Genomic DNA, 56,354 nt, shown 5'->3' with positions numbered 1-56,354 from the left:
TGATCTTCAGGGCCCGAGTACCGTCGCCCTCATAGCTGCTGGGCTCGAGGTCAAGGTCATATTCCTGAATGGTCGGATTGAGGTATGGAAGGTATTGCGGATCCGAGATGAAAATATCGCTGTCATAACTATCGCGATGACCGATCTGCAGCATGAGTGCGGTGCCGCCCCCGAAGCTCCAATCATGCATGTCGATTCCGCTGTCATTAGCCTGGTCGATGATGCGTAGAGTCTCGTCGAAAAGATCAGACCAGCGGCTCATTGTGGGCGGGGAGATCAAGCCGCCAGCGGAAGCAAATAGCCCGCTAACTCAGAATAGGCTTTTGCAACCTCTGACACGGACGCCCTTTCGACACCCATCTCTAATAGAAACTGTGCCTGTAACGTCGGACTGACTTCGGACAGGAAAGCAAAAGCCGCCGCGTCAAAAGAAGAAGCACTTCCCATGTCGGCGAGCTTTTCTGCTAGTTCCTCAGGCGTCACTGCCACGCTGTAGGGCGCGTTGACAGTGGCGAGGACTTTCGACGCAACAGGTGTCACCTGACTATTCCTTGTTGGAGACGCCCTTGTGTAAATGATGTCACACAAAAAATCAATCGGCATCCCATTTGCTGAGCAAACATCATGTTCGCTGAACGGGTTCCCAAAACATCATTTCACGAAAGGCTGCCGGATGCCCTGGCGCGCTCCGATAGTCTCTGGTGAAGATGATGCCCTCCGCGTATAATTTGCATGAGTTGAACGATCTGCAACACATGCAGCGCAGTCTGGTGGTACCCATCGCCCTTGGCAAAGCCCGGTCCTACCAGCGCGGAACACAGTGCGGCAATTGCGAAAATCCTGCTCATTCAGCGCTTTCTGTCTTGAAACGTGCTTGCATCGCTCCACGGCTTCCACAGGCTGTTTCCCATAGGCATGCAGCAGTTCCGCCGGAACTGCGGATTGGTTTTGTAGTCGATTGGATGCCATTGCCCGGCCCATCTTTCACGGCTCGGAAGCGCCGCAGGGGCGCGATAGCGGCCCGGTGCGCGGCGTCCGCATCATGACCCTGCATAAGAACAAGAGATAGATTTGGATTCAGTCCGCTTGGCGGACTCGCGTAAACTTACGGCTTTCCCCATCTGGGCCAGAGCCTTCGCAAGTCGTGAATCCTCGATTTTGAACGTGGCGAACTCGGCCAGATCGAGTGTGGCGACATGCTCGGCCTCGATAGCAGCGCGCTCTGCGCGGGCAGCTTGGTCATCATCCGGCGCAGCTGGTCGCCCAGCCCATCGCCCGAGAAGCGCCAGAGCGCGCTTTGGCGCCGACAGACGATAGGCGTTGCTGACCTGGCGAACCTGCGGCCCTCGGCCGTCATTGGGCACAGGCTCGAAGCGGCGCAACCAATCCAGAAAGCCGTGATCGCGCAGCGCTTTCAACGCTCGCACAACTGCATCCCGGGACCGGCGCAGCTTGTCGGTGATGTAGTCCAGTGACGGGTCCAGTCGGCCCGATTTGAAGTTCACCAGATTGGCGAACAGCGCCAGCACCTCTAGGGCGATGCCTCCGAGGGGCCCGTTGCGTTTGCCGGGCGCGCGTTTGGTCCGCTCGTACTGGCGCGCGGCCATCAAGACCTTCTGTACGTCCTGGCGTGACGTTCCACGCCAGAAAGAAGCCTCACAAGTTCCTGCACGACGCGAGTTTCGGTGGATGGGTTTGCCGTCTGGTTCACGGCCACCGGCGCGCGCGCCATCAATAGAGCTGTCTATTCGCTGGAAGAATTCGCCGCTTGCCGCGGCTGTCTTGGTATTCATCTGCTGCTCCTCGATCAAGAAGCGCGGTGTCCGCAGGCAAGCCGTATCCGTTCGCACAAATGCGCTTTTGCTCTTGATTTTCAGGAGTGGGAGGGTAACTATAGCAGCTGTGATATGGCTGCTAATTCAGGACGCCAATCCTGTGTTACGAAACCCAAGCCCCTCGTGCGGACCCCCGCGCGGGGGGTTTCCTTTTGGTTAGTGGATTTATTTGATTACACTCGTTCCCCCCTTGGTGGGCATTTTGCTGCACAACCTACGTGATAGGGACAGACGCGGTATCTGATTAAGGGGCGATAGGCGGTCAACTATCCGCATCAGTAGGTCTGCCATATGATTTCAGAAACCTGACCTTCGTAGTCTCTGGTCCGCATGGCGATCCCTTGGATCGTCATGCTCATGTTGATACTGCGATAGCCGACGGTCTCCTGAACCCATGACGGGGTACCCCCGAGGCTAGTTCCAACCCAACGGAAGTCCCCGTTCTCGTCGTAAAATCCTTCTTGCGTCGAATCTCTGACATCGACGCCACCGCTGTTGCGCTGGCCTTCGTAGTCGACGTGATAAATCTCGAGGCCGTCACGGTAGCCCCGGATTTCGTCGGACAAACCATCGCTGCCAATGTTGGGAAGCGGTGGCATGCCACTTGCGCCCATAGGGCAGTTCCAAAGCTGCAAAGGCGGCTCGATGGGAAACGGCGTAACGCGACGGATCATTTCGACTTTGGCTGCCGTGCATTCGGTTGATGCAGGAAAGCCGCCTGCCAGACACAGCAGGATTGCGCAATCAATTGCATAGGCGTCAGCTTTTGGTGCCGACGCCAGGGCTGCGGCGCAGGCTGCAGCTCCCAGAATTTTCAATCTCATCGTGAACCTCCTTTGGGGTGCGACAGCACATGAGAACATCACCATGCCAGGCAAATGAAATCTTGCATCATTCAATTATGTTGGTTGGGAACGCTTCTTTGTAGCGATTGTGCCAAACGGTGCCTCGTTCGATCGTGTCAGCATGTGACCGTTGAAGGCACATGAGGTATGCGTTCAGGTCACTGAAATATCTATCATATTCATCTTTCAGCGAGATCCCGTAATCGGCTAGGGCTCGTTCATTGACGATAGGATCTTCCGGGAACAGACACAGATGTAAGGCTTGAGGCGTGGCTGGTAGAGCGCCAGGTCCTATCATCTGCGACAAAGCCAAAATCGCGACGGCGCCGATCATTCGCTCAGCTCCTTGGCGGGAGAAAGCGCCCGTAGGAGGGTGGGCCAACTGACCCCAAAGGCCTTAGCCGCCTGAGCTTGCGTCACTTGCGTGGACGTTAACCATGCTTGAGCCTGGGTAATGTGGGCAGGCGCCAAGAGGCGCCGGCGTCCTATGATGCGGCCACTGGCGCGGGCAGCTTCCAGTCCGGCCCGTGTCCGTTCCGCGATCAGGTCACGCCCGAACTGTGCGATCAGGGCGAAGACATGAAACATCATCCGCCCTTGCGGCGTCGTGGTGTCGATCTGTCCGTTCAAAGACCGCAGGCAAACCTTCCGTTCGGAAAGCCTGTTGGCAACTGTGATCAGCTCTTTGACGCTTTGCGCCAGCCTATCAAGCCGCCTGACGACAAGGGTGTCATCGCCCGACAGGTTAGCTAGCAGGCGTTGCAACCGAGGCCGGGCGTTTTCGTCCGCGCCGCTTTCGGCCTCTGAGGCAATACAGTCGCATCCTGCCGCGTTCAGAGCATCGTGTTGCAGCCGATGCTCCTGACCGCTGGTCGATGCCATGGGATAGCCTACTGCCGCCATCGCATGCTTTCCCAAAGTTGCAAAAGCCAGCCCGTAATGGACATGTCGCAAAAGTCGCCTTTGCGACGGCCTTTGCAGCACGTTTGACACTGTTGCGCCAACGATCCAGACCGTGTGAAAACACGAACCGGATTCCCAGCACTGAGCGGCCATGGTATTTTTGGGCATGGCACATATTTCAGGCGGTGATCGGTCCCAACTCCTGCTTTTGCCGGACTCTGTGGACGACTATGTGGGGCCGGACAATGTTGTCCGGTTTATCGATGCTTTCGTTGACGGGCTCGATCTGAGGGCAGCTGGCTTTGGGCGGGTCCAGGCGAAAAGTACCGGTCGACCGGGATATGATCCGGCCGATCTCTTGAAGCTCTACATTTACGGATACCTGAACCGGGTGCGGTCCAGCCGCCGATTGGAGGTAGAGACGCATCGCAATCTTGAAGTCATCTGGCTGCTCCGCCGCCTGACCCCCGACTTCAAGACAATCGCAGACTTCCGACGCGACAACAGAACGGCGTTTCGCCAGGTGTTCCGGGAGTTCGTGCTGCTGTGTCGTGAACTCGACTTGTTCGGACGAGAGTTGATCGCAGTCGACGGCACCCGGATCAAGGCCGTGAACAGCCGGGAGCGGAATTTCACCAAGGCCAAGCTGGCCAAAGCGATAGCGGAAAGCGATGAGCGCTTGGCGCGGTATCTCAAGCAGCTCGATGAGGCCGACAAGGACGGTGAGGACGCGCCAGAGAGGGGCACCGTCGAGAGGCTGCAGGAAAAGATCGCAGCGCTCCGCAAGCGGCGTGAACGGCTTGATGATCATGGCAAAGCCCTTGCAGACAGCGGCGCGGACCAGATCTCGCTGACCGACCCGGACGCACGCGCGATGCACTCCAACAGTCGCGTCGGGGTCGGTTATAACGTCCAGATTGCGGTCGATACCAAGCACAAACTGATTGCGGAGCAGCAGGTCCACAACAAGGTCAGCGACCTGGGCCTGCTGACCGAGACGGCCAAGGCTGCGCGTGAGACCCTCGATGTTGCGCAGATCGATGCCGTGGCCGACCGGGGCTACTTCAAGATCGAAGATATCGAGGCCTGCGAAACGGCAGGCATCGTCCCTTACGTTCCCAAACCGCAGCGCGGATCTGCCGTTGCCAAGGGATTTTTTCCCAAGGACCAGTTCCGTTATGACGCCGAGGCAGACATCTACACATGCCCGGGCGGCGCGGCTTTGCGCCATGTGCACAGCCGCCCGGTTCGTGGCGAGATCCGCGTGTTCGATTATGCCAATGCCGCTGCCTGCAAGTCCTGCGCACTCAAGACACGTTGCACCACCGCGGCCTACCGCAAGGTTGCGCGCTATGAGAACGAGGCCGTGCTGGACCGGATGGCGAAACGGCTTGCCGCGCGGCCCGGGGTGCTCGATGAGCGGCGCGAGAGCGTCGAGCACCCGTTCGGCTCCGTGAAGCAATGGATGGGCCAGGGTGCATTCCTGATGCGCAGGCTGGAGAACGTGCGCGCTGAGTTCAGCCTGACGGCCATCGCCTACAATTTGCGTCGAGCGATCAGCCTTGTCGGCATTCCGGCGTTGATTGCGGCTGTCAGGCTGTAAAGGCTCCCCATTTTCTTAAGTGTCAGCCCATATTTGCCTTCAGAGATCCCCACAGGACCCCAAAACCCACGATTAAGCGTTTGATCCGGATCCTCTAAAGGAAAATCTCCGATCCAGCCGAAACCCCTGCACACCATCAGACTTCCCCAAGTTTTCACACGGTCTGGATCGTTTTTGAACACTTTGAAAAAGGGGCAGGGGAGGCAGGCATTCGTTGATCCGCGTTGCAGCTATGGAACGGCTGCATGTGACTGTGTTTTGCCCGCCTAAGAAAGCTGTATGACCTTTTGGTCCGACAAAAGGTCAAAATGACGTTTTTGCTTGACACTCACGAGCTGCCATCGGGATCGGCGATTGCGGTTGCCGCAATCACCACATCTCTTCGGAAAGCGGTTTCACAGCTTAGAACAGCATCGACGCGAAAAGCCTCTGACTGCTGGTCATGCGGGACCTAGCTTCGTCTGGATGACACAGGCCATGTCGTTTGGCTTGTCGGGCGTTCTTGCACCAATCGGCGCCGCCATATTGGTTTACGGCATGGTCATTGCGCTCGCCATCCGCGGCCGAGGCTCGCGCTAGGAATTGATATCTGCATTGGCGCTTGGCTTGCGTCGCTCAAACAGCCGCTCGCGCGAACCGGTTAGATGCACATGCATCAGCGCCTGTGCGCCGGTGCCATCACCCGCACGGATCGCTTCGAACAGGCAGCGGTGTTCCTCCAGCACCCGTTCCAGCCCTTGCGCCTCGCGCTTAACCGAGGCGCCGTGAAAGCGCATCCCGGCGGCGATATGGTCCTGCAACGCCTCCATCGCGGTTGCGAAATACGTGTTTTCACTGGCGCGCGCGATGGCCAGATGAAACTGGAAGTCAGCATCCTCACGGTGGGTGGCACGATTGGTCGCATCGCGCATCTTGTCCAGCGCGACGGCGATCTCAGCCAATGATGCTGCATCATGCCGCTCGGCGGCACATTGCGCCGCTGCCGGTTCCAGGGTCAGCCGAAACTCGTAGCAGCTGAGCAGGTCGGCTACATTTTCCAGCGCTCCGAATCCGAGCGGGCGGCGCAATCCCGCAGAACGCACAAAACTGCCCGCCCCCTGGCGCGAATAGATCAGGCCGCGTTCGCGCAACCGGCGGAGTGCGTCACGGATTACGGGGCGCGATACCTCGAACTCGGCGGCCAGATCATACTCGGTCGGCAGTTTTTCATCCGGGCGATAGGAGCCCGACTTGATCGCCCGCTCCATCCGGTCGAACACGATCTCCGCAAGGGAACGGCGCGCAGTTTTTTCCGGGACTGACATCAGGACTCTCCGACGAACTTGGCAAGTAGTGTGACAAGGGTCCGGGTATCGCCAAACCCACCCGACTTGGCAATCACCGTGAAGCCTCCGGCCTGTGCAACTGGAAGGCCGGGCAGGCATTCCCCGATCAGGGTCAGCCGGTCCACACCCAGCCTCGCCAGCATGGCCTGCGCCGTGGCGCCGCCGGTTAGCACCAGCACCGGACGTTCCGCAGTCAGGGCCGGATGCGCACCGTGCGCCAGCCGATCCGCGACCTCATCGCCCGACGCCGGGACACCGCCGGGCCGCGCCACGACCAGCACCGGGCCGGGGGCATCGTCGGGCAGGGGAGGCAGATGCCCCGAGGGCGCCTCAATGACATGCGCTGCGCCCTGCCGTGCCACGGCGGCCACCTGGTCCAGCGTGATTGGATCGCGCGATCCGACAAGAATCAGGACCGGCCCTCGAGGGGGTTGCCATGGCAGAGGCGCAACGTCGTCGGTCATACGCGCGGCGAGAGCTTCGGCGAGCGCACGCGCACCGACGGGCAAGGTCGTGTCGGGCAACGCGTCCGCTGCGCGGCGCATGTCTTGGGTAGTCAGCGTGTCGGGGATTTCAGCACGGTGCGCCAAGGGCCCAAGGATGTCTGCGATTGAGATCGGAATTTCCACACCGAAGCCCGTAACGTGACCACTCTGTGTCACTCGGCCAAATTCCGGGATGGCAGGGGCGACCAGCACCGGCCCGGACCAGAGCGCATCCAATTCGACCGCAACATGACCCTTCAACCGGGAATCAACTTTCTTGAACAGGAGTACTCCGACTGGCAGGCGCGACAGAACTTGTGCGACGGCATCGCGCGCCGCGTTCTGGGTGCCGTCCCGGGAGTTGGTGCTGACGGCCAGGATATCCGCGCCAGACGTTGGGTCCAGCGCCGCCGGATGCGTTGCAACATGCACGGACAGGCCGCGCGTCGCGAAGGGTGCGGCCGCATCTAGGGCACCGGTCAGGTCGTCAGCGATGATACACAGCCGGGGGCGGCCCATCACAGCGACGAACCACCGCAAACGATGATCTGTTGACCGGTGATACTGCGGGCACCGTCCGTCAGGAGGAAGGCAACGGTCGCGGCAATTTCTTCCGGCGTCACCAGACGTCCCATTGGTGGCAACTTGGGTTGCACGCCTGCGCGCCCCGGATCGCGCAGCATCGGCGTGTCGGTGGCTGCGGGGGCGACCACATTGACGCAGATCCGGCGCGATGCCAACTCAGCCGCCCAGGATCGCGCCATGCCGACCATCGCAGCCTTGCTGGCTGCATATTGTGACTTGCCCGCGGATCCCGCAGCGGTGCGGCTGCCGATCAGCACGACACGCCCGCCATCGATCATACTGCCAACCAGCCCATTTATGATCTGTTCGGCGGCTACGACGTGCAACTGCCACATCGTCCGACCATTCTCGGAGTCCAGTTGCCCCAGATGGCCCACGCGCAACACACCGGCGGCATGGATGATCGCATCCACCGGCCCGACACAGGCCAGCGCCGCGCTTAACGCGTCAACATCCATAAGATCGGCGGGCAGGTGGCGCAGGCCCGGATGGGCGATCTCAGGCGCCCGCCTGCTGATCCCGGTCACCTGCCATCCCCCCTCCAGCAGTGTCTGTGCGATGGACAGGCCAATACCCGAACTGACCCCTGAGACGAATGCGTGTCTGCCCTGATTCATGATTCTCATATCCTCCGATGTTCAGATGTCAGCCACGAAGGCGCGTTGGAACGCCTCGCGCATATGCGCGACACCCCCGGTCACCAGTCCGCCGTCGGCTGCGATTTCGGCCCCCGTGACGAAAGACGCGCGCTCGGAGGCCAGAAACAGCACGATCTGGGCGATTTCCGCAGCGGTCGCCTCGCGGCCAAGGGGGATGGCGTGGCGGTTTGCCTCGAGATGCCCCGCAGGGGCTGCAGCGGTCAGCGGCGTGGCGATGGTCGCCGGATGAACGGAATTTACGCGGATGCCACGCGGGGCCATGTCCAATGCCGCCGATTTCGTCAGCCCGCGCACCGCCCATTTGCTGGCCGTATACGAAGGATCGGAATGCGCAATCAGACCCGCCGTGGAGGAAATGTTCACGATTGATCCGGAGGCAGATCGTTCCAGCAGCGCACGGCAATCGCGCATGCCTAGGAATACCCCCGCGACGTTGACAGCAAAGGCGCGGTTCCACTCGTCTAGTGTGGTCGCATCCAGCGTCTTACGGATGATAATACCGGCATTGTTGACCAGAATGTCCAGCTGTTCGACCTGATCGGCCACGCTTTCTACCAGCCCGCGCCATGATCTTTCGTTCGAAACATCCAAATGATGATAGTAGACCTGACACCCTCCGGCTGTCAGCGCCTTGCAAAGTGCAGTGCCGTCCGCGTCTAAAACGTCAGCCACGAAGACCCGCGCGCCGCCCAGGGCCAACCCGCCGACGATCTGCGCGCCAAGCCCGCGCGCCCCGCCGGTGACGATGGCGGTCTTTCCGTGAAAATCCTGCGACTGCTCTGTCATATCCAAGTCCCGGACGGTTGTCCTTTGTTAGAAAAAAGGTGTCTCATGCCCCTGACCTTCGCAGAGAGAGAAGCATGACCCAGCCTTTCCTTGACACAGCCCGCTTGCTTGCGACCGCGCGCAAGGCGCATCGCCCTATCGTCTCGGGCAGCATCGTGACGGTGCCCACCGATTTCGATCAGGCGTATGCGCTGCAGAACGCGATGATTACCCACGACGGAGGTGCAGGCGGATGGAAGGTGCTGGCTGGGGGTGCAGACGTGCCGCAGACCTCGCCCCTGCCGCGCGACCGGTTTTACGCCGATGGCGCGCGCATTGCCTGCCCCTTGGCCTATCTGGCCGAGGCCGAGGTGGCGGTCGAGCTGTCCGCAGACCTGCCGGCCCGTGACACCCCGTGGCCGCCGGCCGAGATCGCCGCACGCATCCGCAATGTCCGTCCCGCAATCGAGCTGTGCAGCTCTGCCCTGTCGGACCGCGATCAGGCCGTGCCAATGCTGAGGCTGGGTGACACACAGAACAACGCTGCCGTCATCACGGGCGCTGCGGTGGCGGTGGAGGGTCTGCCCGACCTGTCCGCGCTGGTCATCGGGCTGCAGGTGGACGACCGGCAGGATAGCGTGGCCACCGGCGCCAGCTGGGACCAGATCCTGACGACGCTGGCCTGGCTGGCGGGTCACGCGGCGGCGCGGGGCCTGCCCCTGACGGCAGGCGACATCGTGATCACCGGTGCGCGGATCAAGCTGCCCATGACGGGCGATGCGCGCCGCGTCTCCGCCGATCTGGGGCCCCTTGGCACGGTGAGTGTCAATCTGGGCTGACACTGCGTGACTCATGCCCCGGCCAAGGCCAGCCGCGCTTCGCGCCGCTGCGTCTGCACGTCGGGGTCGGGATCCAGCCCCGCCGCCAGCAGCGCCTGCGTATAGGGCTGCTGGGGCGCGTCGAAGACCTGCTGAACGGTCCCCAACTCGACCACGCGGCCCTTTTGCATGACCATGACGTGATCTGCGAAATCTCGCACCACCGGCAAGTCATGTGCGATGAAGATGAAGGCAATGCCCATGGTCTTGCGCAGATCGTCCAGCAGGGCGATCACCTGCGCCTGCACCGAGACGTCCAACGCCGATACGGCCTCGTCGCAGACGATCAGCTTGGGCTCCAGCGCCAGTGCGCGGGCGATGGCGATGCGCTGACGCTGTCCGCCCGAGAATTGGTGCGGATAGCGATTGGCCATGTCGGGGCGCAGGCCCACCTGTTGCAGCAGTTGCGCCACGCGCGCCTTCCACTGGGCACGGGGCAGGATGTCGGGGTGGATCGCCCAAGCCTCTGAGATCAGCTGATAGACGCTCATCCGCGGGTTCAGCGATTGGGTCGGGTCCTGGAAGACCATCTGCAGGTCGCGGCGGATCTTGAACAGCTCGGACGGGGGCATGGTGAACAGATCGCGTCCTTTCCACAGCGCGGTGCCGCTGTTGGCCTCGTCCAGGCGCAGCAGGATGCGCGCCAGCGTCGATTTACCCGACCCGCTCTCGCCCACCACGGCAAGTGTCTGCCCCGCCATCAGATCGAAGCTGACCCCGTCCAGCGCCCGAAAACCCGCATAATCCTTGACCACGTCGCGGACCTGCAGCACGGGTTCCGCTTCCGCGCCCGGCTGGTGCATCCGCCCCTTGCCGGGGGCTGCACCAATCAGTTTGCGAGTATAGGGGTGGGTGGCGTTGTGATAAACCTCGCGGGTGATGCCCGCCTCGACGATCTCGCCCGCGTTCATCACCACCACGCGGTCGGCGATCTCGGCCACGACGCCCAAGTCATGAGTGATGATGAGCACGCCCATGCCGGTTTCCTGCTGCAATTCGTGCAGCAGGGACAGCACCTCGGCCTGCACGGTTACGTCCAGCGCGGTAGTGGGTTCGTCCGCAATCAAGAGGTCTGGCTTCATCGCCAGAGCCATGGCGATCATCAGGCGCTGGCGCTGGCCACCTGAAAACTCGTGCGGATACTTGCGCAGCGCACCTTCGGGGTTGGGGATGCCCACGCGCGTCACCAGCCTCAGCGCTTCGGAATTGGCCTTGGCGCGCGGGGTGCCGTGGACAATCATCGTTTCCGCGATCTGCCAGCCCACGTCATAGACTGGATTCAGGTGGCTCAGTGGGTCTTGGAAGATCATCGCGATCTGGCTGCCGTTGATGTCGCGGCGCGCCTCGTCGGACAGGTGCAGCAGGTCGCGCCCGCCGAACAGCACCTGACCCGAGGTGATGCGCCCCGGCGGCATGTCGATCAGGTTCATGATCGCTGAAGCCGAGACGGACTTGCCCGATCCGCTTTCGCCCAGGATGGCCAGCGTCTCCCCGCGGTCCAGATGAAAGCTGACATCGCGCACCGCGTGGACGGTGCCCGCCGCCGTGTGGAATTCGACGGAGAGGTTGCGGATCTCCAGCAGGTGGTCGGTCATGATCTGCGGCCTTTCATTTCCAGACGCCAGCGCTGCGTGGGGTCCAGCGCGATGCGCAGCCAGTTCGACAGTAGGTTCAGCGACAAGGTGGTCAGGATGATCGCAAGGCCCGGCCAGAAGGACAGCCACCATGCGGTCGTCAGATATTGGCGGCCCTGAGAGATCATCAGGCCCCAGGTGATGTCGGGCGGCTGGATGCCGATACCCAGAAAGGACAGCGCGCTTTCGGCCAGCATGACGAAGGCGAAATCCAGCGTGGCGATGGTCATCAGCGTCGGGAACACCACCGGCAGGATGTGGCGCATGGCGATGCGCCAGCGCGAAGCGCCCATAACCTGCGCGGCCTGCACGAACATGCGCTCGCGGATCTCCAGCACCTCGGCGCGAGTGGTGCGCAGATAAACGGGGATGCGGGTGATCGCCAGCACGATGATCAGATTCACCACCGACGGCCCCAGCACATAGAGCACGATCACCGCCAGCAGCAGTGACGGAAACGACATGATCACGTCGGCCATACGCAGGATCACCTGACTGGTGCGTGGCCCCGAATAGCCCGCCAGCAACCCCAGCAGCGTGCCGGTGAGGGCCGAGAACACCACAGCACCTGCGGCCACCATGATGGTGTTCTGGGCTGCGACGACGATGCGCGACAGCAGCGGCCGGCCAAGCGCGTCGGCGCCCAGGATCATCAGCCAGCCCTGATCCAAATCAAAGGGCGGCGCGTTGCGGCCTCGCAGGTTCTGCCGCTGCGCAGATGCGTCCAGCAGCATCGGCCCCAAGATCGCCATCAGCACGACGATGGTCAGGAAGATCACTGCTGCAAGCGCGAACTTGTCGGCCATCAGCATCCTCCGGAACCGGGTCAGGGTGCCCGGTTCGGCCGGAATGATGTCGGGGTCATGGGTCATGGCGCGTCCTCAATACCGAATGCGCGGATCAAGCAGCGCATAGGTCAGATCAATCAGAAGATTCATGATGAAGATCGCCAGTGCGGTGATCATGATGGTGGCCAGCACGACGTTGAAATCGCGTTGAAGGACGCTGTCGATCATCAGTTTGCCGACGCCGGGAAAGCCAAAGATGGTCTCGACGATGACGGCGCCGTTCAGCAGCGCCGCCGCCTGATCGCCGATGACTGTGATGACCGGCAGCATTGCGTTGCGCAGCGCATGGACGAAGATGATCGCCCGCGACTTGACGCCCTTGGCTCGCGCTGTCTTGACATAGCCCGAGGACAGGGCCGAGATCATCGATCCGCGCACCACCTGCACGATCAGCCCGAAGGGGCGTATGAACAGCACCCCGACCGGCAGAATCCAATGCCAGACGGTCCCGGTGCCCGATGTCGGCAGCCAGCCCAGCCCCACCGCAAAGACTACGATCGCCACGATCGCCACCCAGAAATCCGGGGCCGACGCCCCGATCAGCGAAGTCAAGGACGCGATGCGATCAAAGATGCCGCCCACCCGAAAGGCCGCCAGCGATCCCACGACGATCGCCGCCCCGGTGACCAGCGCCATCGTGATGGCCGCCAGTTGCAGCGTCCACAGGAAGGCGGGCAGGACTACGTCGATCGCCGGCTGCGCTCGGCGCAGGGAAACACCGAAATCAAGCCGGACGATGTCGCCCAAGTAATTCCAAAACTGCACCAGCAGCGGGTCGTTCAGCCCGTTCAGCTCGCGGAATTGCTGGCGCATTTCCTCCGGGGCTTCGATGGGCAGGAAAAGATCCGTCGGATCGCCGGTCAGGCGCGACAGAAAAAACACGATCACTACGAGGCCGATCAGCGAGATCAGGCTGGCGAAGGCGCGCTTGCGGATGAAACTGGACATGCCTGGCTCCGGTCAGGAAAGGGCCGGACGACGGATCGCCCGGCCGGGGGGTCACTTGAACCCGATCTCGCCCAGGGGCAGCATCGAGGTTGTGGCGATGGTCGGCCGCCAGTCGATCTGCGGGGCGACCCGTGCATATCCCACCGTGTGAAACAGTGGAACATCGGCATACAGCTCGTCATGCAGATAGGCCTGCAGTTCCGACCACAGCCGCGCGCGATCGTCATCGGTCGCCGCCGACGCATCCTCAATAAGCTGGTCGACCTTGGGGTCGTCAGTGCCCGATTGTGGCCCTTCCGAAGCGTATTTGAAGAACATCGTGAAGGACGGATCGCCCTTCGAATTGTCGTGCATCGCAGTGAACAGCACCGAACCCATTTCGGTGGGGAATGGCTTCTTAAAGATCCGCTGGTATTCGGCCACCTCGAGGAAGCGCAGGTCCACGGTCAGTCCGACCTCTTGCAACATCTGCTGCAGGGCCTCCATCACCTCAACGATGTTCGGGAAATTGGCGGTCCGGGCCAGCAGCGTCATCTGGGTATCCACGGCCACGCCATCGGCGCGTGCATCTTCCAGCAGGGCGATGGCGCCCTCGGGATCATAGGGGGTGACCGCGACATCGGGGTTCCACCCGAGGGTCGAAGGTGGGAACAGCGAGGTGGCCAGCAGAGCATCCTGCGGCAGCAGCGTGCCGATGAATGCCTCGCGGTCGATTGCCATATTCATCGCTTGGCGCACCCGCACGTCGTTGGTAGGCGCGACGGCGTCATCCAGCAGAATATAGATCGTTTCGCTGTCTAGGTAGCTGAAGTCGGTCTCGGGGTTGGTGGCGTCCAGCACGGCGATGGAGGGCGCGATATCGGCCTCTCCGGTCTGGATCATGGCGGCGCGGACGGCGGGATCGGACCGGAACAGCCAGGTCGCGCTGGTCACTGCAGGCGCATCGCCCCAGTAATCGTCGCGCGCGCTCAGCACGATCTGCTGGCCCGGCGTCCAGTCCGACAGGACATATGGCCCGGTACCCACGGGTTCGCGCGTGAATTCGATGGGCGTCTCGGACGGCACGATCGCCATCAGCGACAGCAGCAGCGGCATGATCGGCTGTGCCGGATCGGCGGTGAAATCGATGGTGTGGTCATCGACGACCGTTGCCTGAACCTCCATGCCTCCGAAATAGCGCTTGGCCTCGCAGACGATCTGATCGCTCATCATACGGTCGAAGGAATGCTTGACGTCTGCCGCATCAAAGGCAGACCCGTCCGAGAACGTGACTCCCTGGCGCAGATTGAAGCGCCACGATCCGTCGTCGTTCTGGGTCCAGCTTTCGGCCAGCTTGGGCGTCAGCTCCGACTCTCCGCGCACGTCGAGATAGGTCAGCGTTTCGCTGATATTCTGCAAAAGCACAGCACCGATAGTCGATTGCGTCGCCATGCACGGCTCCAGCAGATCCACCTCTTCGGCAACGACGATCCGCAGATCGCGGTCGGCATCCTGCGCCAAGGCGGGGACCGCCGCGCAGGCCGCGAAAGCGGCGCCCATCATCAAGCCAGTAAGTCGCATCAGGTATCCTCCCTAGTGTTGTTGGCACGTCCAGCGCCCGCGACATGTCCGCCGCAGCTCGACTGCCGTCGGCTCAGATCGCCGCCCCTCCCATACCCCCATTCACGAGTGACGGGGGTTGCCCCAGATTGGTTGAATGACCCATTACTTGTCAACTTAATTTTAGAATTTGGTGAAATGCCTAAAGATTATCCGAATAACACACTGTTAAAACAAGGTTTTCGTGCAACCAACCGGGGAAATCATCCATAGCTATATTTAAAATAACTTGACAACTGCTGTGACGACGGGCTTGTTTCTCCAGAACCGAAGGGGGGGAGAACCGATGAACCCAACAGAGATTGCGCACCGCATGGACGGCCGCCTGACTGCCGCCGCGCCGGGCCGGGACGAGGCGTTCCTGCCCTCGCCCAAGATCCAGAACCATGCCTCGTTCCTTTACGTCCTGCCGGGGGACGACCTGATCTGCGCGTGGTTCGGCGGCACGCTGGAGGGCAAGTCGGACATTTCCATCCATGCCTCGATCCTGCCACGCGGGGCGGACAGCTGGGGTCCGGCGCAGACCCTGTCGGACGATCCGGTCCATTCCGAACAGAACCCGGTGATCTTTGCCGCGCCCGATGGCGTGCTCTGGCTGTTCCACACCTCGCAGCCCTCGGGCAATCAGGACGAATGCCGCATCCGCATGGCGCGGCTGCTGCGCGACCCGGCGGACCCCACGCAGATCTCGTCGGATCAGGGGCGCTATCTGGACCTGCCGCGCGGCTGCTTCGTGCGCGGCAATGTCACGCTGCGGGACGATGAGGCTTGGCTGCTGCCGATCTTTGTCTGCACCTCGCGGCCTGGGCAGAAATGGAACGGCAGCCACGATCACGCGGCGGTCGGCATCTCGACCGATCAGGGCGAAACGTGGCGGCTGGAGCCGGTCGAGGGCACGCTTGGCTGCGTGCATATGGGGCCGGTCTTGCTGGGAAATGGGCGGATGGCGGCATTTTATCGTCGCCGACAGGCCGATCATGTCCACCGTTCCGATAGCGAAGATGGCGGGAGCAGCTGGTCGGTGGCGCAGGCCACGGATGTGCCGAACAACAATTCCTCGGTCGCGGCGATTCGGCTGCAGGACGGGCGGATCGCGATGATCTGCAACCCAGTCAATGCGCAGATGTCGTCCGCCCGCCGCGCGTCACTGTATGACGAGTTGGGGGAGGATGACGACCGCCCCAATGCCGACCCCGCCGGGGGTTGCATGCCCATCTGGGGCGTGCCGCGCGCGCCCGTTGTGGTGGCGATTTCCGATGACGAGGGGCAGACCTTCCCCACGCGCCTGATGATCGAGGATGGGCCGGGCACCTGTCTGTCGAACGATTCGACCGACGGGCGGAATATGGAAATGTCCTATCCCTGGATCGTGCAGGACGCCGACGGCACCCTCCACCTTAGCTATACCTATCACCGCCGGGCGATCAGGCATGTGCGCCTGTCCCCCGCGGCCTTCGCAGCACTGGAAACGGCATGAGCGACATCATTGGCATCACCATGGGCGACCCCTGCGGCGTCGGCCCCGAAATCTGCATCAAAGCGCTGGCTGACATGTCGCCAATAAACCGTGCGCGCACCCGCATCTACGGCAACATGGCCACCTTGCAGGCCGCACGGGCGGCAGTGGGCGTCGAGGTCGAACTGGACGGGCACGTGGTCGATCTGGCCCTGGAGGGCGCGCCGCTGCCGTGGGGACAACTGTCGCCGGTTGCGGGCGATGCGGCGTTCCGCTTCATCGAAAAGGCCGTGCGCGACGCGCAGGCCGGCTCGATTGCCTGCATCGTGACGGCGCCGATCAACAAGGAGGCGCTGAATCTGGCCGGGCATCATTACGACGGCCACACGGGTATGCTGCGCAGCCTGACCGGGGCGGATCACGCCTACATGCTGCTGGCATCAGAGCGGCTGAAGGTCATCCACGTCTCGACCCACGTTTCGCTCAAGGACGCGATCGCGCGCGCTACGCCAGAACGGGTGCTGGCCACGATCCGGGCGGGGCACGCGCATCTACGGCGCATCGGCATCGACGCGCCGCGCATCGCCGTGGCCGGCATCAACCCCCATTGCGGCGAGAACGGCCTCTTCGGGACCGAGGATGACGACCACATCGCTCCCGCCGTCTCCGCCGCCCGCGCCGAGGGCATCGATGTGCAAGGGCCGATCTCGGCCGATACGGTGTTTCACCGCGCCTATTCCGGCGGCTTCGATCTCGTCGTCGCACAATATCACGATCAGGGCCATATACCGATCAAACTGGTGGCCTTCGACACGGCAGTAAACGTGTCGGTGGAACTGCCCATCGACCGGACTTCGGTCGATCACGGAACGGCCTTCGACATCGCGGGGCAGGGATTGGCCAATCACGGCAACATGAATGCGGCCATCGCCTATGCGCGCAAGCTGGTCGCGGGGGGACGGACATGAGCTTTTCCATCGAGGGCGTCTATTGCGCCTCGGCCACGCCATTGAAAGCGGACGGAACTCCGGATCTGGCGTTGTTTGGTGCCCATACAAAGGCACTGATCGACGAGGGCTGTCACGGTATCGCCATGCTGGGCTCCACCGGAGAGGCAAACAGCTTTTCCGCTCGCGAGCGCATGGCCCTGCTGGATGCGGCTATCGAAGGCGGCACCCTGCCCAGCCAACTAATGCCTGGCACCTCGTCCTGCGCAGTCACCGAAGCGGTCGAGATGACGACCCACGCCGTGCAGGCAGGCGTCAAGGCCGTCGTCCTGCTACCGCCCTTCTACTATACTGCGTTCACGGACCAGAGCCTGTTCCGGTTCTATGCCTCAATCATCGAAAAGGTTGCCGATGACCGGCTGAAGGTGGTGCTGTATCACATCCCCGCCCTGACCAGCGTGCCGATCAGCCACGAGTTGATTGCTATGCTGACCGACGCATTCCCCGACACAGTCGTGGGGATCAAGGACAGCGACGGCAAGATCGAGAACATGCACGCCATCTCGGCGCGCTTTCCCGGCTTTGCGGTGCTGGCGGGCGCCGATCCGCTGCTGCTGCCGGTGTTGCAGGGGGGCGGGGCGGGCTGCATCACCGCCACGTCCAATCTGGTCGCGCGCGAATTGCGCACCGTCTTCGACCATTGGCAAGACCCCACCCGCGCGGCCGAGGTGAGCGCGGCGCAGGATGTCATCGTCGCGTGGCGCACTCTGACTAATAGCTATGTCCAGCTGCCGACCGTCAAGGCGATGATCGCTAAGCGGCGGGGCGACGACGGCTGGTTAAATATCCATCCGCCCTTCACGGCTCTGAACGACGCTGAGCGCGCAGAGGTCTGGGCCGAAATGGACCGGCTGCACGCTAGGGCAGGTGCGGCATGACGCCCGCCCGCATCATTACACTGCATCAGCCTGCACGGCTTGAGATCGGGGCAGGCTCTGCTGCCCGGGTCGGGGAATGGGCCGGGGATGCGGAGCGCGTTCTGGTCATCGCCTCGCCCATCACCGCCGGGTTCGTGGATCAACTGAGCCTGCGCGGTGCCATCGCGATCTTTGACGACATTCCGGGCGAACCTGACACCGGCACGTTGGACGCCGCGCTGGCGGCGGCGCGGGCGGCGCGGCCTGAGTTGGTCGTGGGCCTGGGCGGCGGGTCGGTGCTGGACGTGGCTAAGCTGGTCGCGGCGATGTGGGACGGTACTCAGACGCTGGCCGAGGTGGCCGGACCGAACCGTGTCGCACGCCGCCGGACACGGCTGGTGCAGGTTGCGACGACGGCCGGCACCGGTTCCGAGGCGGGCATCCGAGCGCTGATCACCGATCCAGTCGCCAAGACCAAGATCGCCGTGGAAAGCCCGCATCTGATCGCCGATCTGGCGGTACTGGACCCGGTCCTGACCTATTCCGTCCCGCCCGCCGTCACCGCCGCAACCGGCGTCGATGCCATGGCCCATTGCGTCGAGGCATTCACCAACAAAAACGCCCATCCGGTCATCGACGGCTTCGCACGCATGGGGATCGACCTTGTGGGGCGCTATCTGGCCCGCGCTGTGCGCGACGGCTCTGACACCGAGGCGCGCGAGGGGATGATGCTAGCTTCGTTCTATGGCGGGATCTGCCTGGGCCCGGTGAACACGGCGGCGGGACACGCTTTGGCCTATCCCCTGGGCACGCGGCTGAACCTGCCGCATGGGCTGGCGAATGCGATCATCTTTCCGCATGTACTGGCCTTCAACCTCAGCGCCGTCCCCTCAAAGACCGCCGAGGTCGCCGCAGCGCTTGGCTTCAAGGCACAGTCTGAAGAAGAGGGCCTTCTAAATGAAGCACGTACCTTCTGCAGGTCTCTTGGTATTCAGATGTCGCTGTCCAAACATGGTGCAAACCAAGATCAGTTGGCTCAGTTCGCCAGTGATGCTTATGCAATCCGACGGCTGATGGACAACAACCCGCGCGACATGAGCGTGGACGAAGTCCAGGAAATTTTCCAAGCGGCGTTGTGACTTGTTGGCACGCACTGTTGAATACAGTCCTTGTCAACCGATGAAAGGACTTCGCAGCAGCGCGTCAGCCAAGCAATGTGAGGTTTAGCCGCCGGTTACGGTTCATCTAGGAATAGAGACCGACTTGTCAGGTTGCCCTAGCGGTAACGATGTAGACGTCGCGCCGGTTGGGTTATTGCTCAATGCGGAACGAGCTTGGCTACGAAGGCTATTAAGAGCGAGCCCTGAAGACGCGCTTTGTGCGCGGTAGGCCAACACGAACTTCCGATGGCCGCGACATGGGTCGGCACACCTCTCATCCTTTGCGGAGGCTGTTACTTAGCCTTCTCCCGAAACTGATAGCCGATGCAATGAAGGTCAGGCACAGGTTGTTGGTGTGACCGACCGTCAGACTGCCATAACGGCTCAGTTTTAGCGGGACTGCATACGGGAGGCCGAATCCGGGCATCACGACACGCCTGGATGCTGGATGAATTGCCGGGACTGATCGTGGTCAGCTTGGTCGCATCTCCACTCGCCGGCCAATCATTGTTGATTTGGATGGCCGCTGGAGTGGCGCTTGGCGCTGCCGTTATGACAAACCATGTTATCGCGACCATGGCCGTTGGTGTAGCGGCCTTCGCAGGGCTGGCGTGGCTGGGCGTGTAGCTGAATGACTGGAAAAGGCTCCCTGTTGCATCGGAAGCTGCTCCGGTGATCGCAGTAGTGGCCGCAATCGTGATCCGAAGGACAGCCGCGTCTCCGCTCCACTCAAGCGCGCCTAATTGGACCTCTTGCTGCGTTTAAGGTGGGACACGCAAGGCTGGTTGTCGTTGAGCCTGCCGCCAACTGTGCTAAAATCAGGCCTGAGACCAAGCGTTAGCCGAAAAATCGACATCTATCGATGCGAGGTTTTCATGGCCACCACCTGCGTGATTCTCGCCCCCACCCCCTCCCCGAAAACCCAGCATCTAAGTAGCGTGTGTACAAGCAGCGGGATTTAAGATAGCGGGATAGATATAGTTCCGGTGGGGGCGAAAACCCGGCATCGCGAGATGCGTTTGCTGCATTGAGCGCTGCCTCTGACCTGCGTAGATCCAAAGGTCAGGAGGCCCAAGATGGCAAAGAAAACAACACCACCTAAACCTACGAAACCCCAGCCCGCCGCGAAGGCGACCGCGAAACGTGTAATGTCCTCGGGCGCAAAGATCTTCGGAGCGAAGGTCTGGGACCACGGCTACACGGCGATCCCAAATATCCTAGTTCGCAGTCAAGCAGCGCTCGGGATCAATACGACGCAGTTCAACATCATCGTGCAACTCCTAAGCTACTATATCAATCCCGACCGCCCGCCCTTTCCATCAAAGGAGGAGTTGGCGCAACGGATGGGCATCACGACTGACACCCTCCGCATTAACATCAAGAAACTCGAAGACCGTGGTCTGATTAGGCGGGAGCAGCAGCTGACATCCTTCGGGGATTGGAGTTCGAACACCTACCACCTTGACGGCCTGATCGCGAAGCTGAAGAGACTGCAGCCGAAATTTGAGAAAGAGCGCGAGGAGAGGAGAGCGCTCAAATCTGTTGTCGAGGCACCCAAGCGCACACGAGCGCGGACGGGGGTTATTAATGGCACGGCTTAACAAAAAGATCCTGTGCTTCATCGACGAATGCGGAACGGCAGGACAGCCGAACTTCGCCTTGGGGTGTGTCATGCTATGGGCACGGGATGCAGGCAGGGCAGACAAGTCGCTTAGCGACCTTCTGGAGCCGAACGTGAATGAACTGCACGCAGCAGGACTCCAGCATGAGTATCTGCAGAGCCTGCTGGCGCGCTTTGCGCAGACGGAGACACCAAATGGAATGGTGATGCTGAACCGTTTGGGCACGTCGACTGTCGGGACGGCGCCGCAGATCTATGCGAACGACGTCGTCGAAGCTGTCAAGATTGCCGCAAAGCAGTTCAGAGACGAAAACAATATCCGCGACCGGAACATCGGAAACGTGGAGCTCATTCTGGACCGGAACGAACAGAACACCCATCCAGACTTCATGTCGGCAATCGCGACAGCCCAGAAGCGGGACGGTCGATTTCGTGCCGTGACGCATGCCACGCAGATCGACTCGGCTGCGTCTAGGATGCTTCAGCTAGCCGATGTCGTTGCATATGCGCGCATGTGGATTCGCCGAGGCGAGGAGAACGCGGAGGGACTGCGGCAGAATTACAAGATCCGTATAGTCTGAATACACAAAAAGCTGCCCCATAGGAGCAGCTTTTTGTGTGCGGCTGGCAACCGTCCTCGTTGAAGGCCCGGGTCACCGCTGCGCTCGCCCTGCACGCGGCATGACGGGTCACAAGGAGATATATAGAGTTCATTACTAAGTATGTCAACGTAGGTTTGCTTCGTGTCTAGAAGCGATCTCTAGCCTGCTCGACATACCATACCCTCTTAGAACCTTCATAGGCGCAGTGCGAAGTTCCGGCGCGGCCAATTCCCATATAGCCTAAGCCCATAGCCGCTGGTCGAACCGGCTGAAGAGCAGAAATGCACCACGTAGGACGTAGCAAGCGGGGGTGTCGATCGCTTTTTAGGGTTTAATACTGGCGGTAGCCGCGGAGGTCATATGAATACCAGGAATGCTGTTTCCGAGCTGTGCGAGTTGGTCATCCGCGTGGAACCTTCGGCCGCGCGCGAATGTGAGCTGGACTGCATCGTTGAGTTGCGGCTCGCCTCCGGAGATGTAGATCTGGGTGACGAGACCTGCGAAATCTCGATATCGAAGTTGACGCTGTCCCTCGCCCTTGAAGGAGCGACGCCCGTGCCCGGAAGCCGCTTCGGCGAGCCCCGCAGACAGCCGACCTCCGAGATGGACAGGGTGGTCACCCAGGGAAATGATGTAGCGACAGCTTTCAAAGCGTCAGCAAAGGCAAATCTTGACATAACCGGTCCAACGCTTGGAAGCTCTGCCTCAGGCCAGGTGGAGGCGTCGGTGCGGCGGGAAACCGTCCTGACCACACATGACCGCCTCGTGCACCACCGAGTAAAGGCGATGCCGAACCTCCGTTGGGAAGTCAGAGAAGCAGACGACAGCCAGCTTGACGGGACCTACTTGGAAAGTGACAGCTTAGTGCGGTTTACTCGCACGGAGCGAGCAAATCGAACAGCTGTGCTGGCGCGTGCGACTGTGAAGCAGAGGGATGTCACAATAGGCAACGTCGTGAGGGACCCCATTTCCTGGAGGTATTTCAAAAGGTTCAGCACGACACAGCGCCGGCTGTTAGACATTTTCATCGCGAAATCGATAGATTCTGCGCTTCGGGGATCCGGCAAATACGTTGGCGAAATCACGTTGTCTTCCGCGAATATTGAGTTACCAGATGAGGAGTGAGGCAAGTCTTCAGGAGCTCTTGGATCCCGGAGATATTGAAGCGGCCTTCGAAGGCGTCGCCGTGACATCTGGGCAATTCTCGGAAGTTTGCGTCGCGCTGTGCCTAGACCCCGCGCGGGACTTTCGCTTCAGCAACCTTCGAGATACTGACTTTTCGAGGGCCGATTTGCGCGGGTTCGACTTTCGCGGCGCAGACCTGCGAGGCGGCTACGGTGCCGACGTCATCTTCGACGGCAGCACCAATTTCGATGGAGCCGACCTCCAAGGATCATGCTTTGCGACCTACTACCGAGAGCTTTTGCTTTTCAGAGAAAACCCGATGGCCGTCCGCATGTATCGAACACTGCTCGAAGGCGATCCCTTCGAAATCTCCGGCTGGTTGCATGAACGCTATAGAAATCGGCCCGAGAGGCACTCGATCCTGAAAAAGGCCGACCAAGAGACTGCGGCAATCCTTTGCCAGAAGCTGCTCGCCGACGACATTGACCTGACCAAGCGCACCGACCTGTTCTACTTCCTTAGAAGCATCACCGGTTCCCGCACCGAACTCCACGAGTTGATGCTGAGCATTTTCGCGCGGCAAAGTGAAAATACGTCGCTGATCGAGAAATTCACGACGATCGCATCCAGCCTTCACGCGGATGATCCGGATGTTAGAGCCTTCATCGTCCAGCTATGCACAGCGAAATCTCCGCGTGTCCGCCTGTCTGCCTTCAAGGCCAGCGCAAATACCGGCATTTTCATGCAGAATTTTGAGAGCATGAAAGGACTGTTCCTGCGCCCGGAGAACTCGGGCCTTCGAAAGCAATTGATCCTTGAAGCCGCCATTGGCCTGGGACGGCATCACGTGGCTGCCGTCAATCGAGCGGCGCTGCTGGATGACGTGGAGGGCGAAGATGTCCTAGATCTGTCCGAGCTTTTCGAGGACGCAGCGGGGGCGCAGATTTCCGCGGCTATCATGCACCGCCTTGATGCGATCGAGGCGCGGCTGAACCCGGACGCGTCCTCGAAAAAGAAGATTTCGACTAAATCTACGCTAGTAAGCACCGCGATCATCAACGAAAGACAGGCAGAGGTCCTTTGTTCAGCGCCTGTGCTTCGCACAATCTTCGCCCGAGACGATCCTGCCCGGTCGATGGCCGCCAAGGCACGGCTTGCTGCCCGCCGGGAACGCGAGCAAAAAAAAGCAGGGCAGCTCGCTCGGAGCACTTGGAGCATGAGGCGCTCCAGCGGAAATTAGATGGCCAACCCGCTCCATTGCCTAGGTAGCTGATGAAGCCTGTAATGGCTCTACACGTCGCTGCACGCCCACAGCATTGGCGGTGGCTACGTATCGGCTGGTTAAGGATAATTCTGATCCGGGAAGACAGCTTTGCATGCGGTCGAGTCGAACGAACGTCTGCGCCACATACCTGCAATGATGCGGTGCTCGGGAAGGGTAGAGATGTTAGGCCGAGGGGATGTTCGTCGATCTACAAAAGCGAGCAAATGATAGATTTTCGCGTCTCAGTGTAGAACCCACCCCGCTAACAGGGAAGAGCGGAATAAGCTTTGTTATGTAGCAATAAGGCCAACTTGGGGCTATTTTTGGCACTGGCAATCGCAACTGGAATGGGGCGGTCCGCCGCGGTGGGGTTAGCTTCAAGTGCTTCGGATCCCGATAAAGCGAGAAACGCGCCTACGAAGGGCTTTGCCACGGGCGATTTTACCGATACGCTGGACGCCGCCAGCTAAGAAATCGCGGTGTCCGTGGATGAGCTATGAGCTCATCTTCAAGGTCGCATATTTTTGAAGGCTGATGTGGCTGTGGGCTCGGGATTATCCTGCAGTTCCTTGGCACGACGAGCTTCGCGCAGCCTCAGGGTTTTTTCCTCGCGCGTGACCTTGAGCGCATCGAGTTCTTCAAAAGCCCGTCCTCTGGAAGTTAGCGGCAATTGTGTCTTAGCGAAAGCAATCTCCGCCTGTTGACGCTGCCTGCTGTATGACTCAGTCATGATGCCTCGCTAGGAGCTCGTTAGGCGAGCGGGAAGAGAAAAACCAGGCAATCTGCCTAGCAGATGCCCACGCGCACGCAGTTGAAGCTACTGTCACGCTGGTCGATGTGCAGGCATTATTGCATTATCACATTGATGCCGTTGCATAGTAGCTTGGCGTATAGGCGCACCAGCCCGTTTTCGCCAGCTGATCTCGCACTATCAGCTGGCCCTGCGTGCCTTGCGGCGGGATCTTGCCAATGCAGAGAATTTTCTAGAGTTGCAGATTTTCCTTGCGCCGGCACGAGCCGAACTACGTATCAAAGCGGAACCCGGATCAGGATCCAGCGCGCTTTTGTGGCTCATGAGTTTCAGCCGTACCGGGCAACTTCGCGCGAAAGCCGACAGGGTGATGCAATACAAAAATGGCCGTTACCCGTCAGCCAGTTGCCAGAACCCATATTTGCGCCCGTGCTTTTGCTTGAGAGCCTGAACAAACGTCTCGTGTGTGGGGAAACCGCCGTAATCATCGATGGACGCATCGCAGGACTGGCATTCGGCTAGGTGACGCGCCGCGTATCGGTATCGCTTGGACTTCCCCCCATCCAGCGTGTCCTGAACCATGGCGCGACGCATCAATGTTGCAGCCAACGGATATTGGGGTTCAAGGGCGGCGGCCCCTGTCGTCAATATATGGTAGGAATTTCCATCCAGATCGTTCGCCCGCGCCAGCACTACCTTCGCCGCACGCTCATGAGCTGGCCACTCAATGAGGAAGCTGATGGCGGTGTCAGTGTGCGAGAAAGCTTCGACAAGATCCAAAGCCTTTTGCTCTGCTTCGATATCGTCGAAGTCGGGAAGCAGCTTCAAGTATTTCCGGAGGCTGCGTTTGCTCAGGTTCTCCCGGAAGGCGTTCCACAGGTGGTCCTTCAGCTCGTCCGCCTTACCCAGCTTCTCGAGGCACTCCTCGTAGACCTCGTCGAGGTTGTCGTCGTACATCATGAATGACGTCGCGCCTTCGGCCGCCTTTGCGCGCTCGCTGACACCAAGGGCGTCTTCGATGCGGCCCGCATCCAGCAATCTGCGGGCGACGCCGGGCGCAATGGTTGCGTAGGTCAGCTGCTCTTCCGAGTAACGGGCCATGTAGGCGTCGACATCACCTTGGGCGTCCGCAATATCGGCCAGGATAATCGACCTGGTGCCCTGTTTCTGCCGATAAGCAATCTCTTCGGGCGAGCTTGAAAAGCCGTAGCCTGCGTATCGGTCCAGATCCTGGGTGGTGGGCGGCTGTGCTGCCCACGCCTCGGTGATCTGCTTCAAGTGGTCAAGGCCATCGGTTCCCAAGGCTTCTGCCGTCGCTGGAATGATCCCATCGAACTCGCCATAGGCTGCCTCTGCAACGGCTTCGAGTATCCGCTCTGCCAATGTTTCAGGGTCAGGCGACAACCGAGGTGCGATCGCGGCAATCAGATCAACAGCCTCAGCCATCACGCCCCCGACTGCGCCGTTGCTGTCGTCTGTGCGTTCGTAAATCGAAGGAGCGAGTTGCAGAAACGACCAGAGCAGTTCAAAGGCCTCGCTGGCGTCCACTGCAGCTATGTTGCTTTCGATTGCGCCCAGAAGGCCATCGAGATCCTTGACCAGCGCTCGTTGCTGGCGCCAGTCGATATAGCTGGTCGAGCGCCGGAGCGAGGCGAAGCGTTTCCGGATATCGGCGGCGACGTCTTTTGGCCCCTGTGCAGCGCTGAGTTCCATCCGTGCGCGTCGCTGAAGTGTCGCGCTACCCTGCACCAGATCCATCACCAGTCCGGCTAGCGTCTCCGAACCCAGCTTCTGTAGATTTTCTTTGTTCAGGGTCTTCTTGGACATGGGTTGGCGATACCAGTGCTCTCGTGGGTCATAAACACTCTACAGCGCCGGTGCCTCAAGGCAATCTTGCCCTAGGAGGCGGGTGGCGGTTCACCGGTTGCGCAGAGGGCGATGGAGCGGCACAGTGCACCGTAGATCCATGACCAGCCTTGCGCTGAGGGATCTCTTGGAAACGCCGTGTCGCCGTGGCACGCTGAACTGCAGATCTTCAACGAGAGGCGTTACTATCCTGCGGTCTGGGCAGGAAAACGGGATAGTTGCGGTGGTAAAGATGGAGTTTCATCATGGATGACGAACGCACACAAAAGGTCCGGGATCGGGCGCACGCTCTTTGGGAGCAAGCCGGTCGTCCACAGGGGCAGGATGCCGAACACTGGTCGCAGGCCGAACGCGAGATTGCGGCGGAGGAAGGCGCACGAGCGTCCGCACCGGCCGCAAAGGTTGGAAGCCGAGGGCGCAAGGCGGCGACATCCGGGAGCGAGGTCGCGGAAGCACCGAAAGCGAAGCGCGGCCGGCCGCCCAAGGCGGCAGCCGAGGCACGCACCGAGCCCTCGGCAGATGCCCCGAAAGCGACCAGGGGCCGCAAACCGAAAGCCATGGCTGAGGAGGGCGATGTCCCCAAGGCAAAGCGGGGCCGTAAACCAAAGGTGGTCGCCGAAGGAACTGACGCGGCCGAGTAGGGGAGCCGTGGGATGCGCCGCGCATGACGTCGCAGGCCGACAGCGGAACAGAAGTGTTGGCGGGCCTGGTCGAGCGGGTCACGTTCCACAACGCCGAGACTGGCTTTTGCGTCCTGCGGGTCAAGGCGCGAGGGCATCGGGATCTTGTCACCGTCGTGGGACATGCCGCGATGATCTCCGCAGGGGAGTGGATCACGGCGTCCGGCATCTGGCTCAACGACCGCACCCATGGTCTGCAGTTTAAGGCGCACTTTCTAAAGACCCATGCACCCTCCACCCGTGAGGGGATCGAAAAGTACCTGGGCTCCGGCATGATCCGCGGGATCGGGCCTGTCTATGCCCGGCGGCTGGTCAAGCAGTTCGGCACCGACGTCTTTGATATCGTTGAGGCGACACCGGAACGTCTGCGCGAGGTCGAAGGCATTGGTCCTCTGCGGGCGGCGAAGATTACCACGGGTTGGGCGGACCAGAAGGTCATTCGCGAGATCATGGTCTTCTTGCATCAGCACGCTGTGGGGACAGCGCGCGCGGTGCGGATCTTCAAAACCTACGGCACCGACGCCGTGCAGGTGATGAGCGAGAACCCGTATCGCCTAGCCAGGGACATCCGCGGCATCGGCTTTCGCACGGCAGACACAATCGCAGAAAAGCTCGGGATCGAGAAAACTGCCCAGATACGTCTGCGCGCGGGGGTGTCGTTTGCGCTGGCAGAGGCAATGGGCAACGGCCACTGCGGCCTGCCACGCGCGGAGCTGATTACGCTTGCGGAAAAGCTCCTCGACGTGCCCGCGACGCTGATCGAGAGCGCCCTGCACGAGGAGCTTGCCGAGGGCACGGTCATCGCAGATCGGGTCGGGGATGCGGAGTGCATCTTCCTGGCCGGGCTCTACCAGGCAGAGCGCGCAATCGCCGAGCACCTCCAGCGGATCCGGAGGGCGCCTCTGCCCTGGTCGGCAATCGACGCCGACAAGGCCCTGCCGTGGATCGAACAGAAGACGGGTCTGACCCTTGCGGCCAGTCAGGCAGAGGCCATTCGCCTGGCGCTGAGGTCCAAGATCCTGGTGATCACCGGGGGACCCGGCGTGGGCAAGACCACGATCGTGAATTCGATCCTCCGCGTCCTGCACGCCAAGGCCGTGAAGCTTTTGCTGTGCGCGCCGACCGGACGCGCCGCCAAACGCATGTCCGAGGCCACGGGCATGGAGGCCAGGACCATTCACCGGCTACTGGAGTTCGACCCCAAGGCCTTTGGCTTCAAGCGCAGTGACGAGAACCCGCTCGATTGCGATCTGCTGGTTGTCGATGAGAGCTCGATGGTCGACGTGCTCCTGATGCAATCGTTGATGAAGGCCGTACCGGGCACGGCAGCGCTTTTGATCGTCGGCGACATCGACCAGCTTCCCTCTGTCGGGCCCGGGCAGGTCCTTGCAGACATCATCGGCTCCGGTGCCGTGCCGGTGGTTCGGCTGACGGAAGTCTTCCGGCAAGCCGCACAAAGCAAGATCATCACCACGGCGCACGCCATCAACGCTGGCCGGATGCCGGATCTCACACCACCGGACGCAGAGGCTGACTTCTACTTCGTGCCGGCGGCGGACCCGGAGCAGGCCGTACAGCGCATTGTGGAGCTTGTCAGCAAACGCATCCCTCGCCGGTTCGGCCTCGATCCGATCAGGGACATCCAGGTGCTCTGCCCAATGAACCGGGGCGGTGTCGGCGCCCGGTCGCTCAACATCGAACTGCAGGCCGTCCTGAACCCGGCAGGCGACAAAAAGGTCGAGCGGTTCGGATGGACCTTCGCCCCCGGCGACAAGGTCATGCAGATCGAGAATGACTATGACCGAGAGGTCTATAACGGCGACATCGGATCGATCGAGGACGTCGATCTGAATGAAGGCGAGGTGGCCGTCAACTTCGACGGCCGCACCGTCGTGTTCGCCTTTGGGGAATTGGACACGCTGGTGCCGGCTTACGCCGCGACCATCCACAAGAGCCAGGGCTCGGAGTATCCAGCGGTGGTCATCCCGGTGATGACCCAGCATTACGCCATGCTGCAGCGCAACCTCATCTACACCGGCGTCACCCGCGGCAGGAAGCTGGTTGTCCTGGTGGGGCAGAAGAGGGCCGTGGCCATCGCCGTCAAAAACACCTCGGGGCGCCGCCGCTGGTCAAAGCTCGACGAGTGGCTGGCCGCCGCAAAGCCGGGCTGAGCGGAGGGGCGGTGGGGTCCCCTCTGTCGCGCCCAGTGCCCACCCGCTACCTGGGAATGCAGAGGCGGGTGGTCACCCTGATGCCGGATCAATCTATCCAGAGCGAGATGCGCGGCGTCCGAGTTTAGTCTGCCGTCCGCTCCGGAATCATACTGCCGGCTTGCAATCCGCTGCATGTTGCGTCTCGACAAGTGTTCATCAACGGGTTTTCTTGAGAGTAGCAGCTTTGCTGCACAAATTAATCAAGGAAGACAAAATGGCAACCGGAACTGTGAAATGGTTCAACGAAACAAAAGGGTTTGGCTTTATCCAGCCCGATAACGGCAACAAGGACATTTTCGTCCATATTTCAGCTGTCGAGCGCGCTGGCCTTCGTTCTCTGGCAGATGGACAGAAGGTCAGCTTTGATATCGAAGCTGGCCGAGACAATCGCGAGAGCGCGGTGAACCTGTCTCTTGCATGACCAGACGTGCCCTTGAGGCAAGCAGGCGGGGCGGATGCAGTGCAACGTCCCGTTCGCAAGGCCGCTTTGGTCTTTTAACCGCAAGGTGTCGCCGATCTCCTTCAGCCTTCTCAGGATGAGGGTGATTGGACATCAAATAACCGAGGCCAGAGGGGGGGGAACGCGGTGAGGTCGATCGCTACAGTGCCATCCTCTCAACAGATTGTTTTCCTCAGCCATACGACAGTGCCGTCGCAGCTAACGGTTGAGTATAGGGTGCTTTGGGTGCCGTTGCCCGGCCCCCTTTCACGAATTGGAACCTCCGCAGGCAAGCATGAGGCTTCATGTGCGCAGCGTCTGCTTCATGATCCGGCATAAGAACAAGAGGTAGATTGGGATTCAGTCCGCTTGGCAGACTCGCGTAAATCGATGGCTTTTCCTATCTGGGCCAGCGCCTTCGCAAGGTCTGAATCCTCAATATGGAACGTAGCAAATCCGGCCAGATCGAGGGTGGCAACATGCTCGGCTTCCATGGCGGCGCGATCAGCGCGGGCACCTTGGTCGTCATCCGGTGGCGTTGGGCGTCCAGCCCATCGCCCTAGAAGCGCCAGGGCACGCCTTGGGACGGACAGCCGATAGGCATTGCTGACCTGCCGCACCTGCGGCCCCTTGCCGTCGTTTGGTGTTGGCTCGAACCGGCGCAACCAGTCCAGAAACCCGTGATCGCGCAGCGCCTTCAATGCCCGCACAACCGCATCCCGCGACCGGCGCAGCTTATCGGTGATATAGTCCAGGGACGGGTCCAGTCGCCCAGACTTGAAGTTCACCAGATTGGCAAACAGGGCGAGAACCTCCAGGGCAATGCCGCCGAGGGGCCCGTTGCGCTTGCCAGGTGCGCGGTTCTCCCGCTCATACTTCTGGGCAGCCATCAGCACCTTCTGAACATCCTGGCGTGACGTCCCGCGCCAGAACGACGCTTCGCACGATCCTGCCCGGCGCGAATTGCGGTGTAGGGGCGGACGTTGCCTTGCGCAGCCCTCTGTTCGCGTTTCTTCGATAACGCTGTCTATGCGTTGGAAAAATCTGCCGCGCGTAGCGGTCATCCCGGTAGTCATCTGTTGCTCCTCGATCAAGAAGCGCGGTGTCCGCAGGCCAGCCGTATCCGTCCGCACAGATGCGTTTTTGCTCTTGATTTTTGGGAGTTGGAGGGTAACTATAGCACATGGAACGGTGCTAATTCAGGTCGCCAAACCTGTGTTACCAAAACCAAGCCCCCTCGTGCGGACCCCCGCGCGGGGGGTTTTACTTTTGGGGTCGTGGTTTATCTAGTGATGTTCATTCCTCGTCCTTATGCAGGCATTTTGACGATCGCCTCACGAATGTGGCGGTCCTTTGTGTTGCGGTCGGCGGCGACCTACCTGCATCAGTAGCTGACCCATTCGGTGGAATACTCACCGGTATGGTCCTGCATCCGGAGCAGAATGGCCCGGAAGCTCATATGGTCCGATGTGAAGGTGCTCCCTGTATGCTCCGCAACCGCTGCGCTCACCCAAGCTGGAACATTGCTCTGAGCCTGCCGGACGAATTCGCCGTCACTGTTGTAGAAATTCCGGATCGCAGTCGCGGACACATTGCGGCCACCACTGCTGTTCTCGATCCGCTTGGAAAGCTCCCAGACCTCAACAGCGTCACGATACTGCCTGATCTCTGGGGTGATCCCATCAGAGCCCAGACTGGGACCGGGCATCGACCCGCCCCCACCCATTGGGCAATTCCAGAGCTGTAACGGCGGCTCGATCGGCCAAGGGGTCACGCGCCGGATGACCTCGATCTGGGCCGCTGTGCACTCGGCCGAATGCGGAAACCCACCGGCCATGCACAGGAGGATCGCACAGTCGATAGGGTAGGGCTGAGCGGCACCACTTGATGGCGCCACGAACCCCGCTGCCACCACAGTCATCACACCCAACATGCCTGGGCTCAGGTTTCGACACATAGCCACTCTCCCAGAACGGACGAATTTATACGATGACTGTCATCAGTATAAGATCGTATAGAGCCCAGGGAAGCGGTTTGGCAACGCCTAGGAAGTCATTCTTTGACGGATCATCCTGTCAGCAGCCGCAAGGTGCGGAGGCCGCTGCGCAGGATGTAGGGTGGAAGGGCAAACGAATAGTGTCCACAGTTCAGCTCCAGGATGTCAGCCCGGGCTCCTGCCTCCGCCAGTTTTGCTATCAGCGGCTGTGACAGATGCGGCAACACCACCGTGTCGCGTTGCGCCAGCACGATCTGAAGCTCCAGATCGGGGCGCGCCAGCTGTCCTATGTAGTTTTCCAGATTCAACGGACTCCATGCTCGGTTGAGCTGGGTCAGATCAATCTGTCCTGCCAGGCTGGCGCGAATGTGCTCTGTGGCGCGCCCGGTCCAGACCATATCGGCGAGACTTCCGGCCGTAAGACACAGCACAGCCTTTTGGACTGCCGGGTCATTGGCTGCGACGAGGCCGGCCACCCAGGATCCCAGGCTCAGGCCCATGACCGAAATCTGCTCATAGCCTCGGCGCTCCAGGACGCGTATGAGCTTCCGTCCATCCACGACCGCCTGGCGGACTGACTGAATGGTAAGACCCAGGTTCGGACTGAGCAGGGCGTCCGCATATCGGGACCCCGGGCGACTGCGCTCAAAGTGATAGGGCATCGCGATCTCAACAACCGTGATACCCCGTCTCGAGAAAAATCTGGCGATCTGACGATATCGAGCGCTTGCATTCCAATGATGGAAAATGATCAGCGCGTGTTTTTGTGACTTACTCTCGGTTACCTTTGCCCTGACAAGGTTGTTTTCCGCGGTGTCCGTTGAAATATCGGATGGAAACTCGATCCAACCATTCTGCCACTCGAAGATCAGACCAGACCCTGTAGGTTGATAAAAGAATGAAGCGTCTGCCACGGCTTGGTCTGCAAGATCGCAGAAGCCCTCAATGCCAATTTCTTCCTTTTGGAAAAAAGGGAAAGCGAGTTCCGGATCCAGACGGAACGCGGTTCTTTCTTTCACCGCGTTTCCCCGCTGCGCGCGCCGATCGTCCCAACGATCCAGCCAGCTATGATACAATGACGCGTGCTCCATTGCTCTTGGGCCCTGATCCTAGCCTCGGATCAAGCAGCCCGTAAATTGCAAGAAGAACCGAAGCTCCCAACAGTATTGAAAAGCCCTGAAATGCACCTATCGCGAGATAAGATACGACCAACAGCGCGATGATTGCCGCCATTTTCATGGAGCTTGCACCACCGTCAACATTAATTTTGATCTGGGTAAGGGCAGAGACGAAGACGAAGCAGGTTACCAAAATGATCAGAAGGCTTGTATATTGTGTTGGGGCAGTAAAATCGTGCAAACTAATTCCATGGCCCTGCCCAATCACCACCGACGTGAAATCCTGAGTTAGCCACTCCAGAATATTTCCACTGTTCGTTAAGAGGTAAATGGCTTGGAGCTTCATGCAAATCGCAATCAGGACACCCGACAGAGTGCATCTGAAAATACCGCGCATGATGCTCTCGCCGATAGATATGCCGATATCCGGAAATATCCTGTCGCGTGACGTATCCACCAATCTCCTGATATTCTTATAATCATACACCATCGTGTAAATCAGAATAAGGCCGACAAAAAAGAGGTAAAAGCACAGGCACATATACAGGTAGGTGAGTGCCGTAAATATTGCCTCTGCGGAGATGGACACGACTTCAGGCCTCAAGATACCGATGGATCCCCAATCAACTGCATAATCACCACCCCCTTCCAGCAAGGGGATAAAACGAACGCTGATCCACTGAAAAATACCCGCAAATCCTATACAAACAAGAAAGACCGCCCAGTAGGTGAGGGGGGAAGCCTCGACTTTCGTTCTCCACCCATCGTCGCCCCCTGCGCCGCCATTGGATGCAACGAGTTGCGCCCGGCCCTCATTCTTCCAGTAGGCCAAAATCTCTCTCGAGAAGCCGAGGAAAAGAGGCATGAAGATCATGAACAGGAGGGTCCAGTTGGGGGCCCAAAGAAATCCGACCTGCCTGAGAGTACCGTTGCCTTCGGCGTAGCTGATGCTGTGGACGCCCAAGAAGACAGACATGAATCCAAGCGCAATTGCCCCCGCGAAGACCGATGCCGGCAGATCCAGAAATGATCCCCCGCCAAAGATTTCCTCAGACTTCCGAGCAAGGCTGAAGCCTTTGATCGGCCGGATGTCAGACGACCGATCATCTGGTGCCTCCAGGACAATCGTGTCGTCACCGGCGGCTGCCGGTTCCTCGCTGCTGTCCACGCCTTGATCACAGCTGGCCGATGGCTGTCGCCGCTGCCGCCTCTGGGCGATCAATCGCGTTTGGGAGCTGCTCAGTTCAACTTGCCATGCGCTTGTGGCCTCGGGGTTGTCGCATCCGAAGATGCGCGCCAGCCACCGGATATTGTCCGGGCTGATGCCTTTGTCATTGTCCTGAAACCAGAGCTGGACAGTGCGCAGCTCGATCCCGGCCTGGTTCGCGTCGATCTGTGAGATTGCCTCCGTCAGAAGGTCTGGGGTCCACGGACCTTGTGGAAACCCGTGCTCGTCGACGGGTCGCCCGGCACCGGCAGCTGCGAGATGGTTGAAGAGCGTCTTGAAATCCTTGCCATCACCATCGGGAGGAACATAAATTTTTCATTATTTGACAGTGTATTACGAGATTTCATTTCGTTGTATTTCGCTCAATTTCGCATCATGCCGTGATCAGGGCAGAAGCCATAGTTCATTAACCAGCAATGAACAAATGGCTTGTCCGAGACGCGCGTTGCGTCACCGGACCGCAAAACCCGTGGGAGCTGAAAGATGGGTCTACAAGGCAGCAAGATGATGTCCGCCGAGAGCGACATGGTGGGAGTGCTCGGTGACCGAGAACAGGCATACCCGATCAAGCGCGTCCTCGATCAGGAGTCGCGGAAAGTTGTGGGATGGCTCTACAGGTGGAACACCGGTCAGGTCGCAGTGATGTGGAAGGGCGAGAGATGCGAAAGCGTCATTTACGAGTGACGGATGTTGTGATCTCCAAGGTGTAAGTCCGGACGCATAAGAAGGAGGCTGGTTGTTCGGGCCAGCCTGCTTCTCTGCCGTTTCAGATACCTCACATTCGTCCTTCTGAGCTTTTCGCGCCCCCGGGGGATCAGCGGCCGTCTTCTGCAAAGTTCTCAGGTTCGGCTCTACACCACTGAAATTGTATCATAAATCATGTCTTAGAATGCCTGCCCCCGTCCTTGCCGTCGGGGCATCGTTCGGAACGACCCGGCGAAGCGGCACATGGGAAATCCCAGGATCGCGGCAAGGACGTCGGCGGCAGGAGGCAGGCGTGCCTACATGCCGCCATTCTCGTTGTCCGCGCAGCCCACGTCGCTCGAAAGAGCTTTGATTTCAGAGTGCTTCACCCTACTGATGGCCGCGCGATCTAAAATCAGTAGTCAGTGACTCTATAGGGTTGCTGCCAATATTATAATATCGTAGGACACAGGCACTCGAGAAGGGTGCCGGGTCCTACCAATGGGAGGGCCACCGGCGTGGAAATAGAGTTAGAAAAAGAAACGCCGAATGTGGTTACCGAACCCCGGTTCAGAAAGCTCATCGCCAGCGGCTACCTCGCTGAGGTGGTGTGCCAGGTTGCGGCATATCGCAAAGCGTCCGTTTGGTATGGCGAATGGACCGTCCGCGTCGTCAATCCAGACAGGACGATCGAAAAACTTCTTGTCACCACGCCGCGGCGGGTCGATGACATGGACGAAATCAAGATCAGGGTCTTCAAAACCATTAACGGCCTGTCGTCATTCATGCACGAAGCTGGTTTCACGCATCTGGATATTCCCTTCCTCTCCGGGGGCCGAACGATCCAGGCACTTTCCAAAAACCCTTCGGACAAGAGCGGGAGCTGAAGCCCCAACACGGCGTTTTCTCGATGGCCTCTCCCCGGCGGCATTTGCCTGCCTTTTCGCGGGGCTGACAGTTAATGCAACTGCGTGCCTCGGGCAGGGCATGGTTCTTGTGCCGGGGTCCGATGGGACCTTTCAATACCGGGAACAGAGTAACGGTTTCGCCCGCCATTTCGGATCAGACGGGCAACCAATAATCCCAGAGGCGGAACGCTCGGCCTCTCCTTCTCAAGATACCATGTCGTTTCTTTCAGAACCGGACAGCGGTTTTGTTGCACCGCGCGCTGTTTTCGGAAGCGAAGACGTCCTCAATGCCATTGATCAGACGGCGATGCGCTACGGCGGTCACGTCGCCCTGCGCAAAGTGGACATGTCGGTCATGGAATGGCGGCATTTCTATCGCGCCAATATCGAGATCGAGAGTGCCTACAACCCTCGGGCGCGCAGCCATGTCGGGGCCATCGGCCTCGGCCAGCTGATGCCAGGCACGGCCGCCACGCTTGGTGTGGACCCCCATGACATGCATCAGAACCTCGACGGTTCTGCCCGATACCTGCTCCTTCTCCTCGACCGCTTCGGATCGAAGGAGCTGGCGCTGGCTGGCTATAACGCTGGCCCGGATGCTGTTTCGCGACACGGGGGCATTCCGCCCTACCGCGAGACCCAAGGTCACGTCCGCAAGGTCATGGCCGTCTTTACCCGATTGAACGGAGATACCTTATGACCAGATCCCTGCCAGTTCCGGCAATGAGCCTTTTGCTGTTTTCCTTGCTGGCGGTCGGGCTCCTCGTGCTGATGACCTCGCCTGCACTGGCCCAGGGCACGGTGGACCTCAGCCCGATCACCAACATTCTGACCGGCATCGCCACCACCCTGACCGGCCCGCTTGGTCGGGCCATGGCCACGCTGGCGGTGATCGGCATCGGGGCTGCCTGGCTGATGGGCTATGTCGATTTCCGCACAGTCGTCTATGTCGTCGCCGGTATCGCCATCGTCGCCGGTGCCAGCGTCATCGTGAACGCGATGTGGGGTCAGTAATCCTCATGGTCAAACGGTCCCCGCTCTTCCTCGGTCTCATTCGTCCGGCCCGCGTCATGGGCCTGCCGATGTTCTATTTCGTGATCTGGTCGATGGGGTCCGTCCTGGCTTTCGTGTGGGTCCAAAGTTTCTGGACCCTCACATTCACGGCGCTGACCTATCCGGCCTTCTGGCTTGCCGCGGAATGGGACCCGCATTTCTTCGATGTGGTCACAGTGGTGAGCAAGAAGACCCGCCGAACCACAAACCGCGAGCAATGGGGGGCTGACAGCTATGAACCGTGATCTTCGGATCGGGCCTGCCGCCCTCGATGCCCTGCCCGCATGGGCCAGCCGGGAACAGTCGGTGGCCTCGATGCTGCCCTATGTCTCGCTGATCGATGACCTGACCATCCGCACCAGGGGCAACGAGTTGTTCCAGTGCATTCGCGTCGCCGGGCTGAACAGTTTGACGGTCGCCGACGAGATGCTGGACCGGATGAAGGAGATCTTTGCCAGCATCATCGCCCAGACCGGCGACAAGTTTGCCTATACCGTCCACAAGGTCTCGCGCCGTATCGAGACAGACCTGCCGCCCGTCATGGGTGACGGGCTTGCCGCCCGGATCGATCGGCGCTGGCAGGCACATATGCGCCGGGCCAACCTGCGCGAGCACACAATCACCATCACCGTCATCAAGCGGCCTGACGTGCTGTCGAAGATCCCCTACACGCCGCGCAAATCGCAGGAACTGCTCGCCCGGCAGATCGACGGCCAAGTGGGCCAGCTGCAGGAAGTCGTGGAATTTCTCTGTTCGGCCCTGTCGCACATGGACCCGCAGGTGCTGACCGCATCGAGCGGCCAACTGCTCGGGTTTCTGGAAAGCATCAACACCGGCATCGAGGTGCCGACTTTCCACACGGCGCTGGACCGGTCCATTGCGGAGACTGTGTCCAACACCCGCGTCACCTTCAAGGGCGACAAGATCTATCTGACCGGGGGCAGCCTGCCGGATCGGGTGGGGATGATCTACTCGATCAAGGAATTTCCCCGCGACTCCTTCGTGACCATGTTCGATGAACTGGACCTGCCCGTCGATATGGTGGTGTCGAACTACTATGTCCCGGTCAACAACGGCATCATGGAAGAGCGGATCTCGCGGGAACTGCGCCGCCGCGCCGCAATCAACGACAAGGCCGCCAATCTGATCGATGCCCTGGGCGAGGCGCAGAACCGGCTGGCTTCGGGAGAAATCTCGTTCGGGCAACATCAGATGGCCGTCGCCGTCTACGCCGACAGCGAGGAAGAGCTGGCCCGGATCAGCTCGATGATCCGCAACATCGCGGTGACCGCGGGCGTCAAGCTGGTGTCGCAGGGCTACACGGCGCGCACCGTCTATTTCGGCCAGCATCCGTGCAACCGGGCCTTTCGCATCCGGGAAGGTGCGATCACCAACGAACAGTTTACCGACTTCGCCGCCCTGCATTGTGCGGCGATGGGCAAGAGCGGCGACAATGTGCCATGGGCCACGCCGATCACCTGGTTTCCGACCATCTCGCGCAGCGCCTATCGGTTCAATTTCCACGAGGCGGGCGATCCGACCAAGGAGCCGAGCAACGGCCATACGTTGGTCCTGGGTCGGATGGGATCGGGCAAATCGGTGCAGGCGGCGTTTCTGGCCGCGCAGGCACAGCGCGTGGGCGCGCGGGTGTTTGTCTTCGACTATCGCCGGGGCCTGGAAATGGCCGTGCGCGCCCTCGGGGGTCGGTATTCGGAACTGAAGGCGGGTGAACGCACCGGCCTCAACCCGCTCTGGGTGGAGACGGACACGTCCGGGCAGGAATGGCTGAGCGACTGGCTCATCCACCTGATGGAAACCGGCCATAGTCAACTTCAGCCCGAACAATCCCGCGCGGTGCGCAACGCCGTGCGCCAGAACGCCGAGGCGCGAAACCCGAACCTGCGGACATGGACACAGTTTGCGCAGCTGGTCGGCTCCACCCATGACGGCGGGGCATTGGCAGACCGGCTGAACGAATGGACAGAGGGGCATCGCTTCGGATGGATCTTCGGGCGCGAGGTCGAGGACAACTTCTCGCTGGACGGGCAGTTTGTGGGTTTTGACCTGACCGACATTCTGGACAGCGAAAATCCGAGGGCCCGCATGGCGGTGCTGTCCTACATCTTCCGGCGCATCGAACGGCAGATCGAGGACAAGCGCCCGACGATCATCATCATCGATGAAGCCTGGAAGGCGCTGGATAACACCTACTTCGCGGGCCGGATCGAGAACTGGCTGGTGACAGCGCGGAAGCAGAACACGGTCGTGGTGATGATGACGCAGTTTGCGCATCAGCTGAACGCCTCCGCCCACGGGCGGACCCTGTTGCAGGCGCTGCCCACCAAGATGCTGCTGCCGAACAAGGAAGCCAATCCTGAAGATTATGCCGGTCTCGGTCTGAACCAGAAGGAGCTGGAAATCCTCATGGGCGTGAACCCCGGATCGCGCATCGCCCTGCTGCGCTCCGATGACGGATCGCACGTCATCGACACCGACCTGTCGGCTCTCGGCCCGCTCCTGACCATCCTCGGCGGCATGAAGGCCGGTGAGGCGCTGGTGGGCGCGGACTACCGGACCCGCCCCGATTTCTGGAAAGGTTTTGATGATGCGTAAACATACCCTCTGCGCCGTTTTGGCGACCCTGGCCTTGTCGGCTTGCGCGGGCACCCCATCGCAGCCGGTCAGCAGCAAATGCTTCAATGCGCGCGGCGATCTGACCTGCGACCTGCGCCCCCTGCCGGAACTCTGGGGCGAAGCGCGCCGGGATGCCGTGCGGCAGGTGGGCGTCTATGAAGGCGCGGTCGAGGACGGTCCCTATGCGCAACGGTGATACTAATGCCACGTTGGGGACAGGCCCGCGCGAGACGTCAAGGAACGAGCAAGGGCCGGCGGGCATCCTGCGGTTGGCTCTGCGCGTGCCTCTTCTTGTCCTGATGCTGTCCAGCACTGCGATGGCGCAGGGTGTGCCGGTGGTCGATCCGGCCAAGAATGCCCGTGAGGCGGAAATCACCCTGCGGCTGGAGGCGGACCTGGTTCTGCAACGGCAGAAGGCCGAGGAAGGGCGCAGGCGCCTTGAAGCCGACCGTGAGCAGGTCGCGGCACTTGAGGCCGTCACGGGCGGGATGACCCTGCCCGATGACGGCGCCGGGGCGGAGGACATGATGAGTGGCCTTGAGGACGGCGCGGCCCCGGTAGCCGATGTGTATGCGACCGAGAACAGCGCCGCTGCCGACCGCCTGTTCAGTGGCGCGCGCGAAAACGTGGAACAGATCATCATTCGCGCGGCGGCAGACACCCACCACATGCAGCGCGCGGGACTGTCGCCGATCCAGTGGCGATGCTGGTTGCAGGCGCTGGTCTGGCAGGAAAGCCGGTTCAACCCGCATGCCCAATCGCCGGTCGGGGCCTACGGCCTGACCCAGATCATGCCTGATACGGCGGGTGATCTGGGCATCAGAAACACCTATCGGAATGACCCTTACATTCAGGCAGAGGGTGGTGCGCGCTATCTGGCGCAGCGTCTGAACGAATTTGACGGCGAGATGATCCTGGCGCTGGCGGCCTACAATGCCGGGGCGGGCAATGTGCGCCGACATGGCGGCGTGCCGCCTTTCCCGGAAACCCGGAAATACGTTCAGATCATCCCGACCAAGTATCGAGAATACATGGCCGCCCTCGGTGCTGCCGACCAGATCGGCTCCATCGAAGCCAGCTATATGGCCAATGCCGACCGGGCGATGATCGGTGGGGCCACGGCCGAATATGCGGATGAGGCCGGGCAGGACATGGGGCTGGCGATGGACCGCCTGAACGAGGCCATGTCGCGTCTTGGAGACACAACGAATGCAGCTGAGGCCATGGCGCTGAACAGCTATATGCGGGCCGAGTTCGTGCGCCTGCTGATCATCAGGACGCGACTGGTCGCGGTCCGTTCCAAGCCGATGACCGCGACTGAAGTCGGGGCAGCCTCAGCCTTTGCGCAGGAACGCGCCTTCATGAACTTTCAAGGGGGATTGTAAGATGCGAAACGCAGTCAAGGGACTGATCGCCGGCGCGGGTGTGTGCCTGTCTGTGGCGCTGCCCGCGCCGGTCACGGCGCAAGGGGTGCCGACCGTTGATACTCAGTCCATTTCGCAGCAGATCATCCAGATCCGGCGGATGCTGGAAGATTACGGCATTCAGAGCGACATGCTGGACCAATTCATTGAGCAATTAGCTGAACTGCAATCGCAGACGAATGAATTGCAGCAGATCTATGCCGTCCTGACCGGCAATGCCGACATTCAGGGGCTTCTCATGGGCGGCGGGCTGGATGCGGTTCTCGATCCGAAAATGACCAGCATCCTGCAGACGGCGAACTCGGCATCCTCGGGCGACTGGTCGGGCCTGTCGTCAGGCTACCGCGAGCAAATCCAGGCCGCCGCGCAGTCTACGATGATCGGGGCAGGCCTCGATCCTGCGCGGGTCGAAGCCATGGGCCGGGACGGCACCGTGGCGGAAAGACGCGCCGCAGGCCAAGCCACCACCGGGGCGCTGGTGGCAGCCTCGGCCGACACCGCGCAGCGGGAAACAGCGGTCAGCCTGCAGCGCCTCGACAGTCTGGTAGGGGAAATCCCGCAGCAAACCGGCATTAAGGAGGCCATAGATCTGAACACGCGGATGATGGGCGAGGCGGTCAGTGAGCTGATCAAGAACAACCAGCTGCTCGCCATCCAGAGCTACGGGATGGGCATGTCAGACGTGTCGCAGGCCAGTGCCTGGGCGCAGGAGCAGCAGATGCTCGATTTCACCATGCCGGATTTGCAGTGAGGCCACCGATGTTCAATCGCAAAAATAATATGGCGCAAGCCGTCGCCGTCGCAAACCGGAGAGTCAGTGAAACGGAAGAAGAGCTGATCTATGGCGAGCGCCGGCGCGGGGCCTTCTGGCAGAAATTCGGCGTGGCGGGTTGGGGCTTCGGCGCCGTCGGCTGCATCATGGCGGCGGTGATCGCGGCCAGCCTCGAGTCCCCGGCCCCAGTCCTGGTGCCGTTCGATCCGAGCAGCGGCATGGCCCTGCCGATGGTCAATCTGGAAACGATCTCCGTCAGCAACCGCGATGCGGTCGTCCAATCTCTCGTCCATGCCTATGTCCGCGACCGGGAAACCTACAGCATGCTCGACAACGATCTGCGGGTCCGCTTGGTGCTGGCCCGGTCCTCGGGGGCAGCCCTGCACTCCATGCGCAGCCTCTGGGCCTCGGAGAACCCGGATTATCCGCAGCGCAAATACGGGCCGCGTGCCCGCATGGATGTGGAGGTCCTTTCGGTAACGCTGATCACCAATGACCGGGCACAGGTGCGGCTGCGCAAGCGGCTGCAGAACGATGACGGGGAGACCCAGGGGCTGTTCACCGTCACCCTGGCGCTCCGCTATGAGACCAGCGAGGCCCGGTCGCTGGAAGAGGTCTGGACCAACCCGTTTGGCTTCTCCGTCTACGAATACGCAATCACCTCTGACAGGTTGGAGGTCCAGTGATGCGGGGTATTCGTTTTGCCGTGGCCTTGTGCGCGGTCTGCATGGGGGCCTCGGTCGCTTTGGCCGAAGTCACCCCCCGGGCGGGCAATCTCGATGCCCGCGTGCGTTATGCCCAATGGGTTGATGGACAGGTCTACCGGGTCCAGACGCAGGTTGGCCGGGTCACCTCCGTGGAGTTCGGCCCCGATGAGCAGATCACCTCTGTCGTCGCAGGCGATACCGTCAGCTTCAACTTCGATGCAGTGCCGGGCGGCAGCGCCTTCGTGATGAAGCCCACCACCAGCGGGGCGGCCACGAACATCAATGTCTACACCAACAAGCGGCAATACTACTTCGAAGTCTCTGAAAGCGCCTCGGCGCAGTTCTCAGTGGTCCGCTTCACCTATCCGCGAGGCTCGGGCGGCACCACGCCCGCCAACCGCCACGTGGCCCGCGGACCGCTCAATCATGATTACGGCGGCAGCATCGTGAACGGCACCACGCCCACGGAAGTCTGGGATGACGGGGCCTTCACCTACTTCGCCTTCCGCCGCAACGGCGAACTGCCGGCGATCTTCAAGGTCACGGCGGGTCAGGAAGTCACCGTCAATTCCCAGACCCTGCCCGATGGCGTGGTGCGGGTCACGGGCACCAGCCCATTCTGGATGCTGCGCTTGGGTTCGGTTGAATCCACCGTGGGGATGATGAAAGCCGTGAGGTTGGTGCAGTGAGCGATCAGGACAGCATCGACCTGCGCGAACGCTTGGCAGGGCTGGAGAAATCGGACCCCAAGGCAGCGCGGAAGGCGCGTCCTGCGGCAAATGCCGCCAGGATGACCGGATTGCTCTGCGGCGGGGCGCTGATTGCCGGGTTGGTCTATGTCTACTCTCAGCCGGAAGGTGCGGCGGACCTCGATGTCAGCAGGGCCAGCGAGTTCCAGCGCGAGGGCAGCGGCTTTGGCGATCTGGACAGCGCGCCGCGCCTGGCTCCCGACGCCGCCCCGGAACCGGTGCTGATGGCTGCGCCGGACACCACCCCTGAGCCTGCCCCGGTCAACGAGGGCTCCGAGTTGGCTGACCTGATCCGGGGGCTGCAAGACCAGATCGACCGCCTGGCGGATGCCCCGGCTGAAGAGAGCGATGTCGAACCTGTCCTGGATACCGAAGCTCTCGAGCAGATGCGTGGTGAGTTGGAACAGCTGCGCGAAGAGGCGCAGTCCCGCGAACAGGAACTGCGGGATGCGTTGAGCAGCCGTGACCTGCAAATCGCCGGGCTGAACAATCAGATGGACATGATGCGCCTGCAAACCGGGCAAAGCGTGATGCCGGGCAGCACTGACGATCTGCTAACGCAGCGCCGGCAATCGGCGGATGAGGCCGGGCAGCTGGAACAGGCGCGGCGGCAGTCGTCCATGGTCGCACTTGGCGGGGGAGGCGGTGGCGCGGCGGGTGCTGGCGCGGGAGCGGCGGGTCTGGGTGACGGGGCAGCTGCACAGCAGGCAGCACGGCTGAGCAGTGACGCGCAGTTTGTGCGGGATGCCGGTCGTCCGGTTCAGGTGCAACGCGCGGAAATCATCGTCAATCCGTCCAACACCGTCACGCAGGGCACGATGATTCAGGCGGTGCTGGAAACGGCCATCGACTCGACGCTGGAAGGTCCGATCCGTGGCCTCGTGACCACCGATGTGGTCGCCCATGACGGCTCGCGCATCCTGATCCCGCGCGGATCTCGCCTGATCGGCAGCTACTCCGCTGACGTGGATACCGGTCAAAACCGGCTTCTGGTGGCTTGGGAACGCATCATCATGCCCGACAACCAGTCGGTGCAGATCAGCTCGTTCGGCGGCGATGCTCTGGGCCGTTCCGGGACCACCGGCAAGGTCAACAACCACTTTGTCCGCCGCTTCGGGGCGGCGGCGCTGATCTCCACGATCTCGGCCATCCCATCACTTGTGGAAAACGACACCAACGATGGCGGCGTGACCATTTCCACGGGAGGATCGAACGATGCCGCGACCGAAGTCTCCGACGCTCTCGGCGGTGCGACCAACTCGGCCATCGGCAAGTATGTGTCGATGCCGCCGACCATCAGCGTGGCCCAGGGCACCCGGATCACCGTGATGGTGGACCGCGATCTGGAGATATTCTGAGCATGAACGTTATGACCCATGGCAGCTATCTCGACGAAGCCCTGGCCCGGATCGGGGCTGTCATCGACAGCCCCGCCTTGGTGGAAATCGCCATCAATCCGGACGGCCGCATCTGGTCGCTGGAACACGGCGATCCGGCGATGAAGCTGGTAGCCCGCGACTCGATGAACCGGCAGGAAGTCACCGACCTGGGCCGGATCATCGCCAGCGCGGGCAAGCTGACCCTCGGCAGGGACGCCCCGATCATCTCGACCTCCGTGGATTACCGGGGCCGTCCGATCCGTGCACAGGTGGTGGCAGAACCTGCCGTGCTGTCGGGTGCGGCCATCTCGATGCGGTTCTTCTCGTCTCTGCCTCTCGACCAGATCAAGGTGAAATACCTGCATGGCCAGGAGTACTCGGTGGACAAGGCCCGCGCGGAGACCAAACGCGAACTGAAAGATCTGGCGGCCTCCGGGGATATTGACGCGGCCATGGCGTTCATTGTCGGTCACAAGATGAACGCCCTGATCGCGGGCGCGACCGACAGCGGCAAGACGGTCTTCGCCCGCAAGATGCTGTCCTATGTCAGCGACAGCGAACGGATGATCACCATCGAGGACGCCTCCGAGCTGGTCCCGACACAGCCCAACGTGGTGACGCTGATCGCGGACCGCGACAGCCGGACCAGGACGCCGGACATACTGCTGACGTCTTGTCTGCGGATGCGGCCCGACCGGCTGATCGTCGGCGAGGTTCGCGGCAAGGAGGCCATGACCTTTATCGAAGCGATCAATACCGGCCATGGCGGATCGATGACCACGATCCATGCGGAAACCCCGAGGCTGGCCTTGTCGAAACTCGCCATCATGGCGCTGAAATCAGAGCTGCCGCTGACCTATACCGACACGCTGCGCTACATCGGCAGTTCGATCGACGTGGTGATCCAGACCGGCCGCGCCGGCGGCGATCGGGGCGTGCTGGAATTTTACATCCCCGAGAGCGGGGACAATGGAGAGCAAAACCATGATTGATCGCAACTCAGCCTTGGCAGGCGCGGCAACAGTAATCCTTGGCACAATCATCGGCGGTGCAGGGGTTCTATATTATGCCGGCTCCCCGTCGCGCGCAGAACCATCGTTATTGACCCAAACGGAAAGAGACTCGATGCTGGCTGCCATGGACGGAATGCTTGAGCCGCAAATGGCAGAGATCCAGAGGGAGCCGCCTGTGTCCCAGGCAGATCGCAACTTCATGGACTTCACCACGCCCGATCTGGCTGAAGCCGCGCCGGGCCAAAATCTGACACGACACGGATGCGTCAAGCCTGAGGAACCGGCATGGGCGGCCAATGTCCCACCAGAAGACGCGCAGCAAGCCCTCTTGCTGAAAGCCCTTTACGACAATTTCAGATACGAAAATATCGTCCAGACAAGCAGCTGCCCATGCGAAGTTGAGTATCCATCATGGGACGAAGCTGACGCCTCATATCAAGCGGTGGTTGCAAGTTGGGGTTTGGACGAAATCCCTGTCATGCGAGATGAAGTCAGCCGCCTGGTGCGCAGAAACCTGAAAGCGTCCATCGATATCTGCAGGGCATGGCGAGGTCGCTGACATGCCAGCGGTTCAACCGATCATAGAGTCAGCTGAAAGGTTTCTGGAGAATGCCGCCAGATCAACTTTTCTGGGACTTGTCGAGGCGTCTGGAACCCTTGTTGGCTACATGGCAGTCCTCGCGGTCGCTTTGGTCGGCGTCAATATGATGGTGCAGCTGCGGCCCATGGCGTGGGTCCAATGTCTCAGCCTGGTGATCAAGCTGTCATTGATTGGGATATTCGCATGGAACTGGAACCAGTTCTGGACCGTCGCGAACGGGATCCTGGCCGCAATCGAGGCGGTCGCCGGAGGCATACTTGCATCGAGTGGAAATGGCCTCAGCGGGGCCACCATCACCGACGGGTTTGCGGCCGCTATTGATCGCATGATGGATCAATTTGCAGAGGCGGCGACCAATATTGCAGCTGAAATGGGCGGCTGGTTCGTGACAGGCATCGTGTCCGGGATTTGTCTGGTTCTCATGGGTTTTATCTCGGCGGCATCCGCATTGATGATCCTGTTTCCCAAGGTCGTCATCACTGTGCTCTTGGGCCTCGCCCCGATCATGATTGCTCTGACATTATTCGAGGCAACCAAAGGCTTTTTTGAACGTTGGCTGTCCGCCTGTTTAAGCTGGTCCCTTTATCCTGTCTTCATTGCATCGATTTTCTCGATCATGATTTCCATGGGTAATGACTTGATCAATCGCATCGGTACATCCGGGTATGCAAGCATCGGGGACTTTCTTCCGTTCATGGTTCTGATGATCCTGATTTTACTTTGTATTGGTTTCTTGCCGATGATCGTAGGGAGTGTGTCAGGAAACCTTCAATTGCTCGGCGTTGTCACTGCGGGAAACAAATTCATGGGGCAGGGGAGAAGCGTCATGAATGCCGGCAAGGGGGCTATATCGACAGGTAAAACTATTGGCTCTGCGGGCTCGGCTATTGCCTCCGCGCCCGGCCAAACCCGTCGAGGTGAGAATGCTGTTGGTCGGGCCGGTCAGGCGTTCGCCGCCCATCCAACTGTTTTTCAAGCTTCGACAGGGGTTGCAGAGTCGATAAATAGGATGCAAGACAAAGCCCGAATGCTTGGAAAGAAATAATCGCATTAGCGAAAGACAAAAGGGCGGCCTTGGCTGTCCTCATTTTATCGAAAGGAACTTACATGAGTATTGATCTCGAAAACATGTCGCTCAAGGAACTTCGGGACCTGCACAAGACGGTTGGTCGGCAGATCGACGGTTATGAGACAAAGCAGAAAGACAAAGCCAAGGCGGCGGTTCAACAGGCTGCTGAAGAGCATGGCTATTCGTTGAAGGAGCTGCTTGGGGCCAGCAAATCTGTCAAATCGTCCGTCGCGGCCAAATATGCCAACCCCGACGACACGTCTGCGACCTGGACGGGCCGGGGGCGGCAGCCACTCTGGGTGAAGGGTCATCTGGATGCCGGGGGCAACCTCGATGATCTGCTGATCAAGTAATCATCCCAAGTCTAAAAAGACGGGCGGCCATCGGCCGCCCGTTTCGCTATTCGGCAGCGACCATTGTTCTGCCATTATCATTCTGGGCAGTGATCTGGTCGACTTCGCCCGTCGCTCGGCTGAGTGCCCGGACATTGTCATCGCCGCTCCCAATCATGTCCTCTTGTCGGATCGACATATTCACCTTCCGCATTCGCTTGAGGGTCGGCGGCTCTTTGCGGGTTTCCTTTGCGGCAACCAATGCACCTTCGGATTGCTTTACCTCATCAGGTTTTTGCGACCCGTGACCAAGCAAGCCCTCGGGCAGGACTGGCCGGATACGGCTGCGCTGTTGAGACAATGATTGCACACGCTCCGACAGGTCATCAATCCGCGCGGTCGCGCGAACCATGTTACCGTGCAGGTCACGGATTTCCGCGTCCTTCGGATCCGGCGCCGGCAGCTGGCCTTTCTGCGACAGGAAAATGGGTTTCAGCACCCTGTCGTCAAAATACTTGATCCGGCGCGCCTTGATCGGGTGCTGACCGTTGGCGAGAATGATCACCGTGTCTTCATGCAGCCGGCCAGCTTCGTCTTCTGTCAGCAGATCACGGTCTTCGCTTCGCTCAGAGATGTTGACCCCTGCGAAGGGACCCTTTCCGATGGTCTTTGACTTGGAGGTCACCCGGTGCGTGGTCTTGCCGACCGCAGCAGACAACTCCGATTTCGTGCGCTGCTCGGACGGCGCCAGATAGATCTTCACACCTGCCCCGCCTTGCAGCGACAACCGGGTATCTTCCCCGTAGATCTTGTCCAGCGCCGGAATGGTCTGGGTCACGATTGCCAGGTGTCCGCCATAGGCGCGCAACGTCTTGATGCTGTCGGTCACGCTCGGCATGCGGCCGAGCATGTCGAACTCGTCCAGCATGATCATCACCGGCCACGGCTCTTCCGCGCCGGGCAGATGGCTGTGCAGGCTGGAAAGCAGGTCAGAGAAGAACAGCCGGACCAGAGGTGCCACCGCCCTGATCTTGTCGTGCGGCGGTGCCACGAAATATGCAGTCTGCGGTGTGCGGCGGAAATCGTGGAAACTGAAATCGCTCGTCTCGGTCGCCCGGTCGATTGCCGGGTTCGACCACAGGCTGAGACCCGAGGTCATCAACAGCGACAGGTAGGACGTCAACGTCTTGTCATTGGTGGATGCGAGCCGTTCGAACATCAAACGTGCGGCAGGGCTTTGCACCTTGTCTGCATAGGACAGATACTGCTTCTGCTTGTCGCCCCCGGCGGACGCCAGACGGTAGATCTCGCCCAGGGTCGGCGTGCCCCGCTCCATCGCAAAGATACCGCAGGCCACGAACAGGTCGATACCACCGTCCAGCAAGCCCTTGGCACTGTCGTCCTCGGTCTGCAGGAACAGCTCGGCCAGCAGGCGAATTTCCATCTGTCGCTGATCGGGATTGGGAAGGGCATTGATCCGGTCGAGGGGATTATACCGATGGCTCGGCTTGTCCCAATCAAGGGGCGCAAAGCGCCAGATCCTGTCGCCCATGGACCGCCGATGTCGGCTGGTCAGTTCGAAATTCTCACCCTTCACGTCCAGGACCACGGCGCTGCCCTGGAACAGCAACAGGTTGGGGATCACGAAGCTGATACCCTTACCCGCGCCTGTGGGGGCCACCAGAAGACAGTGAGGAAAGGAGGCGGAGCAGAGAAATTTTCCCCTGCCTTTCGGCGCGCCGAGCTTTCCAACCACAAATCCCCGACCGGGCTTTTGGAAAAACGTGTTGGCTTTCAGCTCCCGCCGGCTTTGCCAATGAGCACGCCCGAACGTGGTCAAGCTTTCCGTCAGAACCTTCGCCGAGAACAGCAGCGACAGGATAATGAAGCCGCCCCAGATTAATCCAATGATCTGAAACGCCTGCGGGTCCTTGTAGCGCATTGCGAGATTTTCGCGGGCAATTAGCGTCCAATCCAGATACTGCCCGTTCAGCCCATACCGGAAGGAGAGAAACCCGGTCGCGATGACATAGGCAAAGCCGGTGCCGATCAGGGCGAAGAGCAACGCGCCCCCGAGGATGCGCAACCTATTCATGCCCGCCTCCCTCATGACCGCGTTCCTGACGCAGGCGATCCCGCTCAGCGTTGAGTTCGTCGTTCACCCGGTCGATGCCCTCGAGCGCAGTCGGATCGTTGCTGGCGCGCAGGTAATCGCGAGCCAGGGTCAGCTGATCCTCCCGATCGCCGACGCCGCGCAGAACCGCCGCGTCGCCATTCTTCAGAGCCACAAGTTCCTCGCGCGTCAGCGACCGCTCGACAGCCTCGCGCAGGCGACGTTCGTCCTCGGCTCCGACAGGATTGGCATATCGTGCCAAGTCAGCATGGTCGGTGATGGCAGCGTCGCGCGACCCGATGGACGTGACGGGCGCCCTCTCCTGAGCGTCGGCCTCACGTGCCCGTTCGATCTGCGCGGCGGTCTCATGCCCCCGCTCGGAGGTCTCCAGCGCCGCGCTGCGTTGACCGCTCGCACGCTGATAGATGGCGTCATCGACACCGTAGTCCGCGGCCACCCGGTCATAGGCGGTATCGACCACCGCGATGGCCTGCTGCAGCTGGGCGTCATCGCGCAGATCGAGGCCGCGCAGATCGGCCACGCTCTGCAGATCCTGCTGAACCCACCGGGCTTCCAGCGCCGCGGAATTGGCCGCCACCCGCATCCGGGCCTCGACCTCGATCGGATCGATGCCGGTGCCGTCCAGTGCGGCACTCAGCTTGTCGCGACCCTCCAGCGCAAAACGGGTGTTCACTTCCTGGACGTTCTGGGCGGAATAAATGCCTTCTTCGCTGGCCGCTTCGCTCAGGTCGCGCGACCGGGCGCCAAGCGGTTGCAGATGCGCGACCGAGGATAGCGCCTCGGACAGCTTGCGCTCCATGGCAGGACGCTGGTTCGGCGCGGCGTCGGAAATCCGCACTTCAGCCTCATCGACTGCGCGCCTCAAATTCGCTGCGGCTTTGTCAAAATCTTCCTCTACAGACATGTAGGGGTCTCCTATCGAGATAATGGCGCCGCCCTCGGCGAGGACGGCGGATGCTTTTTCAAATGCGGTCGCCAGATCTTGCAGATTTGCCAGCGAGGCGTAGCTCGCCAAGTCGCGATAGCGCAGCGACCAGTCGCGGATTTCCTCGGCAGCCCGGTGGAGCGCATCGCCGGTACGCGGCTTGCCCGAAGGGGCCTCGAAGGCGGTGCCGGTCTCGGCGGCCTGTTCCTGTGCCCGACGCCATTCGCCGTCAGTGGGGGGATAATGAAGATGCCCCCGCTGCAAACGCGATGTGGCCTCCAGCTGGATGCCATACCGGGCAGCATGATCCACCATCGCCTCCTTGAAGGCCTGGTAGGTGTATTCCGTGCCCTGACGGAGGGTAAAATAATCCCCCGGTTCCCTTCCCCGCCGATTGACGATGACATGGGCGTGCGGGTTCTTGTTCGGGCTGTCCGTGTGCACGGCGATCATGTAATCAAACCGCCCGCCCAGCTTTTCCTTGCAGATTTCCCCGGCAATCAGGCTGACATGATTGGACTTGGCCCCGCGCGGAAACGACATGATCATGTGGCTTGTCCGCGCCGCATTCATCTGGCCGCGCCACTCCTCCGTCCAGCGCGACACGGCACGCTCGATCTGCTCGGGCGTCAGACGCTTCTCGCCGTCCAGAAGTCCACGTGAATCATGAACATCCACGCTCTTGCTGAACAGGTAGCTGAACTGCGCCGTCAGCTGACCCTTTGATGCACAGCCACCGGTACGGATCATCTTGAAGACCGCAGGGGACGCTCCCTGTGCCGCGCGGGCCATATGCCGGGCGTCAGCGAACGGACGCCCCCCGCCGATCTTCTCCCAACCCTCCTCGAAGAGCCTGGTGGAAACACCGGCAACAGCATCACTCCGGCCCATCAACCACCCCCGTCATGCCATCCACAAAGCGCTGGAAGGTTTCCGAGGCGCGCTTGGCCTCCAACTGGCGCACCTGCGCCGATACCCCGTCGATATGGACCAGCAGATCACTCAGCAACTGCTGCTGCGGACGGGTCAGTTTAAGCCTCGCGCCCCTGCGAACCTCATAGTTCTTGGTGGCCACCAGCTGGTTCACGTTCCGCCCGATGGCGGATAGCTCGAGGGCAACGTCCCGCAGAGCGTCGGCAAGGTCCGGATCGGGCGACAGAAAGCCGGCGGGAACCCGACACACGCGACGCAACGCATTGGCCCTGCTCTTCAAGCCAAGCCGTTCGGTGAAGGCATCGAACGCCAGAAGGGTGCTCCGATCGACGGTGAACGAGACGGCCGCAGTCTCGAGATGAACCTCCTGCGCCTTGTCGTGGAAGCTGCGGATGGCCCGATAGATGGTGGGCCGCGTGACGCCATAGGTCTTTGCCAGGACGGCCACGGGGACGCCCGACCGTACGGACGCGACGATCTTCTTCTCGTCGCCAGGCGTGATTTTCTTCGTTCTTCCGACCATGACCATAGTGTAAAAAATTACAATAACATTTCCTGCCACATCTTCATTCATCTATCGGCTCTGACCGGGGGACTGTCAAGGAAGCCTGGGCGGAGCCGATAGATGAATTCAATTTCGCTCGAACTGAGGTCGCAGCGCCGCATGCGGCCGAAGAGCTGCGGCAGAGGCGCGCAGAGGGCCCTCAGGGGGGCAGGTCGCGACTCTAGGCGGGTAGGTGAAAGAGAAAGGCCTACGTGGCCGCTCCTCGGCCGAAATAGCGGGCGCTGAAGCACTCAGGACCGCCCATCAACTCTTCGGGCTCCGTCATCTCGCCTCTGGCCAGCGGACAGGCGGTCGCAGAGCCCAAGCAACACGATAATCGGATGGCGTTACGGCGGCTTAAAGAATGACATAACGCATGACGTTTACGATGACTGACAGCATGACGAAATGACTGACGAATAGATTGACAACATGCATGATTAAATGGCTGAACGAACCCGTGCGTCTTGACAAACTGCTGCCATGTCAAAATGAAGAACGGAAATCAGGACGATGGACGCAGCGTGCGCATGATTGTCTCGCCGCGGACATGAACAGGGACAGAGCACATCATGGCGATCGTCATAGGATTGATGAACCGCAAGGGCGGAGCCGGAAAGTCGACACTCACGAAGCTATTGGCATCAGCCATAGCGCACTCCAAAAAGAAGTGTCTGGTGATCGATCTCGATCCCGCCGAGGATATTCTCAAATGGTGGACCAGGGCTGAGAGCAACGGCCATTACGATGAAAAGATCATGGTTCGCGCCACGACTGTTGCAGAGGATCTCTATGAGATCGTCGCGAAGAATGATGACACGGTCGATTTCATCATTATCGACACCAAGGGAGAGGGTGCCGAATGGGCGGATGACCTGGCCGGTGTCGTGGATCGGATCGTCGTGCCCTGCACCAATGCCAACCCTGATCGCGACCGCACTCGCGAAACGATTGCCTGGCACGATGACCTCAAGAAGCGCGTCGTCTCCGCAGATCAGATCCCCCCCTTGCAGGTTGTCCTCACCCGCGTCCCGCCGGTCATGGTCCGCCACAAAAGCGACCTGCCGAAGCCGAAAGACATCACCACCCGCGATTTCGACCGCCATTATGAGATTGTTGCCGAGTTCAATCCCTTGTCCACGATGGTCCCGGAGCGACCGCAGTATCGGGAAATGGATGAGCAAGGTTTGCTTGGCGGCATCATGAACAGGTGCCGCAACGGGCAGTGGAGCGACAAGGGGCAAGCACTTCACTATGAAAGCGCCCTGGCCCATGCCATCGATCTGATGAACAACATCATCGAGGGGACAAAAATGGAGCCGTCCCATGGCGCGTGAAAGAATAAAGACCCTTCGCCCCGATGCGACCGGGTTTGGAAAAGCCGTTACTGCGGGGTCACAACGGCCCGAGCTGGAAACGATCAGCGACGATGCGATCAAGAGCTTCAAGGCGCAGCCAGCGGTTGCGCCGCCTGCCTTGGAAAGCACCAATCGCAACGGTGACATGGGACATGCCCATGCGGAGCCTGATGTGACTCAGAAGGAAGTCGAACAAGCGTCTTACAGCGGCGACCGCGAGACAGGCCCATCACCCAAGGCAAAGACCAATCCGTCACCCCATCGTCTCGCACATCTCGTCATTCCACGGCGTGCCGGATCAAAGCCAGGTGCGCCGCATACCCTCCGCCTGAGGGTGTTGGAGCGCCATGCCGATGCGCTGGAGAGACTTGAGGCCGAAGGCACCCCCCGCGCAACGGTGCTGAAAGCTGCCTACGCCAACATGCCCACGATCACGATAGAGCCGCGCTATGTTCCCCAATCAACAGAGGTGAGCGGCCCTGCAGAATGGAGCCACCGGATCACGATGAAGGTTGAGCCTCAGGTTATCCGGGCGATTGCGGCAACGGTCAGGAATGGAAACAAAGCGCCCAAATCGGCATTGCTGCTTGGGCAGATCGAGCCTGCGTGGTTTTCAAGTCTGGACGCCATGATCCAGGATTATGCGGAATGAAGACCTTGATTACGGCAAGCATCCTGGCTCTTTACGCAGCACCTGCATTTGCATGAGAAAAAGCTACTGAGACCTGACCGCTGGCGATCAGACCTACCAACTGGACGCAGGGTCGCCTTTCCCTGTGACCTGTGGCGCGGAAGTCTGAACAAGGGCTGATCAACCGCGCTTATTCTCTGCTTCTTTCCGGTATGACCGTAAGCGTTCTCTGCCCCCCACCTTCCGCGCGGCATTCTGATCGGTTCATTGGACCGTGATGATTGTTGTGACGGAGTTTCTCCATGGAGTCTGCATTGGAGCTTCTCCCGGCTGGCGGCCGCGGCCGTCGGAACCGGAAGTGGCCGGATGAGGTAAAGGCGCGGATTGTGGCGGAGACGCTGATGCCGGGCGTGACCGTGAATACCGTTGCGCGGCGGCACGGGGTGCCGGCGAACCATGTCTCTTCTTGGCGGACGCTGGCGCGGAAAGGGCGACTGGTGCTGCCTGCTCCTGAAGATCCGGTGGAGTTTGCGGCGCTGTTGCTCGGCCCCGCTGAAGATGCGCCGCGGGCCGATGTCGGTGCCGTGGCCCGGCCGGAGATCGTCGCGGGCGCGGTGGTGATCCGTCTGGAAGCCGGGGCCTCGGCGGAGCGGATTGCCATGGTCGTGCGCGCCCTGGCGGCTACCCCATGATCTTCCCCTCCAACCGCGTGAGGATCATGGTTGCGACCAAACCCGTCGATTTCCGCAAGGGGCATGATGGCCTGGCTGCACTGGTGTCGTCGGTGCTGCGCAAGGATCCGTTCACCGGCACGGTGTTCGTGTTCCGCTCGCGCCGGGCGGACAGGCTGAAGCTTTTGTATTGGGACGGCACCGGTCTGGTAATGGCTTACAAGCGGCTGGAGGATACAACCTTTACCTGGCCGGCCATCAAGGACGGGATCATGGCGCTGAACCATGCCCAGTTTGAGGCGCTGTTTGCCGGGCTCGACTGGCGCAAGGTCAAAGCTCTGGAAACCCGCCCCCCTGCTGCGGCAGAATGAATCAGTTGCCTGATTTTCCATGTTTTTGCCGGAGATCCTTGATAAAATCAGAGCATGTTCGCAGCCTCTGTTCTCGATCTTTCCGCCATTCCCAACGCGCAGCGTGCGGCGGTTCAGGCGTTGTTGGAAGAGGTGGCGGCTCTCAAGGACATCACCAGACGCCAGGAGCATCTGATCGCCGAGCTGAACCATGCCCTGCATGGCAAGCGGTCGGAAAAGCTGACCGAGGATGAGCGGCAGCTGGCTTTCGAGGACCTGTCCATTGCGTTGGCCGAGGTCGAGGCTTCGAGGGAAACGCAGGCCACCAGGACGGACAAGGGGGCGACCAGGCCCGCGCCGAAGCGCAATATCGGCAACCTACCGGCTGCACTGCCGCGTATCGAAGAGGTCATCGAGCCCGCCAGCCTGATCTGCCCCTGCGGCTGCGGCATCATGCACAAGATCGGTGAAGACCGCGAGCCAAGCGGCTGGACATCGTGCCTGCCCAGCTGCGCGTCATCGTCACCGTCCGCCCGAAATATGCCTGCCGGTCCTGCACCGACGGCGTCACTCAGGCACCAGCACCTTCCCGCCTGATCACGGGCGGGCTGCCAACCGAGGCGACGCTCGCCCATGTGCTGGTCAGCAAGTATGCGGACCATCTGCCGTTGTATAGACAGAGCCAGATCCTGGCGCGGGCGGGCCTTGATCTGCACCGCGCCGTTCTGGCCGATTGGGTGGGCAAGGCCGCGTTCCATCTGACGCCGGTGGTGGACCGGCTGGCCGAGCATCTCAAACGGTCGGGCAAGCTGTTCATGGACGAAACAACGGCCCCGGTGCTGGACCCGGGGCGTGGGACCACAAAGACCGGATATCTCTGGACACTGGCGCGCGATGACCGGCCGTGGGGCGGCGAGGACCCGCCCGGCGTGGTCTACTTTTATGCCCCCGGCCGCGCAGGCGAGAATGCCGAGACCTTCCTGACAGGCTTCGATGGCATTCTGCAAATCGATGGTTACACAGGCTATAACCGGCTGACCAAACCTTCGCGCAAGGGCGGTTGTAGCGCGTCAACCATCTTGTCCTTGAGCGACAACCACGTTGGCCGGTTTTTGGGCGGTGGGGTTGGCGTTTTTCGAGGCTGTTTTCTGGTCAGCTTTCTCCTTCGTTGTGGTTGTCGGTGATGGT

At 60.7% G+C, this 56,354-nt stretch carries 56 protein-coding genes and 1 pseudogene (1 of these 57 running past the window's edge); 34 read left to right on the top strand and 23 right to left on the bottom strand.

The genetic code is table 11. The features are described 5' to 3' along the window. The 6 genes from FA743_RS14510 to FA743_RS14485 all read right to left on the bottom strand — a co-directional run. Positions 1-262 carry the beginning of a nucleotidyl transferase AbiEii/AbiGii toxin family protein gene (locus FA743_RS14510; RefSeq protein WP_211242285.1) on the bottom strand. 410 nt of this gene lie to the left of the window's left edge, so 262 of the gene's 672 nt are visible here — the first part of the coding sequence; it begins with the start codon at positions 260-262; its stop codon lies off the left edge, out of view. A 14-nt stretch (positions 263-276) separates the two neighbouring features. After that, entirely contained in the window at positions 277-540 is a 264-nt protein-coding gene (locus tag FA743_RS14505; protein ID WP_136886816.1) for a hypothetical protein, read from the bottom strand. Between the two features lie 500 nt (positions 541-1,040). Continuing rightward, entirely contained in the window at positions 1,041-1,793 is a 753-nt protein-coding gene (locus FA743_RS14500; RefSeq protein WP_136886815.1) for a helix-turn-helix domain-containing protein, read from the bottom strand. Positions 1,794-2,110: 317 nt separating this feature from the next. After that, positions 2,111-2,659 carry a hypothetical protein gene (locus tag FA743_RS14495; protein ID WP_246054976.1) on the bottom strand — a complete coding sequence of 183 codons (549 nt, stop codon included), beginning with the start codon at positions 2,657-2,659 and terminating at the stop codon, positions 2,111-2,113. Positions 2,660-2,726: 67 nt separating this feature from the next. Continuing rightward, positions 2,727-3,014 carry a hypothetical protein gene (locus FA743_RS14490; protein ID WP_136886814.1) on the bottom strand — a complete coding sequence of 96 codons (288 nt, stop codon included), beginning with the start codon at positions 3,012-3,014 and terminating at the stop codon, positions 2,727-2,729. Further along, positions 3,011-3,751 carry a recombinase family protein gene (locus FA743_RS14485; protein ID WP_246054975.1) on the bottom strand — a complete coding sequence of 247 codons (741 nt, stop codon included), beginning with the start codon at positions 3,749-3,751 and terminating at the stop codon, positions 3,011-3,013. Before FA743_RS14485 ends, FA743_RS14490 begins: the two co-directional genes overlap by 4 nt. Between FA743_RS14485 and FA743_RS14480 the strand changes: the two genes are divergently transcribed. Continuing rightward, positions 3,750-5,186, top strand: a complete 1,437-nt coding sequence (locus FA743_RS14480; RefSeq protein ID WP_136886813.1) for an IS1182 family transposase — start codon at positions 3,750-3,752, stop codon at positions 5,184-5,186. The two genes, FA743_RS14485 and FA743_RS14480, sit on opposite strands and share 2 nt — an antisense overlap. Before the next feature lie 575 nt (positions 5,187-5,761). Here FA743_RS14480 and FA743_RS14475 read toward each other — a convergent pair. The 4 genes from FA743_RS14475 to FA743_RS14460 are packed head-to-tail and all read right to left on the bottom strand — an operon-like array spanning position 5,762 to position 9,026. Further along, on the bottom strand, positions 5,762-6,490 hold the full coding sequence (locus tag FA743_RS14475; RefSeq protein WP_136886812.1) for a FadR/GntR family transcriptional regulator: 729 nt from the start codon (positions 6,488-6,490) through the stop codon (positions 5,762-5,764). After that, the gene (locus FA743_RS14470; protein WP_169308897.1) at positions 6,490-7,536 is read right to left on the bottom strand and encodes a four-carbon acid sugar kinase family protein; all 1,047 of its coding nucleotides are present in this window, start codon (positions 7,534-7,536) and stop codon (positions 6,490-6,492) included. Before FA743_RS14470 ends, FA743_RS14475 begins: the two co-directional genes overlap by 1 nt. Then, entirely contained in the window at positions 7,515-8,198 is a 684-nt protein-coding gene (locus FA743_RS14465; RefSeq protein WP_136886810.1) for an SDR family NAD(P)-dependent oxidoreductase, read from the bottom strand. Before FA743_RS14465 ends, FA743_RS14470 begins: the two co-directional genes overlap by 22 nt. 21 nt (positions 8,199-8,219) lie before the next feature. Beyond that, complete coding sequence (locus tag FA743_RS14460; protein ID WP_136886864.1) at positions 8,220-9,026, bottom strand: SDR family NAD(P)-dependent oxidoreductase; 807 nt, start codon at positions 9,024-9,026, stop codon at positions 8,220-8,222. Positions 9,027-9,100: 74 nt separating this feature from the next. On the opposite strand from FA743_RS14460, the gene FA743_RS14455 reads away from it, so the two are divergent. Then, positions 9,101-9,844 (top strand): fumarylacetoacetate hydrolase family protein, encoded by a 744-nt coding sequence (locus tag FA743_RS14455; RefSeq protein ID WP_136886809.1) that lies wholly within the window; start codon positions 9,101-9,103, stop codon positions 9,842-9,844. 11 nt (positions 9,845-9,855) lie between these two features. Here FA743_RS14455 and FA743_RS14450 read toward each other — a convergent pair whose 3' ends face one another. Genes FA743_RS14450 through FA743_RS14435 form a run of 4 tightly spaced genes read right to left on the bottom strand, consistent with a single transcriptional unit; the run spans position 9,856 to position 14,873 of the window. Further along, positions 9,856-11,478, bottom strand: coding sequence for an ABC transporter ATP-binding protein (locus tag FA743_RS14450; RefSeq protein WP_136886808.1), 1,623 nt, complete (start codon positions 11,476-11,478; stop codon positions 9,856-9,858). Continuing rightward, a complete protein-coding gene (locus tag FA743_RS14445) occupies positions 11,475-12,389 on the bottom strand; it encodes an ABC transporter permease (RefSeq protein WP_136886807.1) in 915 nt (304 codons plus the stop codon). The genes FA743_RS14450 and FA743_RS14445 overlap by 4 nt, the downstream gene beginning before the upstream one ends. Positions 12,390-12,398: 9 nt before the next feature. Continuing rightward, a complete protein-coding gene (locus tag FA743_RS14440) occupies positions 12,399-13,313 on the bottom strand; it encodes an ABC transporter permease (RefSeq protein ID WP_136886806.1) in 915 nt (304 codons plus the stop codon). 51 nt (positions 13,314-13,364) lie between these two features. Further along, the gene (locus tag FA743_RS14435; RefSeq protein WP_136886805.1) at positions 13,365-14,873 is read right to left on the bottom strand and encodes an ABC transporter substrate-binding protein; all 1,509 of its coding nucleotides are present in this window, start codon (positions 14,871-14,873) and stop codon (positions 13,365-13,367) included. A 325-nt stretch (positions 14,874-15,198) separates the two neighbouring features. Here FA743_RS14435 and FA743_RS14430 point away from each other — a divergent pair, with 325 nt between their 5' ends. The 8 genes from FA743_RS14430 to FA743_RS14390 all read left to right on the top strand — a co-directional run bounded on the left by FA743_RS14430 (position 15,199) and on the right by FA743_RS14390 (position 23,980). Continuing rightward, positions 15,199-16,389 (top strand): sialidase family protein, encoded by a 1,191-nt coding sequence (locus FA743_RS14430; RefSeq protein WP_136886804.1) that lies wholly within the window; start codon positions 15,199-15,201, stop codon positions 16,387-16,389. Beyond that, on the top strand, positions 16,386-17,336 hold the full coding sequence (pdxA, locus tag FA743_RS14425) for a 4-hydroxythreonine-4-phosphate dehydrogenase PdxA (RefSeq protein ID WP_136886803.1): 951 nt from the start codon (positions 16,386-16,388) through the stop codon (positions 17,334-17,336). The genes FA743_RS14430 and pdxA overlap by 4 nt, the downstream gene beginning before the upstream one ends. Then, entirely contained in the window at positions 17,333-18,253 is a 921-nt protein-coding gene (locus FA743_RS14420; RefSeq protein WP_136886802.1) for a dihydrodipicolinate synthase family protein, read from the top strand. Before pdxA ends, FA743_RS14420 begins: the two co-directional genes overlap by 4 nt. Beyond that, a complete protein-coding gene (locus FA743_RS14415) occupies positions 18,250-19,371 on the top strand; it encodes an iron-containing alcohol dehydrogenase (RefSeq protein WP_136886801.1) in 1,122 nt (373 codons plus the stop codon). Before FA743_RS14420 ends, FA743_RS14415 begins: the two co-directional genes overlap by 4 nt. A 1,097-nt stretch (positions 19,372-20,468) precedes the next feature. Further along, on the top strand, positions 20,469-20,993 hold the full coding sequence (locus FA743_RS14405) for a helix-turn-helix domain-containing protein (RefSeq protein ID WP_136886800.1): 525 nt from the start codon (positions 20,469-20,471) through the stop codon (positions 20,991-20,993). Further along, on the top strand, positions 20,980-21,594 hold the full coding sequence (locus tag FA743_RS14400) for a DUF3800 domain-containing protein (RefSeq protein WP_136886799.1): 615 nt from the start codon (positions 20,980-20,982) through the stop codon (positions 21,592-21,594). The genes FA743_RS14405 and FA743_RS14400 overlap by 14 nt, the downstream gene beginning before the upstream one ends. 381 nt (positions 21,595-21,975) lie before the next feature. Then, positions 21,976-22,740 carry a hypothetical protein gene (locus FA743_RS14395; RefSeq protein ID WP_136886798.1) on the top strand — a complete coding sequence of 255 codons (765 nt, stop codon included), beginning with the start codon at positions 21,976-21,978 and terminating at the stop codon, positions 22,738-22,740. 19 nt (positions 22,741-22,759) lie between these two features. After that, positions 22,760-23,980, top strand: coding sequence for a pentapeptide repeat-containing protein (locus FA743_RS14390; protein ID WP_169308896.1), 1,221 nt, complete (start codon positions 22,760-22,762; stop codon positions 23,978-23,980). Positions 23,981-24,512: 532 nt separating this feature from the next. On the opposite strand, the gene FA743_RS14385 is transcribed toward FA743_RS14390, so the two are convergent. Both FA743_RS14385 and FA743_RS14380 read right to left on the bottom strand, forming a co-directional pair. Continuing rightward, positions 24,513-24,734 (bottom strand): hypothetical protein, encoded by a 222-nt coding sequence (locus tag FA743_RS14385; protein ID WP_136886796.1) that lies wholly within the window; start codon positions 24,732-24,734, stop codon positions 24,513-24,515. A 411-nt stretch (positions 24,735-25,145) separates the two neighbouring features. Further along, on the bottom strand, positions 25,146-26,582 hold the full coding sequence (locus tag FA743_RS14380) for a DUF6880 family protein (protein ID WP_136886795.1): 1,437 nt from the start codon (positions 26,580-26,582) through the stop codon (positions 25,146-25,148). 284 nt (positions 26,583-26,866) lie between these two features. Between FA743_RS14380 and FA743_RS14375 the strand changes: the two genes are divergently transcribed. The 3 genes from FA743_RS14375 to FA743_RS14365 all read left to right on the top strand — a co-directional run bounded on the left by FA743_RS14375 (position 26,867) and on the right by FA743_RS14365 (position 29,935). Beyond that, positions 26,867-27,262: a DUF2934 domain-containing protein gene (locus FA743_RS14375; RefSeq protein WP_136886794.1), complete on the top strand. Its 396-nt coding sequence runs from the start codon at positions 26,867-26,869 to the stop codon at positions 27,260-27,262. 23 nt (positions 27,263-27,285) lie between these two features. Further along, the gene (gene recD2 / locus FA743_RS14370; RefSeq protein ID WP_136886793.1) at positions 27,286-29,472 is read left to right on the top strand and encodes an SF1B family DNA helicase RecD2; all 2,187 of its coding nucleotides are present in this window, start codon (positions 27,286-27,288) and stop codon (positions 29,470-29,472) included. A gap of 256 nt (positions 29,473-29,728) precedes the next feature. Then, entirely contained in the window at positions 29,729-29,935 is a 207-nt protein-coding gene (locus FA743_RS14365; RefSeq protein WP_135816091.1) for a cold-shock protein, read from the top strand. A gap of 341 nt (positions 29,936-30,276) precedes the next feature. On the opposite strand, the gene FA743_RS14360 is transcribed toward FA743_RS14365, so the two are convergent. The 4 genes from FA743_RS14360 to FA743_RS14345 form a co-directional block, all read right to left on the bottom strand. Next, positions 30,277-30,843, bottom strand: coding sequence for a helix-turn-helix domain-containing protein (locus tag FA743_RS14360; protein ID WP_211242283.1), 567 nt, complete (start codon positions 30,841-30,843; stop codon positions 30,277-30,279). A gap of 494 nt (positions 30,844-31,337) precedes the next feature. Continuing rightward, a complete protein-coding gene (locus FA743_RS14355) occupies positions 31,338-31,886 on the bottom strand; it encodes a hypothetical protein (protein ID WP_136886792.1) in 549 nt (182 codons plus the stop codon). 134 nt (positions 31,887-32,020) lie between these two features. Beyond that, positions 32,021-33,025, bottom strand: a complete 1,005-nt coding sequence (locus tag FA743_RS14350; RefSeq protein WP_136886862.1) for an alpha/beta hydrolase family protein — start codon at positions 33,023-33,025, stop codon at positions 32,021-32,023. Continuing rightward, entirely contained in the window at positions 33,015-34,607 is a 1,593-nt protein-coding gene (locus tag FA743_RS14345; protein WP_136886791.1) for an RcgA family putative transporter, read from the bottom strand. Before FA743_RS14345 ends, FA743_RS14350 begins: the two co-directional genes overlap by 11 nt. 192 nt (positions 34,608-34,799) lie before the next feature. Between FA743_RS14345 and FA743_RS14340 the strand changes: the two genes are divergently transcribed. From FA743_RS14340 to FA743_RS14270, 16 genes are all read left to right on the top strand, one after another. Continuing rightward, on the top strand, positions 34,800-34,979 hold the full coding sequence (locus FA743_RS14340; RefSeq protein WP_136886790.1) for a hypothetical protein: 180 nt from the start codon (positions 34,800-34,802) through the stop codon (positions 34,977-34,979). A gap of 518 nt (positions 34,980-35,497) precedes the next feature. Beyond that, positions 35,498-35,866 carry a hypothetical protein gene (locus FA743_RS14335; RefSeq protein WP_246054974.1) on the top strand — a complete coding sequence of 123 codons (369 nt, stop codon included), beginning with the start codon at positions 35,498-35,500 and terminating at the stop codon, positions 35,864-35,866. A 100-nt stretch (positions 35,867-35,966) separates the two neighbouring features. Beyond that, complete coding sequence (locus FA743_RS14330) at positions 35,967-36,587, top strand: lytic transglycosylase domain-containing protein (RefSeq protein ID WP_136886789.1); 621 nt, start codon at positions 35,967-35,969, stop codon at positions 36,585-36,587. Then, positions 36,584-36,901 (top strand): TrbC/VirB2 family protein, encoded by a 318-nt coding sequence (locus tag FA743_RS14325; RefSeq protein WP_240768794.1) that lies wholly within the window; start codon positions 36,584-36,586, stop codon positions 36,899-36,901. The genes FA743_RS14330 and FA743_RS14325 overlap by 4 nt, the downstream gene beginning before the upstream one ends. 5 nt (positions 36,902-36,906) lie before the next feature. Next, positions 36,907-37,185 carry a VirB3 family type IV secretion system protein gene (locus FA743_RS14320; RefSeq protein WP_136886788.1) on the top strand — a complete coding sequence of 93 codons (279 nt, stop codon included), beginning with the start codon at positions 36,907-36,909 and terminating at the stop codon, positions 37,183-37,185. Then, positions 37,175-39,553, top strand: a complete 2,379-nt coding sequence (locus tag FA743_RS14315) for a VirB4 family type IV secretion system protein (protein WP_136886787.1) — start codon at positions 37,175-37,177, stop codon at positions 39,551-39,553. The genes FA743_RS14320 and FA743_RS14315 overlap by 11 nt, the downstream gene beginning before the upstream one ends. Continuing rightward, positions 39,546-39,770 (top strand): hypothetical protein, encoded by a 225-nt coding sequence (locus FA743_RS20360; protein WP_169308895.1) that lies wholly within the window; start codon positions 39,546-39,548, stop codon positions 39,768-39,770. The genes FA743_RS14315 and FA743_RS20360 overlap by 8 nt, the downstream gene beginning before the upstream one ends. 85 nt (positions 39,771-39,855) lie before the next feature. Further along, entirely contained in the window at positions 39,856-40,959 is a 1,104-nt protein-coding gene (locus FA743_RS14310; RefSeq protein WP_169308894.1) for a lytic transglycosylase domain-containing protein, read from the top strand. 1 nt (position 40,960) lies between these two features. Beyond that, positions 40,961-41,749: a type IV secretion system protein gene (locus FA743_RS14305; protein ID WP_136886785.1), complete on the top strand. Its 789-nt coding sequence runs from the start codon at positions 40,961-40,963 to the stop codon at positions 41,747-41,749. Positions 41,750-41,778: 29 nt separating this feature from the next. After that, a complete protein-coding gene (locus tag FA743_RS14300; RefSeq protein ID WP_136886784.1) occupies positions 41,779-42,456 on the top strand; it encodes a VirB8 family type IV secretion system protein in 678 nt (225 codons plus the stop codon). After that, positions 42,456-43,166: a TrbG/VirB9 family P-type conjugative transfer protein gene (locus FA743_RS14295; RefSeq protein WP_136886783.1), complete on the top strand. Its 711-nt coding sequence runs from the start codon at positions 42,456-42,458 to the stop codon at positions 43,164-43,166. The genes FA743_RS14300 and FA743_RS14295 overlap by 1 nt, the downstream gene beginning before the upstream one ends. Beyond that, positions 43,163-44,584, top strand: a complete 1,422-nt coding sequence (locus FA743_RS14290) for a TraB/TrbI/VirB10 family type IV secretion system protein (RefSeq protein WP_136886782.1) — start codon at positions 43,163-43,165, stop codon at positions 44,582-44,584. The genes FA743_RS14295 and FA743_RS14290 overlap by 4 nt, the downstream gene beginning before the upstream one ends. A gap of 2 nt (positions 44,585-44,586) precedes the next feature. Beyond that, positions 44,587-45,597, top strand: coding sequence for an ATPase, T2SS/T4P/T4SS family (locus FA743_RS14285; RefSeq protein WP_425467187.1), 1,011 nt, complete (start codon positions 44,587-44,589; stop codon positions 45,595-45,597). Then, positions 45,590-46,177, top strand: a complete 588-nt coding sequence (locus tag FA743_RS14280; protein ID WP_136886781.1) for a hypothetical protein — start codon at positions 45,590-45,592, stop codon at positions 46,175-46,177. Before FA743_RS14285 ends, FA743_RS14280 begins: the two co-directional genes overlap by 8 nt. Position 46,178: 1 nt before the next feature. Then, positions 46,179-47,264, top strand: coding sequence for a TrbL/VirB6 family protein (locus FA743_RS14275; protein WP_136886780.1), 1,086 nt, complete (start codon positions 46,179-46,181; stop codon positions 47,262-47,264). 62 nt (positions 47,265-47,326) lie between these two features. Further along, a complete protein-coding gene (locus FA743_RS14270) occupies positions 47,327-47,641 on the top strand; it encodes an H-NS histone family protein (RefSeq protein WP_136886779.1) in 315 nt (104 codons plus the stop codon). Between the two features lie 46 nt (positions 47,642-47,687). On the opposite strand, the gene FA743_RS14265 is transcribed toward FA743_RS14270, so the two are convergent. The 3 genes from FA743_RS14265 to FA743_RS14255 form a co-directional block, all read right to left on the bottom strand. Further along, on the bottom strand, positions 47,688-49,715 hold the full coding sequence (locus tag FA743_RS14265) for a type IV secretory system conjugative DNA transfer family protein (protein ID WP_136886778.1): 2,028 nt from the start codon (positions 49,713-49,715) through the stop codon (positions 47,688-47,690). After that, positions 49,708-51,429: a relaxase/mobilization nuclease domain-containing protein gene (locus tag FA743_RS14260; RefSeq protein ID WP_169308893.1), complete on the bottom strand. Its 1,722-nt coding sequence runs from the start codon at positions 51,427-51,429 to the stop codon at positions 49,708-49,710. The genes FA743_RS14265 and FA743_RS14260 overlap by 8 nt, the downstream gene beginning before the upstream one ends. A 127-nt stretch (positions 51,430-51,556) precedes the next feature. Then, positions 51,557-52,186, bottom strand: coding sequence for a helix-turn-helix domain-containing protein (locus FA743_RS14255; RefSeq protein WP_136886776.1), 630 nt, complete (start codon positions 52,184-52,186; stop codon positions 51,557-51,559). 542 nt (positions 52,187-52,728) lie between these two features. On the opposite strand from FA743_RS14255, the gene FA743_RS14250 reads away from it, so the two are divergent. From FA743_RS14250 to tnpC, 5 genes and pseudogenes are all read left to right on the top strand, one after another. Further along, entirely contained in the window at positions 52,729-53,493 is a 765-nt protein-coding gene (locus tag FA743_RS14250) for a ParA family protein (protein WP_136886775.1), read from the top strand. Then, positions 53,483-54,166 (top strand): hypothetical protein, encoded by a 684-nt coding sequence (locus FA743_RS14245; protein WP_136886774.1) that lies wholly within the window; start codon positions 53,483-53,485, stop codon positions 54,164-54,166. The genes FA743_RS14250 and FA743_RS14245 overlap by 11 nt, the downstream gene beginning before the upstream one ends. A 365-nt stretch (positions 54,167-54,531) precedes the next feature. Continuing rightward, entirely contained in the window at positions 54,532-54,837 is a 306-nt protein-coding gene (locus FA743_RS14240) for a transposase (protein ID WP_139616678.1), read from the top strand. Next, positions 54,834-55,187 (top strand): IS66 family insertion sequence element accessory protein TnpB, encoded by a 354-nt coding sequence (gene tnpB, locus FA743_RS14235; RefSeq protein ID WP_136886773.1) that lies wholly within the window; start codon positions 54,834-54,836, stop codon positions 55,185-55,187. The genes FA743_RS14240 and tnpB overlap by 4 nt, the downstream gene beginning before the upstream one ends. A gap of 54 nt (positions 55,188-55,241) precedes the next feature. Further along, positions 55,242-56,224 (top strand): annotated as a pseudogene (tnpC, locus tag FA743_RS14230) (IS66 family transposase); the annotation flags it as partial. Positions 56,225-56,354 lie beyond the last annotated feature (130 nt).

Origin of the sequence: Paracoccus gahaiensis, assembly GCF_005048225.1 — a bacterium.
Lineage (GTDB): Bacteria > Pseudomonadota > Alphaproteobacteria > Rhodobacterales > Rhodobacteraceae > Paracoccus > Paracoccus gahaiensis.
This window is presented reverse-complemented; position numbering and strand designations above follow the sequence as displayed.

Bases quoted from the DNA above. Each gene is read 5' to 3' on its own strand.
- FA743_RS14500 (WP_136886815.1), bottom strand. From the start codon at position 1,793: ATGAATACCAAGACAGCCGCGGCAAGCGGCGAATTCTTCCAGCGAATA.
- FA743_RS14495 (WP_246054976.1), bottom strand. From the start codon at position 2,659: ATGAGATTGAAAATTCTGGGAGCTGCAGCCTGCGCCGCAGCCCTGGCG.
- FA743_RS14490 (WP_136886814.1), bottom strand. From the start codon at position 3,014: ATGATCGGCGCCGTCGCGATTTTGGCTTTGTCGCAGATGATAGGACCT.
- FA743_RS14480 (WP_136886813.1), top strand. From the start codon at position 3,750: ATGGCACATATTTCAGGCGGTGATCGGTCCCAACTCCTGCTTTTGCCG.
- FA743_RS14485 (WP_246054975.1), bottom strand. From the start codon at position 3,751: ATGCCCAAAAATACCATGGCCGCTCAGTGCTGGGAATCCGGTTCGTGT.
- FA743_RS14475 (WP_136886812.1), bottom strand. From the start codon at position 6,490: ATGTCAGTCCCGGAAAAAACTGCGCGCCGTTCCCTTGCGGAGATCGTG.
- FA743_RS14465 (WP_136886810.1), bottom strand. From the start codon at position 8,198: ATGAATCAGGGCAGACACGCATTCGTCTCAGGGGTCAGTTCGGGTATT.
- FA743_RS14460 (WP_136886864.1), bottom strand. From the start codon at position 9,026: ATGACAGAGCAGTCGCAGGATTTTCACGGAAAGACCGCCATCGTCACC.
- FA743_RS14455 (WP_136886809.1), top strand. From the start codon at position 9,101: ATGACCCAGCCTTTCCTTGACACAGCCCGCTTGCTTGCGACCGCGCGC.
- FA743_RS14450 (WP_136886808.1), bottom strand. From the start codon at position 11,478: ATGACCGACCACCTGCTGGAGATCCGCAACCTCTCCGTCGAATTCCAC.
- FA743_RS14445 (WP_136886807.1), bottom strand. From the start codon at position 12,389: ATGACCCATGACCCCGACATCATTCCGGCCGAACCGGGCACCCTGACC.
- FA743_RS14440 (WP_136886806.1), bottom strand. From the start codon at position 13,313: ATGTCCAGTTTCATCCGCAAGCGCGCCTTCGCCAGCCTGATCTCGCTG.
- FA743_RS14435 (WP_136886805.1), bottom strand. From the start codon at position 14,873: ATGCGACTTACTGGCTTGATGATGGGCGCCGCTTTCGCGGCCTGCGCG.
- FA743_RS14430 (WP_136886804.1), top strand. From the start codon at position 15,199: ATGAACCCAACAGAGATTGCGCACCGCATGGACGGCCGCCTGACTGCC.
- pdxA (WP_136886803.1), top strand. From the start codon at position 16,386: ATGAGCGACATCATTGGCATCACCATGGGCGACCCCTGCGGCGTCGGC.
- FA743_RS14420 (WP_136886802.1), top strand. From the start codon at position 17,333: ATGAGCTTTTCCATCGAGGGCGTCTATTGCGCCTCGGCCACGCCATTG.
- FA743_RS14415 (WP_136886801.1), top strand. From the start codon at position 18,250: ATGACGCCCGCCCGCATCATTACACTGCATCAGCCTGCACGGCTTGAG.
- FA743_RS14405 (WP_136886800.1), top strand. From the start codon at position 20,469: ATGGCAAAGAAAACAACACCACCTAAACCTACGAAACCCCAGCCCGCC.
- FA743_RS14400 (WP_136886799.1), top strand. From the start codon at position 20,980: ATGGCACGGCTTAACAAAAAGATCCTGTGCTTCATCGACGAATGCGGA.
- FA743_RS14395 (WP_136886798.1), top strand. From the start codon at position 21,976: ATGAATACCAGGAATGCTGTTTCCGAGCTGTGCGAGTTGGTCATCCGC.
- FA743_RS14385 (WP_136886796.1), bottom strand. From the start codon at position 24,734: ATGACTGAGTCATACAGCAGGCAGCGTCAACAGGCGGAGATTGCTTTC.
- FA743_RS14380 (WP_136886795.1), bottom strand. From the start codon at position 26,582: ATGTCCAAGAAGACCCTGAACAAAGAAAATCTACAGAAGCTGGGTTCG.
- FA743_RS14375 (WP_136886794.1), top strand. From the start codon at position 26,867: ATGGATGACGAACGCACACAAAAGGTCCGGGATCGGGCGCACGCTCTT.
- recD2 (WP_136886793.1), top strand. From the start codon at position 27,286: ATGACGTCGCAGGCCGACAGCGGAACAGAAGTGTTGGCGGGCCTGGTC.
- FA743_RS14365 (WP_135816091.1), top strand. From the start codon at position 29,729: ATGGCAACCGGAACTGTGAAATGGTTCAACGAAACAAAAGGGTTTGGC.
- FA743_RS14360 (WP_211242283.1), bottom strand. From the start codon at position 30,843: ATGGCTGCCCAGAAGTATGAGCGGGAGAACCGCGCACCTGGCAAGCGC.
- FA743_RS14355 (WP_136886792.1), bottom strand. From the start codon at position 31,886: ATGTTGGGTGTGATGACTGTGGTGGCAGCGGGGTTCGTGGCGCCATCA.
- FA743_RS14340 (WP_136886790.1), top strand. From the start codon at position 34,800: ATGATGTCCGCCGAGAGCGACATGGTGGGAGTGCTCGGTGACCGAGAA.
- FA743_RS14330 (WP_136886789.1), top strand. From the start codon at position 35,967: ATGGTTCTTGTGCCGGGGTCCGATGGGACCTTTCAATACCGGGAACAG.
- FA743_RS14325 (WP_240768794.1), top strand. From the start codon at position 36,584: ATGACCAGATCCCTGCCAGTTCCGGCAATGAGCCTTTTGCTGTTTTCC.
- FA743_RS14320 (WP_136886788.1), top strand. From the start codon at position 36,907: ATGGTCAAACGGTCCCCGCTCTTCCTCGGTCTCATTCGTCCGGCCCGC.
- FA743_RS14315 (WP_136886787.1), top strand. From the start codon at position 37,175: ATGAACCGTGATCTTCGGATCGGGCCTGCCGCCCTCGATGCCCTGCCC.
- FA743_RS20360 (WP_169308895.1), top strand. From the start codon at position 39,546: ATGCGTAAACATACCCTCTGCGCCGTTTTGGCGACCCTGGCCTTGTCG.
- FA743_RS14305 (WP_136886785.1), top strand. From the start codon at position 40,961: ATGCGAAACGCAGTCAAGGGACTGATCGCCGGCGCGGGTGTGTGCCTG.
- FA743_RS14300 (WP_136886784.1), top strand. From the start codon at position 41,779: ATGGCGCAAGCCGTCGCCGTCGCAAACCGGAGAGTCAGTGAAACGGAA.
- FA743_RS14295 (WP_136886783.1), top strand. From the start codon at position 42,456: ATGCGGGGTATTCGTTTTGCCGTGGCCTTGTGCGCGGTCTGCATGGGG.
- FA743_RS14285 (WP_425467187.1), top strand. From the start codon at position 44,587: ATGAACGTTATGACCCATGGCAGCTATCTCGACGAAGCCCTGGCCCGG.
- FA743_RS14280 (WP_136886781.1), top strand. From the start codon at position 45,590: ATGATTGATCGCAACTCAGCCTTGGCAGGCGCGGCAACAGTAATCCTT.
- FA743_RS14275 (WP_136886780.1), top strand. From the start codon at position 46,179: ATGCCAGCGGTTCAACCGATCATAGAGTCAGCTGAAAGGTTTCTGGAG.
- FA743_RS14270 (WP_136886779.1), top strand. From the start codon at position 47,327: ATGAGTATTGATCTCGAAAACATGTCGCTCAAGGAACTTCGGGACCTG.
- FA743_RS14265 (WP_136886778.1), bottom strand. From the start codon at position 49,715: ATGAATAGGTTGCGCATCCTCGGGGGCGCGTTGCTCTTCGCCCTGATC.
- FA743_RS14260 (WP_169308893.1), bottom strand. From the start codon at position 51,429: ATGATCCGTACCGGTGGCTGTGCATCAAAGGGTCAGCTGACGGCGCAG.
- FA743_RS14255 (WP_136886776.1), bottom strand. From the start codon at position 52,186: ATGAATGAAGATGTGGCAGGAAATGTTATTGTAATTTTTTACACTATG.
- FA743_RS14250 (WP_136886775.1), top strand. From the start codon at position 52,729: ATGGCGATCGTCATAGGATTGATGAACCGCAAGGGCGGAGCCGGAAAG.
- FA743_RS14245 (WP_136886774.1), top strand. From the start codon at position 53,483: ATGGCGCGTGAAAGAATAAAGACCCTTCGCCCCGATGCGACCGGGTTT.
- tnpB (WP_136886773.1), top strand. From the start codon at position 54,834: ATGATCTTCCCCTCCAACCGCGTGAGGATCATGGTTGCGACCAAACCC.